52 protein-coding genes (1 of these 52 cut by a window edge) are annotated in these 56,893 nt (G+C 65.4%); 34 read left to right on the forward strand and 18 right to left on the reverse strand.

What is annotated here, in order from left to right; translation table 11 throughout:
- Window positions 1–2 precede the first annotated feature (2 nt).
- Window positions 3–479: a 30S ribosomal protein S9 gene (gene rpsI, locus H7H34_RS09935; RefSeq protein WP_120268038.1), complete on the forward strand. Its 477-nt coding sequence runs from the start codon at window positions 3–5 to the stop codon at window positions 477–479.
- Between the two features lie 63 nt (window positions 480–542).
- Here rpsI and H7H34_RS09940 read toward each other — a convergent pair whose 3' ends face one another.
- Window positions 543–965 carry an Lrp/AsnC family transcriptional regulator gene (locus H7H34_RS09940; protein ID WP_185925093.1) on the reverse strand — a complete coding sequence of 141 codons (423 nt, stop codon included), beginning with the start codon at window positions 963–965 and terminating at the stop codon, window positions 543–545.
- A 188-nt stretch (window positions 966–1,153) separates the two neighbouring features.
- Here H7H34_RS09940 and rocF point away from each other — a divergent pair, with 188 nt between their 5' ends.
- The 3 genes from rocF to H7H34_RS09955 all read left to right on the forward strand — a co-directional run bounded on the left by rocF (window position 1,154) and on the right by H7H34_RS09955 (window position 4,374).
- Window positions 1,154–2,107 carry an arginase gene (rocF, locus tag H7H34_RS09945; protein ID WP_185925094.1) on the forward strand — a complete coding sequence of 318 codons (954 nt, stop codon included), beginning with the start codon at window positions 1,154–1,156 and terminating at the stop codon, window positions 2,105–2,107.
- 27 nt (window positions 2,108–2,134) lie between these two features.
- Window positions 2,135–3,346 carry an ornithine--oxo-acid transaminase gene (gene rocD, locus H7H34_RS09950; protein ID WP_371811378.1) on the forward strand — a complete coding sequence of 404 codons (1,212 nt, stop codon included), beginning with the start codon at window positions 2,135–2,137 and terminating at the stop codon, window positions 3,344–3,346.
- Window positions 3,347–3,558: 212 nt separating this feature from the next.
- Window positions 3,559–4,374: a sterol desaturase family protein gene (locus H7H34_RS09955; protein WP_185925096.1), complete on the forward strand. Its 816-nt coding sequence runs from the start codon at window positions 3,559–3,561 to the stop codon at window positions 4,372–4,374.
- Here the strand turns inward: H7H34_RS09955 and H7H34_RS09960 are convergent.
- Both H7H34_RS09960 and H7H34_RS09965 read right to left on the reverse strand, forming a co-directional pair.
- Window positions 4,371–4,988 carry a DUF6653 family protein gene (locus tag H7H34_RS09960; RefSeq protein ID WP_209006192.1) on the reverse strand — a complete coding sequence of 206 codons (618 nt, stop codon included), beginning with the start codon at window positions 4,986–4,988 and terminating at the stop codon, window positions 4,371–4,373. The two genes, H7H34_RS09955 and H7H34_RS09960, sit on opposite strands and share 4 nt — an antisense overlap.
- A gap of 150 nt (window positions 4,989–5,138) precedes the next feature.
- Window positions 5,139–6,944 (reverse strand): PHA/PHB synthase family protein, encoded by a 1,806-nt coding sequence (locus H7H34_RS09965; RefSeq protein ID WP_120268033.1) that lies wholly within the window; start codon window positions 6,942–6,944, stop codon window positions 5,139–5,141.
- Between the two features lie 161 nt (window positions 6,945–7,105).
- On the opposite strand from H7H34_RS09965, the gene H7H34_RS09970 reads away from it, so the two are divergent.
- From H7H34_RS09970 to H7H34_RS10040, 15 genes are all read left to right on the forward strand, one after another.
- Complete coding sequence (locus H7H34_RS09970) at window positions 7,106–7,639, forward strand: hypothetical protein (RefSeq protein WP_185925097.1); 534 nt, start codon at window positions 7,106–7,108, stop codon at window positions 7,637–7,639.
- A gap of 174 nt (window positions 7,640–7,813) precedes the next feature.
- Window positions 7,814–9,031 (forward strand): LL-diaminopimelate aminotransferase, encoded by a 1,218-nt coding sequence (locus tag H7H34_RS09975; protein WP_120268031.1) that lies wholly within the window; start codon window positions 7,814–7,816, stop codon window positions 9,029–9,031.
- A gap of 51 nt (window positions 9,032–9,082) precedes the next feature.
- On the forward strand, window positions 9,083–10,405 hold the full coding sequence (locus tag H7H34_RS09980; RefSeq protein ID WP_185925098.1) for a homoserine dehydrogenase: 1,323 nt from the start codon (window positions 9,083–9,085) through the stop codon (window positions 10,403–10,405).
- A gap of 37 nt (window positions 10,406–10,442) precedes the next feature.
- A complete protein-coding gene (glpX, locus tag H7H34_RS09985) occupies window positions 10,443–11,441 on the forward strand; it encodes a class II fructose-bisphosphatase (protein ID WP_185925099.1) in 999 nt (332 codons plus the stop codon).
- A 23-nt stretch (window positions 11,442–11,464) separates the two neighbouring features.
- Window positions 11,465–13,294, forward strand: coding sequence for a single-stranded-DNA-specific exonuclease RecJ (gene recJ, locus H7H34_RS09990; protein ID WP_185925100.1), 1,830 nt, complete (start codon window positions 11,465–11,467; stop codon window positions 13,292–13,294).
- Window positions 13,295–13,406: 112 nt separating this feature from the next.
- A complete protein-coding gene (locus H7H34_RS09995) occupies window positions 13,407–13,610 on the forward strand; it encodes a hypothetical protein (RefSeq protein ID WP_185925101.1) in 204 nt (67 codons plus the stop codon).
- An 84-nt stretch (window positions 13,611–13,694) separates the two neighbouring features.
- Entirely contained in the window at window positions 13,695–14,606 is a 912-nt protein-coding gene (locus H7H34_RS10000) for a nitrilase-related carbon-nitrogen hydrolase (protein WP_185925102.1), read from the forward strand.
- A gap of 4 nt (window positions 14,607–14,610) precedes the next feature.
- Window positions 14,611–15,015 carry a DUF423 domain-containing protein gene (locus H7H34_RS10005; RefSeq protein WP_185925103.1) on the forward strand — a complete coding sequence of 135 codons (405 nt, stop codon included), beginning with the start codon at window positions 14,611–14,613 and terminating at the stop codon, window positions 15,013–15,015.
- Between the two features lie 174 nt (window positions 15,016–15,189).
- Window positions 15,190–16,443, forward strand: coding sequence for a sarcosine oxidase subunit beta family protein (locus H7H34_RS10010; RefSeq protein WP_120268025.1), 1,254 nt, complete (start codon window positions 15,190–15,192; stop codon window positions 16,441–16,443).
- Between the two features lie 8 nt (window positions 16,444–16,451).
- Window positions 16,452–16,808, forward strand: a complete 357-nt coding sequence (locus H7H34_RS10015; protein WP_185925104.1) for a cupin domain-containing protein — start codon at window positions 16,452–16,454, stop codon at window positions 16,806–16,808.
- 10 nt (window positions 16,809–16,818) lie between these two features.
- Complete coding sequence (locus tag H7H34_RS10020) at window positions 16,819–17,124, forward strand: sarcosine oxidase subunit delta (RefSeq protein ID WP_185925105.1); 306 nt, start codon at window positions 16,819–16,821, stop codon at window positions 17,122–17,124.
- Window positions 17,121–20,141, forward strand: coding sequence for a sarcosine oxidase subunit alpha family protein (locus H7H34_RS10025; RefSeq protein ID WP_185925106.1), 3,021 nt, complete (start codon window positions 17,121–17,123; stop codon window positions 20,139–20,141). Before H7H34_RS10020 ends, H7H34_RS10025 begins: the two co-directional genes overlap by 4 nt.
- Complete coding sequence (locus H7H34_RS10030; RefSeq protein ID WP_185925107.1) at window positions 20,134–20,709, forward strand: sarcosine oxidase subunit gamma; 576 nt, start codon at window positions 20,134–20,136, stop codon at window positions 20,707–20,709. Before H7H34_RS10025 ends, H7H34_RS10030 begins: the two co-directional genes overlap by 8 nt.
- 376 nt (window positions 20,710–21,085) lie before the next feature.
- On the forward strand, window positions 21,086–22,900 hold the full coding sequence (locus tag H7H34_RS10035) for a DEAD/DEAH box helicase (protein WP_185925108.1): 1,815 nt from the start codon (window positions 21,086–21,088) through the stop codon (window positions 22,898–22,900).
- Window positions 22,901–23,267: 367 nt separating this feature from the next.
- Entirely contained in the window at window positions 23,268–23,993 is a 726-nt protein-coding gene (locus H7H34_RS10040; protein ID WP_185925109.1) for a carbonic anhydrase, read from the forward strand.
- A gap of 67 nt (window positions 23,994–24,060) precedes the next feature.
- Here the strand turns inward: H7H34_RS10040 and H7H34_RS10045 are convergent, their stop codons facing one another.
- Complete coding sequence (locus H7H34_RS10045; RefSeq protein WP_185925110.1) at window positions 24,061–26,118, reverse strand: M3 family metallopeptidase; 2,058 nt, start codon at window positions 26,116–26,118, stop codon at window positions 24,061–24,063.
- Window positions 26,119–26,236: 118 nt separating this feature from the next.
- Window positions 26,237–27,166: an AEC family transporter gene (locus H7H34_RS10050; RefSeq protein WP_185925111.1), complete on the reverse strand. Its 930-nt coding sequence runs from the start codon at window positions 27,164–27,166 to the stop codon at window positions 26,237–26,239.
- Window positions 27,167–27,278: 112 nt separating this feature from the next.
- Between H7H34_RS10050 and H7H34_RS10055 the strand changes: the two genes are divergently transcribed.
- Window positions 27,279–27,605 (forward strand): hypothetical protein, encoded by a 327-nt coding sequence (locus H7H34_RS10055; RefSeq protein ID WP_185925112.1) that lies wholly within the window; start codon window positions 27,279–27,281, stop codon window positions 27,603–27,605.
- A 6-nt stretch (window positions 27,606–27,611) separates the two neighbouring features.
- Here H7H34_RS10055 and H7H34_RS10060 read toward each other — a convergent pair whose 3' ends face one another.
- The 3 genes from H7H34_RS10060 to galU are packed head-to-tail and all read right to left on the reverse strand — an operon-like array spanning window position 27,612 to window position 30,139.
- Window positions 27,612–28,223 (reverse strand): pyridoxamine 5'-phosphate oxidase family protein, encoded by a 612-nt coding sequence (locus H7H34_RS10060; protein WP_185925113.1) that lies wholly within the window; start codon window positions 28,221–28,223, stop codon window positions 27,612–27,614.
- Between the two features lie 11 nt (window positions 28,224–28,234).
- Complete coding sequence (locus tag H7H34_RS10065; RefSeq protein WP_185925114.1) at window positions 28,235–29,245, reverse strand: NAD-dependent epimerase; 1,011 nt, start codon at window positions 29,243–29,245, stop codon at window positions 28,235–28,237.
- A 12-nt stretch (window positions 29,246–29,257) separates the two neighbouring features.
- Complete coding sequence (galU, locus tag H7H34_RS10070; RefSeq protein ID WP_120268014.1) at window positions 29,258–30,139, reverse strand: UTP--glucose-1-phosphate uridylyltransferase GalU; 882 nt, start codon at window positions 30,137–30,139, stop codon at window positions 29,258–29,260.
- Between the two features lie 289 nt (window positions 30,140–30,428).
- On the opposite strand from galU, the gene kdsA reads away from it, so the two are divergent.
- On the forward strand, window positions 30,429–31,280 hold the full coding sequence (gene kdsA, locus H7H34_RS10075) for a 3-deoxy-8-phosphooctulonate synthase (protein WP_185925115.1): 852 nt from the start codon (window positions 30,429–30,431) through the stop codon (window positions 31,278–31,280).
- Between the two features lie 97 nt (window positions 31,281–31,377).
- Window positions 31,378–32,652 carry a phosphopyruvate hydratase gene (eno, locus tag H7H34_RS10080; protein ID WP_185925116.1) on the forward strand — a complete coding sequence of 425 codons (1,275 nt, stop codon included), beginning with the start codon at window positions 31,378–31,380 and terminating at the stop codon, window positions 32,650–32,652.
- Window positions 32,653–32,957: 305 nt separating this feature from the next.
- On the opposite strand, the gene H7H34_RS10085 is transcribed toward eno, so the two are convergent.
- The 6 genes from H7H34_RS10085 to H7H34_RS10110 form a co-directional block, all read right to left on the reverse strand.
- Window positions 32,958–33,593, reverse strand: coding sequence for a HEPN domain-containing protein (locus H7H34_RS10085; protein ID WP_185925117.1), 636 nt, complete (start codon window positions 33,591–33,593; stop codon window positions 32,958–32,960).
- Window position 33,594: 1 nt separating this feature from the next.
- On the reverse strand, window positions 33,595–34,659 hold the full coding sequence (locus H7H34_RS10090; protein ID WP_185925118.1) for a ParA family protein: 1,065 nt from the start codon (window positions 34,657–34,659) through the stop codon (window positions 33,595–33,597).
- A 79-nt stretch (window positions 34,660–34,738) separates the two neighbouring features.
- Entirely contained in the window at window positions 34,739–35,434 is a 696-nt protein-coding gene (locus tag H7H34_RS10095) for a DsbA family oxidoreductase (protein WP_185925119.1), read from the reverse strand.
- Window positions 35,435–35,480: 46 nt separating this feature from the next.
- Window positions 35,481–36,680: a hypothetical protein gene (locus tag H7H34_RS10100; protein WP_185925120.1), complete on the reverse strand. Its 1,200-nt coding sequence runs from the start codon at window positions 36,678–36,680 to the stop codon at window positions 35,481–35,483.
- Entirely contained in the window at window positions 36,677–38,299 is a 1,623-nt protein-coding gene (locus H7H34_RS10105) for an AMP-binding protein (RefSeq protein WP_185925121.1), read from the reverse strand. Before H7H34_RS10105 ends, H7H34_RS10100 begins: the two co-directional genes overlap by 4 nt.
- Window positions 38,300–38,318: 19 nt before the next feature.
- A complete protein-coding gene (locus H7H34_RS10110) occupies window positions 38,319–40,181 on the reverse strand; it encodes an extracellular solute-binding protein (protein ID WP_245165034.1) in 1,863 nt (620 codons plus the stop codon).
- A 341-nt stretch (window positions 40,182–40,522) separates the two neighbouring features.
- On the opposite strand from H7H34_RS10110, the gene H7H34_RS10115 reads away from it, so the two are divergent.
- The gene (locus H7H34_RS10115; protein ID WP_120268008.1) at window positions 40,523–41,161 is read left to right on the forward strand and encodes an invasion associated locus B family protein; all 639 of its coding nucleotides are present in this window, start codon (window positions 40,523–40,525) and stop codon (window positions 41,159–41,161) included.
- A 105-nt stretch (window positions 41,162–41,266) separates the two neighbouring features.
- On the opposite strand, the gene hspQ is transcribed toward H7H34_RS10115, so the two are convergent.
- The 3 genes from hspQ to H7H34_RS10130 all read right to left on the reverse strand — a co-directional run bounded on the left by hspQ (window position 41,267) and on the right by H7H34_RS10130 (window position 43,843).
- Entirely contained in the window at window positions 41,267–41,590 is a 324-nt protein-coding gene (gene hspQ, locus H7H34_RS10120; RefSeq protein WP_158192202.1) for a heat shock protein HspQ, read from the reverse strand.
- A 144-nt stretch (window positions 41,591–41,734) separates the two neighbouring features.
- Window positions 41,735–42,778 carry an HpcH/HpaI aldolase/citrate lyase family protein gene (locus H7H34_RS10125; protein ID WP_120268006.1) on the reverse strand — a complete coding sequence of 348 codons (1,044 nt, stop codon included), beginning with the start codon at window positions 42,776–42,778 and terminating at the stop codon, window positions 41,735–41,737.
- Between the two features lie 147 nt (window positions 42,779–42,925).
- Window positions 42,926–43,843, reverse strand: coding sequence for a lysophospholipid acyltransferase family protein (locus tag H7H34_RS10130; protein WP_185925122.1), 918 nt, complete (start codon window positions 43,841–43,843; stop codon window positions 42,926–42,928).
- A gap of 154 nt (window positions 43,844–43,997) precedes the next feature.
- Between H7H34_RS10130 and H7H34_RS10135 the strand changes: the two genes are divergently transcribed.
- Both H7H34_RS10135 and H7H34_RS10140 read left to right on the forward strand, forming a co-directional pair.
- Window positions 43,998–44,951, forward strand: a complete 954-nt coding sequence (locus H7H34_RS10135) for an AEC family transporter (RefSeq protein ID WP_120268004.1) — start codon at window positions 43,998–44,000, stop codon at window positions 44,949–44,951.
- Between the two features lie 69 nt (window positions 44,952–45,020).
- On the forward strand, window positions 45,021–46,103 hold the full coding sequence (locus H7H34_RS10140; RefSeq protein WP_185925123.1) for a CaiB/BaiF CoA transferase family protein: 1,083 nt from the start codon (window positions 45,021–45,023) through the stop codon (window positions 46,101–46,103).
- A gap of 18 nt (window positions 46,104–46,121) precedes the next feature.
- Here the strand turns inward: H7H34_RS10140 and H7H34_RS10145 are convergent, their stop codons facing one another.
- Entirely contained in the window at window positions 46,122–47,357 is a 1,236-nt protein-coding gene (locus tag H7H34_RS10145; RefSeq protein ID WP_185925124.1) for a UbiH/UbiF family hydroxylase, read from the reverse strand.
- A gap of 182 nt (window positions 47,358–47,539) precedes the next feature.
- Here H7H34_RS10145 and H7H34_RS10150 point away from each other — a divergent pair, with 182 nt between their 5' ends.
- The 9 genes from H7H34_RS10150 to H7H34_RS10190 form a co-directional block, all read left to right on the forward strand.
- A complete protein-coding gene (locus H7H34_RS10150; RefSeq protein WP_209006194.1) occupies window positions 47,540–48,520 on the forward strand; it encodes a DUF2182 domain-containing protein in 981 nt (326 codons plus the stop codon).
- A 158-nt stretch (window positions 48,521–48,678) separates the two neighbouring features.
- Window positions 48,679–49,404 (forward strand): CDP-alcohol phosphatidyltransferase family protein, encoded by a 726-nt coding sequence (locus H7H34_RS10155; RefSeq protein ID WP_120268001.1) that lies wholly within the window; start codon window positions 48,679–48,681, stop codon window positions 49,402–49,404.
- 133 nt (window positions 49,405–49,537) lie between these two features.
- A complete protein-coding gene (locus H7H34_RS10160) occupies window positions 49,538–50,515 on the forward strand; it encodes a quinone oxidoreductase family protein (protein ID WP_120268000.1) in 978 nt (325 codons plus the stop codon).
- A 9-nt stretch (window positions 50,516–50,524) separates the two neighbouring features.
- A complete protein-coding gene (locus H7H34_RS10165) occupies window positions 50,525–51,466 on the forward strand; it encodes a LysR family transcriptional regulator (protein WP_120267999.1) in 942 nt (313 codons plus the stop codon).
- Window positions 51,467–51,586: 120 nt separating this feature from the next.
- A complete protein-coding gene (uraH, locus tag H7H34_RS10170) occupies window positions 51,587–51,940 on the forward strand; it encodes a hydroxyisourate hydrolase (RefSeq protein ID WP_185925125.1) in 354 nt (117 codons plus the stop codon).
- 3 nt (window positions 51,941–51,943) lie between these two features.
- Window positions 51,944–53,431, forward strand: coding sequence for a xanthine dehydrogenase small subunit (xdhA, locus tag H7H34_RS10175; RefSeq protein ID WP_185925126.1), 1,488 nt, complete (start codon window positions 51,944–51,946; stop codon window positions 53,429–53,431).
- The gene (gene xdhB, locus H7H34_RS10180) at window positions 53,421–55,760 is read left to right on the forward strand and encodes a xanthine dehydrogenase molybdopterin binding subunit (protein ID WP_185925127.1); all 2,340 of its coding nucleotides are present in this window, start codon (window positions 53,421–53,423) and stop codon (window positions 55,758–55,760) included. Before xdhA ends, xdhB begins: the two co-directional genes overlap by 11 nt.
- Window positions 55,760–56,779, forward strand: coding sequence for a xanthine dehydrogenase accessory protein XdhC (xdhC, locus tag H7H34_RS10185; protein ID WP_185925128.1), 1,020 nt, complete (start codon window positions 55,760–55,762; stop codon window positions 56,777–56,779). Before xdhB ends, xdhC begins: the two co-directional genes overlap by 1 nt.
- 19 nt (window positions 56,780–56,798) lie before the next feature.
- Window positions 56,799–56,893, forward strand: the 5' end (the start) of a protein-coding gene (locus H7H34_RS10190) for an ABC transporter ATP-binding protein (protein ID WP_120267994.1). The gene runs 1,486 nt beyond the window's last position; the window shows 95 of its 1,581 coding nt (coding positions 1–95); the start codon lies at window positions 56,799–56,801; its stop codon lies beyond the right edge, outside the window.

Below are 56,893 nucleotides of genomic sequence, written 5' to 3' on the forward strand. Positions count from 1 at the left end.
CCATGGCTGAGCTCCAGTCCCTCGAAGAACTCGGCGGCGCCATGGGCACCGCCCAGGCCGAAGCCCCGGTGCATGTCCAGAAGCTGGACTCCCTCGGCCGCGCCTATGCCACCGGCAAGCGTAAGGACGCCATCGCGCGCGTCTGGATCAAGCCGGGCACCGGCAAGATCACCATCAACAAGAAGGACTACTCCGCGTATTTCGCGCGTCCGGTCCTTCAGATGATCCTGCGCCAGCCGATCGTCCTGACCGACCGCGATGGCCAGTACGACGTGATCGCCACCGTTTCCGGCGGCGGTCTGTCCGGCCAGGCCGGCGCGCTGCGTCACGGCATCTCCAAGGCTCTGACCCACTATGAGCCGGAGCTGCGCGGCATCCTCAAGAAGGAAGGCTTCCTGACGCGCGACAGCCGCGTCGTGGAGCGTAAGAAGTACGGCCGCCGGAAGGCTCGCCGGAGCTTCCAGTTCTCCAAGCGCTGATCGTCACCGATCACCTTGCGACACTCTACGGCCCGCCTCTGGCGGGCCGTTTTGCGTTCGGGGCTATCCCTTGCGCGACGACAACAGGATGCTGGTTTCCGAGCCGGCGATCCCATCGAGCAGGCGGACGGTGGAGAGCAGGCGGTCGAACGCCTCCAGCGTGTCGGTCTCCAGTTCGGCGACTACATCCCAGCGGCCGTTGGTCGTGTGCAGGGCCCGCACTTCCGGGAACCCCTGCAGCCGCCGGACCACGGTCTCCGCCCGGTGCCCCTCGACCTCGATCATCATGATCGCGCGCACCCGGCCGCCTGCCTCGTGACTGCGAAGGCGTACTGTGAATCCCTGAATTATGCCCGTTTCCGTCAGCCTGTCGATACGCGCCTTCACGGTCGCCCGCGATACGCCGAGGTCGGCTGCAAGGGAGGCGACGGGCAGGCGCGCGTCGTGGCGCAACAGGGCTATGAGTCGGCGGTCCAGATCGTCCATCTTGTCACTTTGCGAGATTGGGTTTTTCAGTTTGTAAGATCATATCGACAACCTGACGAATTATCACCTGTTCGCTCACTCTTCATCCGGACATCATCCGACTTGAGCTAGGCTGTCGCTGACGGTTGCCGGATCCATTTGCCCGGCAGATCGTTGATGGATCAGACAGCAAGGCAGGAGACGGATGCATGTCGACGGACAGGACCCAACCGATCGCACTTCTTGGCGTGCCGCTGGAGGCAGGCACGGGACGGCGCGGTGCCGCCATGGGGCCGGCGGCACTGCGCGTCGCAGGTCTTACAGAGCGGCTTGAAGCGCTCGGCTGGTCGGTGAGCGATTTCGGGGATGTCGTGCAGATCCCTCTGGAGCGGATTGCTCCGCTCCACCTGCCGGGCAGGGCGCATGTGCCTGAGGTGGTCGCCTCCTGGGTGCGCCCGCTGGCGCATGAAGCGCGTCGCCTGTGCGATGACGGCTATCTGCCGGTCTTCATGGGCGGCGACCATTCGCTCTCCATGGGCTCTCTCTCCGGCGTCGCGAGCTACTGGCACGAGAAGGGGCGCCCTCTGTATGTGCTCTGGCTCGACGCGCATGCCGACTTCAACACGCCGTCCATTTCGCCCTCTGGCAATCTCCACGGCATGTCGCTGGCGCTGGCGGCGGGTGAGGAGGAACTCTTTCCGGTGATGGCCGATGCGCCGCGCGCCGTCATCGATCCGTCCCGCATGTGCGTTTTCGGCGCCCGCTCCATCGACCCGCAGGAGCGCGAACTGCTCCGCCGCCGCGGCGTGACGGTCTGCGATATGAGGCAAATCGACGAGAACGGTGTCTCGCTTCTCATGCGAGACTTTCTTAAGAAGGTCAGGCAAGAGGACGGCGTTCTTCATGTATCGCTTGATGTGGATTTTCTTGATCCTGGCATTGCCCCTGGCGTCGGCACCACCGTTCCCGGCGGGGCCACTTACCGCGAAGCCCATCTGGTGATGGAGCTGCTGGAGGATGCCGGCGTCACCGTGTCGCTCGATATCGTCGAGCTCAACCCCTTCCTGGACGAACGCGGCCGCAGCGCCATCGCTCTTGCCGAGCTTGTCGCCAGCCTCTTCGGCCAGGACGTCATGGACCGCCCGACCCAGGCCTTCGCCTGAATCGGGCACCGATTAATGGAGATGGATGTGACCCGCCTGCCCGAAGACTATATCGCCGCCGAACACGAGCTCGGCGCGCACAACTACAAGCCGATCGACGTCGTGCTGACGCGGGGCGAGGGCGTCTGGCTGTGGGATGTCGACGGCAACCGCTACATGGATTGCCTTGCGGCCTATTCGGCGGTCAATCAGGGGCACTGCCACCCGAAGATTCTCGCGGCGATGACCGAGCAGGCGGCAAAGCTGACGCTCACCTCCCGCGCCTTTCGCAACGACCAGCTGGCGCTTCTCTATGAGGATCTCGCCAGGCTCACGGGCGCTCACAAGATCCTGCCGATGAACTCCGGCGCCGAGGCGGTGGAGAGCGCCGTCAAGGCGGTGCGCAAGTGGGGGTATGAGGTCAAGGGCGTGCCGGCCGGCAAGGCCGAGATCATCGTCTGCGCCAACAACTTCCATGGACGCACCCTCGGGATTGTCGGGTTTTCGACCGATCCCGTGGCCCGGACCGGTTTCGGCCCCTTCGCTCCGGGGTTTCGGGTGGTTCCCTTCGGCGACATCGATGCGCTCGAACAGGCGATTACCCCGAACACCGTCGCCTTCCTCGTCGAACCGATCCAGGGCGAGGCCGGCATCCTGATTCCGCCTGCAGGCTATTTCACCCGCGCCCGCGAACTCTGCTCGCAGCACAACGTCACGCTGATCCTCGACGAGATCCAGACGGGTCTGGGCCGGACCGGCAAGCTGCTTGCCGAGGAGCATGAGGGCATCGAGGCGGACGTCACGCTGGTCGGCAAGGCGTTGTCGGGCGGCTTCTATCCGGTCTCGGCAGTGCTCTCCAACTCGGAGGTGCTGGGCGTCCTGCAGCCGGGCGAGCACGGCTCGACCTTCGGCGGCAATCCGCTGGCCTGCGCGGTCGCCCGGGCGGCGCTCCAGGTGCTGGTCGAGGAAGGGATGATCGAGAATGCCGAACGGCAGGGGCAGCGCTTCATCGAAGGCCTGCGCTCGATCCGCTCCAACGCCGTGCGCGACGTACGCGGTCGCGGTCTGATGTTGGCCGTCGAGCTGCATCCCGAGGCCGGCGGCGCCCGCGCCTATTGCGAGGCGCTCCGGGAGCAGGGAATCCTTGCGAAGGACACCCATGACCATACAATCCGCATCGCCCCGCCGCTGGTCATTACGGCAGATGAGGTCGACTGGGCGCTGGAGCGCTTCAATACGGTACTAACGACGACCCAATAACGTGACTTGAGCCAAGCGCTCCCTGTTAAATTTCTGGAGTGATTGGGCGCATTCAGATACATTTTTGCCAACAACGGCGGGTCGCAAGCGTGTTTCCACGCAGTGCCGACCCGCCAGGAAGAATCCGGGGCGGTCCTCCTGTATGGACATGCTCCTAGGGCGGAGTGGCAGCAAGCTGCCACTCCGCCCGCTGTGTTTCGGGGCGCGTTTGCATGGGAACTGTCGAGTATCTGGTGAACGTCGCTCTGGAATTCCTGCCGTTCCACGCGGCAGCCTATGGAACGAACGTCATTCTGTATTTTGCAACCGGCTTGGTATTGGTCGCAATTCAGTCCCACTATCCGGAGCGGCGCATTCAACAGCGCCGCCGTGGCGAGATACGAAAGTGGCGCGAGATCCGCCAGAGCCTGTTGTCCCTGACCGTTACCTCGGGATGCATCGCCGCGGGTGTTTTCGCATCGGTGAAGGGCTGGACCCTTGTCGCACCGCTTCCGCTCACATGGTGGTCGGCAGTGCTGATGTTCGTGGTCTCCATCATCGCCTTCGATGCCTGGTTTTACTGGGGGCATCGACTGATGCACACCCCGCGGCTCTACCGCTTCCATGCAGAGCATCACCAATCCGTGGCGCCCACCGTGTGGAGCACCTACAACGACAGCCTTGTCGATGCGTTCGTGATGCAGAGTTATTACCTCTGGATTCCCTTCGTTCTACCTATCCCGATAGAGGTCTTGATCCTCCACAGGCTTGTCGATCACTTCAACGGCACCATCGGTCATTCGGGCTTCGAATTCTACGCTTCCCCGTTGGCACGCGTGCCTTCGCCGATGGTGTGCGTGACTTTTCATGATCAGCACCATTCCCGGTTCCGCTACAACTACGCCAACTTCTTCTCGTTCTGGGATCGTCTGTGCGGAACGCTGCATCCCCGTTACGATCAGGAAGTCCGTCGTCTGGAAAAATGGGATGAGGGACAGGAGGAGGGCAGCCTGGAGAACCGGGCGGATCTTGAGGGGGTCTCTCGCTAGGAAGCGCTACGGCGCGCCAGATCATGGCGCGAGGCGTTGTCGTTGTCTGGAACGACAGTCCAGGAGCGGTAGACCGGATGGGCGTCGCGCATGCGGTCGTAGAGCAGCACCATTCCGGACAGGAATGCCATTTTTGCCGCGTAGGTGACGACCGTGCCGATGAGCACCATCGAGAGGTTCAGCGTCATCGCGCCCCACATGCCCAGCACGAAGCCGGCAGAGGTTGCCAGAGACAGGACGATGGCGCGGCGGTTGTCGTCGGAGGGGATCGGGACGACGGCCCGGTTGAGCCAGACCCGTTCGCCGAAGGTGGCGCGCGCGTGCCAGGTGTCCAGCCGCCGCGGCGGCGGAAAGATGCGCGGGTTGAGCCAGAGCCACAGGCACACGGTTGCAATCAACAGTCCGGCCAGCGGCCAGCCGAACCAGCCATGCGACCAGACAGCGAGGTACAGCAGCGGCAAAGTGGCGAAGCGGGTCCATACGCTCCATCCGCTCGCGTGACGATGCCAGACGTCCGCGTCCATGCCGAGCATGCGCAAGCGGCCGGCATTCATCGGCCGGTAGACCGAATAGTGCGCGGATCTCGGCCGTGTCCTGGCCTTTTGCTGCTGCATCTCTCGCATCTCTTGCGACGTCCGGGCGCAGCTCCCAGTGTTCTGGAGTTTGGCGCGGCCCGGTGGCGGTTCCTCAAGCTGAGGAGTTTAACGCAGCCACCCGTTTCTCGCCACCCGAGATGCCGATCGTGGTTTGCAGCTGGTAAGGGTTTAGGAACTTGCCTTGACGTAGCTGCCCGGCGCGTCCTCGACGATCTTCATCCGGTTGGCGCCCGGCTTGCGCGGCTTCGCAGTCGTTCCCTCGTGCTTGCGGATCCAGCTGTCCCAGTGCGGCCACCAGGACCCGGGGTGCTCCTTCGCCTTGGGGAGCCAGTCCTCATAGGCACCCTTGGGGCGCGGGCCCGTCCAGTACTGGTACTTGTTTCGGGCAGGCGGATTGACGACGCCGGCGATATGGCCTGAGCCCGACAAGACGTAGTCGACCGGTCCGCCGAAGAACTGCGAGCCCAGGAACACCGACTGCGGCGGCGCGATGTGGTCCTCGCGGGTGGCGAGGTTGTAGATCGGGATCTTCACCTTGCCGAGATCGAGCTTCTCGCCGCCAATCTCCATCGCGCCCTTGCTGAGGCGGTTTTCCAGATAGCAGTTGCGCAGGTAGAACGAGTGGTTTGCCGCCGGCATGCGCGTGGAATCCGAGTTCCAGTACAGCAGGTCGAACGGGAACGGCTCGCGTCCTTTCAGGTAGTTGTTGACCACATAGGGCCAGATGAGGTCGTTCGAGCGCAGAAGGTTGAAGGCCGACGCCATCTTCGAGCCGTCGAGATAGCCCTTCTCGCCCATGCGCCGCTCGACGGCCTGGATTTGCTCTTCGTCGACGAAGACCTTCAGGTCGCCGGCATGGGTGAAGTCGACCTGGGTGGTGAAGAAGGTGGCGCTGGCGATGCGCTCGTCGCCGGTTGCCGCCATATAGGCGAGCGTCACGCCCAGCAGCGTTCCGCCGACGCAATAGCCGATGGCGTTGACCTGCTCCTCGCGGGTCGCCTTGCGGATGACGTCCAGCGATTCAAGGATGCCTTCGCGCATATAGTGCTCGAAGCCCTTGCGCGCCTGCCGTTCGTCCGGGTTCACCCAGGAAATGACGAAGACCGTGTGTCCCTGGTCCACCGCCCATTTGATGAACGACTTCTCCGGCGTCAGGTCGAGGATGTAATACTTGTTGATCCAGGGCGGCACGATCAGCAGCGGCCGCTTCAGCACGGTCTCCGTGGTCGGCTCGTACTGGATCAGCTGGCGCACGTCGTTCTGGGCGATCACCTTGCCGGGCGTCAGGGCCAGATTGGTGCCGACGCGAAACTTGGTCGGGTCGGACTGGCGGATCTTAAGATCGCCCTTGCCGGCCTCGATATCCTCGGCGAGCAGCTTCATGCCGCGCACGAGATTTTCACCGTTGGATTCCAGCGTTTCGCGCAGGAGCTCCGGATTGGTCAGGACAAAGTTGGATGGCGACAGAGCGTTGGCGATCTGCTTGACGTAGAAATCAGCCTTGTGGCGCGTATGCTCGTCCAGGTCGGACGCCTCCACCACCATCTGCTCGGCCCATTGCGAGGTGATGAGGTAGAGCTGCTTCACGAAGTCGAAAAACTGGTTCTCGCTCCACTCCGGATCGCCGAAGCGCTTGTCGCGCGGGTCCGGGCTCGCGGCCGGGGCAGAGTGCTCGCCCATCATCCGCTTCAGCGAGGAATTCCACAGGTCGATATATTTGCCCCACAGCCGCGTCTGCGCTTCGAGCGCGCGCTGCGGGTCGGACATCCAGTACTCTCCGACCTGGGCCAGGGTCTTGAAGATCACCGTCAGCTCGTCGCTGGTCTCCGGTTTGATCTCGCCCTTTTCGCGCGGCTCCACATAGGCGGCCATCGCGCGCCCGGCATTTTCGATGATACGACCGAGATTCTGAGCGAATGCCTCTGGATTCTTGACGATGTACTGCAACAGCGGACTGGTCTTCTCGTCAGTCATCCCCGGCCTATCCTCCACTTTTTGCCTGGCTACAGCCGCTGATCTCGCCGGTGCGGATCGCAAGCGACTGCCAGTCGCGCTTCCATTTGCACCCCTTGTCCGCTTGACGCCATAATAGCGTTGGATGACGTCAGACTGACAAGTTGGACAAAGCGCTTACAATGTCGTACGTCCCCAGCAACTTGCAAGCGGTGACGCTCGGGAAATTCGTGCAGGACCACGGTTACATGCGTGCAACGGTCTTCACCACCATTTTGGCATCGGCGCTGGTCGCCGGATGCGCCTACGCGCCTTCAGGAACCCTGATCGACGCGCTGGAACCGGAACACTCGCCGCGTGCGGCGGTGACCTCTCCGGCAGGTGCGGGTCAAGCTACATCGCCGGCCATCGCGACGGAGACCATGGCGCCCTTGACGCCGCCGGTCGCCTATAGCCCGACCGGTGTGCCCGCCGTTTCGGGACCGGTCGCGGAACAGGGAATCGCAGGAAATTCTCGCATTCGCGACGCCGAAGGGTTGCTCACCGAGGATGCCGCTGCGGCCACCCGCAGCCGTCTCCAGGAAATCGCCCGCTCGCGCGGCGGTTCGCGCGCTGCGGTCTCCAACAGCAACAGTGTCAACCAGCTCAAGATGCTCGGCGAGAGCCACGGCGCCCGCGCGATCTCGGAGATCGAGGCGGACGGCGCCAGCGAATAGGGCCGCCAAACGCTTTCCAGCGCGGATATTTTGGCCTCAACGCCTTTTTGCCGATGCGCGGCGGCGCGGCCACTGGTATGTAGCCGCCGTTTGGCGTCGTGCTTTGGCCGACGCCTCTAATGCGCCCGAACGAAAGGTGCGCGCAGACCACGCTTTGCGGGTGAGGATTGGACCATGGAAGAGTTCTACCAGACGCGGCGCTTGCCGCCCTATGTCTTCGAACAGGTCAACCGGCTCAAGGCGAAGGCACGCGCAGCAGGCGCAGACATCATCGACCTCGGCATGGGTAATCCCGACCTGCCGACCCCCAAGCATATCGTCGACAAGCTGACGGAGACCGTCCAGAATCCCCGGACCCATCGCTATTCGGCATCCAAGGGCATTCCGGGACTGCGCCGCGCGCAGGCGGCCTATTACGAGCGCCGGTTCGGCGTGAAGCTGAACCCGGAAACCCAGGTCGTCGCGACCCTGGGCTCGAAGGAGGGCTTCGCCAACATGGCGCAGGCCATTTCCGCGCCAGGCGACGTCGTGCTGGTGCCGAACCCCAGCTATCCGATCCACGCGTTCGGCTTCCTGATGGCGGGCGCAGTCCTGCGCTCGATTCCCTCCGAGCCGGGACCTGAAGTGTTCCATGCGCTGGAGCGTGCGCTCATCCACTCGGTGCCGAAGCCGATCGCGATGATCCTGTGCTATCCGGCGAACCCGACCGCCTATGTGGCCGACATCGAGTTCTATCGGGACATCGTCGCCTTCGCGAAGAAACACGACATCTTCGTGCTCTCCGATCTCGCCTATTCCGAGATCTACTTCGGTTCCACGCCGCCGCCTTCGGTGCTGCAGGTGCCCGGCGCTATCGATGTGGCCGTCGAGTTCACCTCGCTTTCCAAGACGTTCTCCATGCCCGGCTGGCGCATGGGCTTTGCCGTTGGCAACGAGCGGCTGATCGCAGCGCTCGCCCGGGTGAAGTCCTATCTCGACTACGGAGCGTTCACGCCGATCCAGGTCGCCGCCTCGGCCGCGCTCAACGGTCCGGACGACTGCATCGTCGCGGCGCGCGAAACCTACCGCAAGCGTCGCGACATCCTGGTCGAGTCCTTCGGCCGCGCCGGCTGGGACGTCCCGGCGCCGGAAGCGTCGATGTTCGCCTGGGCGCCGATTCCGGAGAAGTTCCGCCACCTCGGTTCTCTGGAATTCTCCAAGCTGCTGATCGAGCATGCGGACGTTGCCGTTGCTCCCGGCCTCGGTTTCGGCGAGTACGGTGACACCCATGTTCGCATCGCGCTGGTGGAAAACGAGCAACGCATCCGCCAGGCGGCGAGAAGCCTGCGTCGCTTCCTTGAAACCGCGGATGAAAAATTGCACAACGTCATCCCCATCGGAGCCTCGGGTTAAGGGCGTGCCGCCTCGCGCGGCGCGTCACTCCTCAAACGGATCGCGATCTTCATGAAATCTGAATTGCGCGTCGGCGTTGCCGGCCTCGGAACGGTTGGTGCCTCTCTTGTTCGCCTGCTTCGCCGCAAGGCGGACAGTTTTGCCGCTCGCTGCGGCCGCCCCGTCACCGTTACCGGCGTTTCGGCGCGCGATCGCACCCGTGATCGCGGCATCGACCTTTCGGGCATCACCTGGCACGACAAGGCCGAGGATCTTGCCGTCTCCCCGGATATCGATGTCTTCGTCGAACTGATCGGCGGCGACAACGGTCCGGCCGAGGAGAGCGTGCGGGCAGCCCTGTCCGCCGGAAAGCATGTCGTAACCGCCAACAAGGCGCTGCTCGCTCGCCACGGCGTCGATCTCGCCCGCCTTGCCGAGGAAAACGGCGTCAGCCTTGCGTTCGAGGCAGCGGCGGCCGGCGGCATCCCCGTCATCAAGGCGGTGCGCGAGTCACTCGCCGGCAACGACATCTCGCGGATCTATGGCATTCTGAACGGGACCTGCAATTACATCCTGACCCGGATGGAGCAGGAGGGGCTGGACTTTTCCGAGTGCCTTGCCGACGCCCAGCGGCTCGGCTATGCCGAGGCTGATCCGACCTTCGATATCGAAGGCTTCGACACCGCCCACAAGCTGGCGCTCCTGACCTCGCTCGCCTTCGGTAACGAGATCGATGCCGATGCGATCTATATCGAGGGCATCTCCTCGATCACCCGCGCCGACATCGAGGCTGCGACCGAGCTCGGCTATCGGATCAAGCTGCTGGGCGTCGCCCAGAAAACCGATAGCGGCATCGAGCAGCGCGTGCACCCGACCATGGTGCCGCGCGCCTCGGCCATCGCGCGCATCGACGGCGTGCTGAACGCGGTCGCGATCGACGGCGACGCCGTCGGCGAGGTCGTGCTTGTCGGTCCCGGCGCCGGCGGCAACGCCACCGCATCGGCCGTCCTCGGCGACATTGCCGATATCGCCCGCGGCCTTGCCATTCCCGCACTCGGACGTCCGGTCGACAAGCTGTCTCCCTACAAGGCGGCGCGCATGCGCATGCATGAGGGAGGCTATTACATCCGGCTTGCGGTCTACGACCGGCCCGGTGCCTTTGCGGAGATCGCCCGGATCATGGCCGGTGAGGGCATCTCGCTGGAGTCCATCGTCCAGCGGGACCGCACCCGCCGGGTCGGCGATCAGACCCCGCATGGCGACACGCCGCAACCCGTGATCCTGATCACCTACGAAACCACCGAGGCCGCGGTGAAGCGGGCCCTCGCGACGATTTCTGCACAGAACGTCGTTGCCGGGACCCCGCAGCTCATCCGCATCGAGAAACTCGGCTGACCGATCCGCCCCTATCACGCGCCTTCGAGGAACACTGATGTCCAGCAACGCAGACCTTCATAGCGAAGCACTCGACCGTATCCTGACCCTGGAGCTCGCCCGCGTCACCGAGCGTGCCGCCGTTGGCGCCGCCCGCCTGCGCGGTCGCGGCGACGAGAAGGCTGCCGACCAGGCCGCGGTCGACGCCATGCGCCGGGAGCTGAACCGTCTGCCGATCGACGGCACGGTCACCATCGGCGAGGGCGAGCGCGACGAGGCGCCGATGCTCTACATCGGCGAGAAGGTCGGCACGGGCGAGGGGCCGGAGGTCGACATCGCTCTCGACCCGCTCGAGGGCACCACGATCTGCGCCAAGAACCTGCCGAACTCCCTGGCGGTCATCGCGATGGCGCCGAAGGGCGGCCTGCTGAACGCGCCGGACAGCTACATGGAAAAGATCGCCATCGGTCCGGGCTACCCGGCCGGCCTGGTCGATCTCGACGCGGCTGTCGCCGACAACATCAATGCACTGGCGAAGGCCAAGGGCGTTCCGGTTGCCGAGATCACCGCTTGCGTGCTTGATCGCCCGCGCCACGCCCGCCTGATCGAGGACCTGCGCGCCACCGGCGTTGCCGTGCGTCTGATCGGCGACGGCGATGTGGCCGGCGTCATCCACACCACGGATCCGCAGGAAACCGGCATCGACATCTACATGGGCATCGGCGGCGCGCCGGAAGGCGTGCTTGCGGCGGCTGCGCTGCGCTGCATCGGCGGCCAGATGCAGGGTCGTCTCGTGATCACCCGCGACGAGCAGATCGAGCGCGCCGGCCGCATGGGCATCGACGACATCCATCGCAAGTACACGATGGAAGAGATGGCCCGCGGCGACGACGTGCTGTTTGCCGCCACCGGCGTGACCGACGGCAACTTCCTGCAGGGTGTGCGCTTCGGCCGTGGCGATATCACCACCCACACCGTGGTCATGCGCGCGGCGACCGGTACGGTGCGCTACATTAAGGCGCGCCACACCCAGCTCGACAAGTTCCACCTCGACTGAACGGAGAGGGCCGTACCCGCCAGATGACCGGCATTGACCAGACCGCTTCGACGGACGACGGGCGCCGCCGTGTTCTCGGCGTCACCCGTTCCGCCGGCGAGCGGACCTGGCGGGAGCGGCTGACACAGCCGCAGGCCGCAACGGCGCTGGCAATCGCCCAGCGCCTCGGCGTTCCTGAGGTTGTCGCCCGGGTTATGGCCGCGCGCGACGTCCCGCTGGAAGCCGCAGAGCGGTTTCTAGATCCGACCATCAAGGACCTGATGCCGGACCCCTCGTCGCTGAGCGACATGGAGGCAGCCGTTGCGCGGGTCGCGGACGCGGTCGGTGCCGGAGCCCGGATTGCCATTTTCGGCGATTACGACGTGGACGGCGCCACATCCTCCGCCGTGCTGTCGCGCTATCTGTCCGCAATCGGCATCGCCAGCCGCATCCACATCCCCGACCGCATCATCGAAGGCTACGGCCCCAACGGGCCGGCCATCCGCATGTTGCGGGAGGAGGGGGCAGGGCTCCTCGTCTGTGTCGATTGCGGCAGCGTTTCGTTCGAGGCCTTTGCCGAAGCGCGAGAGGTCGGGCTGGATGTGGTGGTGCTCGACCATCACCAGGTTGGCGAAGAGCTGCCCGCCACCGCCGCTCTGGTCAATCCCAACCGCCAGGATGACCTGTCCGGCCTTGGCCACCTCGCCGCGGTCGGCGTCACCTTCGTCTTTCTCGTCGGACTGAACCGCGAGCTCCGCCGCCGCGGGATGTTCCGCACGAGACGGGAGCCTGATCTGCTGGCGCTGTTGGATCTCGTCGCAGTCGGCACGGTCTGCGACGTGGTTCCGCTGAAAGGGCTGAACCGCGCCTTCGTCAGGAAGGGGCTGCTTGCCATGCATGGCCGCGCCAATGCCGGTCTTGCCGCGCTCGGCGACGTGTCGCGCGTTCACGGCCGGGCAACGCCCTATCATCTCGGTTTCATGATCGGCCCGCGCATCAACGCAGGCGGGCGCATCGGCGATGCCGCGCTCGGGGCGCGGCTTCTCACCACCGACGACATGGACGAGGCGCGCACCATCGCAGAACGGCTCGACGGGCTGAATGCCGAGCGCCAGGCCATCGAGGCCGAAATGCTGCTGGAGGGCGATGCTCAGGCGTTGATCGCCACCCAGCAGGACGACCCGGCCGTTCTCCTCACCGGCTCGCCCGGATGGCATCCCGGCGTCGTGGGTCTTGTCGCTGCGCGCCTCAAGGAACGTTATCGCCGACCGGCCTTCGCCATCGCCTATGACGTCGATGGCAAGGGGACAGGCTCCGGGCGTTCGATCCCCGGTGTCGACCTGGGAGCCGCCGTGCGGCGCGCCGTCGACGAGAAGATACTGGAAAAGGGCGGCGGACACGCAATGGCCGCCGGTCTGACCGTGCGCCGCGAGAAACTCGCCGACCTTGCCGCCTTCCTGCAGGACGCGCTGGCAGAGGACGTTGCCGCCGCACGCTCGGCGACCGAACTGAAGATCGACGGCGCCATGACGGCGGGAGCCGCCAGCGCCGATCTTCTGCACATGCTGGAAACGGCAGGCCCGTTCGGCGCCGGCCACCCGGAACCTGTCTTCGCCTTTCCCAGCCACCGCGTCACCTTCGCCGATACGGTCGGCAAGGGACATGTGCGCCTGACGCTGGCCGACGGCGGCGGCAGCACGCTCAAGGCCATTGCCTTCAAGGCTGCGGACACGCCGCTCGGTCAGGCGATCCTGGGTGCTCGCGGCAGTGCCCTGCACGTCGCCGGCGCGCTGTCCCTCGATACCTGGCAGGGGCAGGAGCGCGTGCAGTTGAGGGTGATCGACGTTGCCGATCCCCAGCGCTCCCGTCTCTGAGGTCGGCCGGACCGGCTCGGAATCTTCTGCCCATCGGCATTTCCTGCCTCGTTAAGGAAGGCGAAACTCCGCCCGCCTACCGTGATCCTGGATGGATTTGCGGGATGGAATCATGGCTCCTCGGGCTCAGTTGCGTCATTTGATGGCCGAAGTCGACACTGCTGCGGACAATGCAGAGCGCGCCTTGCGTCGCCTGCAGGCGCAGGGCGTTTCCACGACCGTTCCCGAGCGAGCACCTGCCGTCACGCCGCTGCGTGCCGGGCTCGTGCTCGCCAGCCTGCTGATGGCGGCCAAGGTCATCATCTCCAACGATTGAGCTGGCAAACGCTGCCGGGGATTTTGACCGGCGGCACAATTTGTCGCCTTGATTGTATCGGGCGTTGGGGCCAGCATCCGGCCCATGAACACGTCCTCCTTTCCCGAAACATTTCGTCTCGCGCTTTGCGCCTTCAATCTCGGCATGGGCGGCCGAAGCCGAGAAGCATTCCTTTCCGGCATTTCGCAGCGCCTTGCCCGTGCCCATGCCCAGGGTGCCGAGCTCCTGGTGCTTCCCGAATATCTCAGCGAGGCGTTTCTCGCCTGGAAGCCGAGGGGGCTGAAGCCCACTGAAGAGCTCGCCTTCATGGCGGCAGAGGCGGAAGCCCTGCTGCCGGAAATGGCTGCCCTGGTTGCTGAACATGGCGTGTCGCTCGTCGCTGGCTCCGTTCCTTGGGCAAATGGAGAGGGCGGCTTCGTCAATCGCGCGGTCGCCATGCTCGCCGACGGGCGCAGCATCGCCCATGACAAGCTCGCCCTGACGCCGTTCGAGCTCGACCGCGAAAGCTGGCTTCTTACCCCCGGCGACAAGGTGGTCCGCTTCGAATTCGCCGGCCTGTCGATGATGATGCTGATCTGCCTCGACATCGAGATGCCGGCGCTCTCCAGCCTCATCGCCCGCGATGCGCCGGATCTGCTGATCGTGCCGTCGATGACGTCCAGCCTTGCCGGCTATCACCGCGTCTTCGGCTGCGCCAAGGCGCGGGCTGTCGAGCTGATGTGCTCGGTCGCCGTCTGCGGTGTGGTGGGTGCTTCGCCCGGCACGACCCAGAACGACACGAATGTCTCCGGTGCTGCGCTCTATATCCCGTGCGAACCTTCCCTCGGCTATCGCGGGGTCGTGGCGGAGATCGCTCCGATCGATGGTACCAGGGGCGAGGAACCGCTTCTCGTCGTCGATGTCCCCGTTGCGGCCATCCGGGCCCTGCGGGCAGGTGGCGCCGAGGTCTGGCCGGGCAACTGGTCGGCGGATCACGTCACATTGTCGAGCGAATGAGCCAATGAGTTTCCCGGATAGTTCGCAAGTCTCTGGCGGCGACCGCATCAATGGTGCCGTCGTGCTGCTTGCCGGCCTCAGCGGCGGGCTGGGTGTCGCACTTTCGGCGATGGCAGCCCATGTTCCCGGCGGCGATTTGCTCTCGAACGCGGCCAACATGCTGCTCTTCCACGCGCCGGCCTTTCTGGCGTTGGCGGCGCTGAGGAACAGTGGCTTGCGTGGAATTCTGGCAGGTGCCGCATTGGTTCTTGCCGTCGGACTTGCGTTGTTTGCCGGCGATATCGCTTCGCGGGTCATGCTGGGGCACCGGCTGTTCCCGATGGCCGCGCCCGTAGGCGGCAGCCTCATGATCGCCGCCTGGGCAGGCATCGTGCTGGCCGGTATCGTGCGACTGGCGCGCCGGGCCTGAGGCCTGTCTGCGCGAGGCTGTCGCAGGTGCGACGCAAAGCCTCGACGGAATGTCGTTTTTCGGCAAGAGCGGCTGCCGGATCGGTAGCACAACGGGAGTGAGGGCGTTCGCAACGCAACTCCGCTGGTGCGGCGTTGCCCGCGCCCGCGAGAGCGCCGCCGGCAAGAGGACCGCATGACACGCTTCTCCTTCTGGGACCTGGCCTTGAAGGCCCTCAATGCCCATCAGGATTGGGGCCACCAGTGGCGCAAGCCCGATCCCAAGCCCGAATACGACGTGATCATCATCGGCGCGGGCGGCCATGGACTTGCCACCGCCTATTATCTTGCGACCGAGCACGGCATCACCAACATCGCTGTTCTGGAAAAGGGCTGGCTCGGCGGCGGCAATACGGGCCGCAACACCACCATCGTGCGGTCCAACTATCTCTGGGAAGAGAGCGAGGCGCTCTACGACCACGCGATGGACCTGTGGCAGGACCTGTCGCAGGAGCTGAACTACAACGTCATGTATTCCGCGCGCGGCGTGATGATGCTCGCCCATACGGTTCACGACATCCAGGTCTTCAAGCGCCACGTGCATGCCAACAGGCTGGCCGGCGTCCAGAACGAGTGGCTGAGCGCGGAGGAAGCCAAGGAGTTCTGTCCGCCGCTCAACATCGGCCGCAACATCCGCTATCCGGTGCTCGGCGCCGCGCTCCAGCGCAAGGGCGGCGTTGCCCGCCACGATGCAGTGGCCTGGGGCTACGCGCGCGGAGCGGACCGGCGCGGTGTCGACATCATCCAGAACTGCGCGGTCACGGGCATCCGCCGCCACGCCGACGGATCGGTTGCCGGCGTCGAGACCTCGCGCGGCTTCATCGGGGCGAAGAAGGTCGGCGTGGTCGCGGCCGGCCACACCTCGGTCGTCATGGACATGGCCGGCGTGCGTATGCCGCTGGAGTCCAATCCGCTGCAGGCGCTCGTTTCCGAGCCGGTGAAGCCCTGCTTCCCCTGTGTGGTCATGTCCAACACGGTGCACGCCTATATCTCGCAGTCGGACAAGGGAGAGCTGGTGATCGGTGCGGGTACCGACCAGTATGTCTCCTACAGCCAGACCGGCGGCCTGCAGATCACAACCCACACGGTCGATGCGATCTGCGAGCTGTTTCCGATGTTCCGCCGCATGCGCATGCTGCGCAACTGGGGTGGTATCGTCGACGTCACGCCGGACCGCTCGCCGATCATCGGCAAGACCCCGGTGCCCGGCCTTTATGTCAATTGCGGCTGGGGTACGGGCGGGTTCAAGGCGACACCGGGCTCGGGGCATGTCTTCGCCCACACCATCGCGCGGGACGAGCCGCACCCGGTCAATGCGCCGTTCACGCTGGACCGGTTCCGTACCGGCCGGCTCATCGACGAGGCGGCGGCTGCAGCCGTCGCGCATTGAGGCCCGACATGACACATCAGCCTGTGAACCTTGCCGACAAGCTCGCCCGGTTCTCCGACCACTGGTCACCGAAGATCGTCGGCTCGTTCAACGGTCACGATCTCATGGTGGTGAAGGTCAAGGGAGAGTTCACCTGGCATTCGCATCCCGATACGGATGACTTCTTTCAGGTCCTGTCCGGCAGGTTGACCATCCGCATGCGCGATGGCGATGTCACGCTCGGGCCTGGCGAACTGTTCGTTGTGCCCAAAGGCGTCGAACATTGCCCGGTCGCCGAGGTCGAAACCCACCTGTTGCTGATCGAGCCTTCCGGGACGCCGAACACCGGCGACCCGGATACCGCCGCACGCAAGATCGAGATCTAGGGGCAAGCCGATGCTGTTGATCCACTGCCCCTGCTGCGGCGTCGACCGCCCGGAGATCGAATTCCGCTATGGCGGCGAGGCGCATATCGCCCGTCCCGCGCAGCCGGCGGATCTCGACGATCATCAATGGGCCGAGTTTCTCTACATGCGAACCAACCCCAAGGGCGTGATGGCCGAGCGCTGGCGCCACGTCCATGGCTGCGGCCGCTTCTTTAATGCGCTGCGCGACACGGTCAGCGACCGCTTCATCGCCGTCTACAAGACCGGCGAGCAGCGCCCGGATAGCGCCGCCGCCAGCGGGGAGGGCGCCCGATGACCGCCTCCTTCCGCACTTCGAAGGGCGGGCGCATCGACCGCGCGAAATCCGTCACATTCACCTTCGACGGCAAGACGCTGACCGGGCAGGCCGGCGACACGCTGGCCTCGGCGCTGCTCGCCAACGGCATTCATCTCGTCGGCCGCTCGTTCAAGTATCACCGCCCGCGCGGCATCGTGACCGCGGGTTCCGAGGAGCCCAACGCACTGGTGGGCGTGGCAAAGTCTGCAGCGGCCGCTGCTGCCGGCCAGAGCGTTCCCAATCTGCGGGCCACCCAGGTCGAAATCCACGAGGGAATGGTCGTCGTCAGCCAGAACCGCTGGCCTTCGCTCGCCTTCGACATCGGCGCGGTCAACGACCGCCTGTCGCCGTTCTTCGTCGCCGGCTTCTACTACAAGACCTTCATGTGGCCGAAGAGCTTCTGGAACCGGGTCTACGAGCCGTTCATCCGTGCCGCAGCGGGCCTCGGCAAGGCGCCGACCGCGCCGGACCCGGACCGCTATGCCAACCGCTATGCCCATTGCGACGTGCTCGTCGCCGGCAGCGGCCCGGCCGGACTGGCGGCGGCGCTGACCGCGGCGCGCTCGGGTGCGCGGGTGATCCTTGCCGACGAGCAGGGGGAGCCGGGAGGTTCGCTGCTGCATGATGTTGGCGCAGAGACCGACGGCCGACCCGCGGCCGAGTGGGTGTCCGCCGCGATTGCCGAACTTGCGAGCAACGACCGCGTCACGCTACTGCCGCGCACCACCGTCTTCGGCTACTTCAACCAGAACTTCGTCGCACTTGCCGAGCGCGTCACCGACCACCTTGCCGATCCGGATCCCTCCCTTCCGCGCGAGCGCCTGTGGCAGGTGCGCGCACGCCAGGTAGTGCTCGCCACCGGCGCCATCGAGCGGCCGCTGGTCTTCCCCGAGAACGACCGTCCTGGCGTCATGATGGCCGAGGCAGGCCGTATCTATGCCAACCGCTTCGGCGTGCTGCCGGGCCGGGCAATTGCCGTCGCGACGGCGTGCGACAGCGCATGGCGCGCCGCCTTCGACATCAAGGCGCTCGGCGGCAATGTGGTCGCTATCCTGGACATGCGGACCGATGTGGATCCGGCGTTGAAGGAGAAGGCCCGGGCCCATTCCATCCGGGTGGAAACCGGCTGCACCGTCACCGGCGTGAAGGGCACGAAGAGGATCGAGGGTGTTCGACTCGGTCGCATATCCGGCGACACCGTCTCGTCCGCCGGCAGCCTTGCCTGCGACTGCCTGCTGATGTCCGGCGGCTGGACGCCCAATGTCAGCCTGCATTCGCAGGCACGCGGCAAGCTCGACTGGCACGCGGACAAGGGCGCTTTCCTGCCCGGCGAACCGATCCAGGCGCAGCGCTCGGCCGGCAGCTGCCGCGGCATCGACGGGCTAGCCCAGGTGCTGGCCGACGGCGCGCGCGCCGGCGCGGAAGCAGCGCAAGCCGCGACCGGAAACCCGACCGACATCCTGGCCTTTTCCGCCAGCGGCGGCGAAGCCTCGTCCGGCTGGTGGCTCGGAGCCGTGCCGCATGACCGGGATGCGTCCCGCGTGCGTGCCTTTGTCGACTTCCAGAACGATGTGACGGCAAAGGATGTGAAGCTTGCCGTGCGCGAAGGCATGCATTCTATCGAGCACATCAAGCGCTACACCACGACCGGCATGGCGACCGATCAGGGGCGCCTCTCCAACATGAACGCGCTCTCCATCGCCTCGACCGCGCTGGCCAACGAGATCCCGCAAGTCGGCCTCACCACCTTCCGCCAGCCCTATACGCCGGTGACTTTCGGCACGCTGGCGACGACCTCGCGGGGCGATCTGTTCGATCCGGTCCGCCGCACGGCGATCCACGACTGGGCTGCGGCGCAAGGCGCGGCCTTCGAAGACGTGAGCTTGTGGAAGCGCGCCTGGTACTTCGCCAGACGCGGAGAGGACATGCATGCCGCGGTCCTGCGCGAGTGTCGTACGGTGCGCGAGAGTGTCGGCATCTTCGACGCCTCGACCCTCGGCAAGATCGAGGTGGTCGGGCCGGATGCTGCTGAATTTCTCGAGCGCATCTACACCAATCCCTGGAAGAAGCTCGGGGTCGGGCGTCTGCGCTACGGGCTAATGCTCAACGAGGCCGGCTTCATCATGGACGACGGCGTCGTCGGCCGAATTGCCGAGGATCGCTTCCACGTCACCACGACGACCGGTGGTGCGCCGCGCGTCCTGTCCCACATGGAGGACTATCTCCAGACCGAGTGGGCGGATCTCAAGGTCTGGCTGACCTCCACCACCGAGCAGTGGGCGGTGATCGCGGTGCAGGGGCCGAAGGCGCGCGAGGCCATCGCGCCGCTCGTCGACGACATCGACCTTGCCACCGAAGCGATGCCGCACATGTCGGTGCGTCAGGGGCATGTCATGGGCGGCATTCCCTGCCGGTTGTTCCGTATGAGCTTCACCGGCGAGGCGGGCTACGAGATCAACGTGCCTCCCTCGCGCGCCCGTCAGGTCTGGGATGCGGTCTTCGCCAATGTCGAGCGGCTCGGCGGCTGCGCCTACGGCACGGAGACGATGCACGTCCTGCGCGCCGAGAAGGGCTACATCATTGTCGGCCAGGAGACCGACGGCACGGTAACGCCCGACGATGTCGGCATGTCCTGGGCCATCGGCAAGAACAAGCCGGACTTCGTCGGAAAGCGGTCGCTGGCCCGGCCTGACCTCGTGGCCCCGGGCCGAAAGCAGCTTGTCGGCCTGCTGACGAAGGACGGCAAGGCGCTGCTTGAGGAGGGGGCGCAAGTCACCGTGGAAGCTGATCCGGCGCCGCGCACGCCGGCGCTGGGTCATGTCACCTCGTCCTACATGTCCGCCGCTGCCGGCCGGCCGATCGCGCTGGCGATGATCGCAAACGGCCGTGCGCGTCACGGCGAAACCCTGCATGTGCCGCTGTCGGGCGGGGCGATTGCCGTCGAGGTGGTCCCGCCGCTTTTTGTCGATCCGGAAGGAAACCGGCTCAATGCCTGACGCCCTGTTTCACGCGCCGGCCGAGACGCTGGCACTGTCGCCACGCGTCGGAGCGGAAACCTCGCTCCGCCGGGCTGCAACGCTGGTCCGCTTTGTTTTCCGGGGCGATGCCCCCGCGGCCGCAAAGGCAGGAGCTGTCTTCGGCGTCGCCCTGCCGCAATCGCCTCTTGCCGCCGAAAGCACCGGCGAGCGCGCCGCGCTGTGGCAGGGGCCGGACGAGTGGCTGCTGCTGGCTCGCCCGTCCATGGATGGACCTCAGGCGGTCGACGCGTTGGCGCGCAGCCTTGCCGGAGAGATCGCCACGGCGCTCGGTGATGCGCCGCACTCGCTTGTCGATGTCTCGGAGCGCAATGTTGCCTTGCTGCTGGAAGGGCCGGGCGCTGCCGACCTTCTCAACGCGCATGTGTTTCTGGATCTCGAACCGGCCGCCTTTCCGGTCGGCATGGTGACTCGCACGCTTTTCACCAAGGCGGAGATCGTTCTGTGGCGTACAGGCGAGCAGAATTTCGCCGTCGAGTGCTGGTCGAGCTTTGCGCCCTATGTCGAGGGACATCTCGCCGAGGCCTGATCCGGTCACGGCTCTTGCACAAAAACAGCAGGAAATTGGGCGGTACCGGCCGGTGCCGCCCGTTTTGTTTTGAAAGCGGTCTTGCGCGGCGGCGGCGGTCGTGGTGAATGAGCAGGCCGCTGCCCCGACCGACGGGACGGGCCGGCTCTCGGAGAAACGGCACGCTGTCGCCGCGGGTGACCACCGGTCAGGACACGCGATCCGCATTCTGCCGGTTGGCTCGGGAGCGCCCGGGCTTGTTTCTGGCTCAGCCCCTCCAGGCCTTTCCAGTAGTGTCGTCATCGGCTCGGCTCGCCAGCCAGCGATGATCTCCGCAAACTATCGCTGCCCGATGCACACACGCTATGATACTCGGCAGCTTGCAAAGATGGTGACCATGACGCCGAATATCGATCCCAGTTCCACATCCCCGATCGCGGGGATACATCCGGCCTTGGCTTCCGCCCTGGAGGCGAAGGGGTACAACCAGCTGACTCCGGTCCAGCTGGAGATGACGAACGAGAAGTATGGCGAAGCCGATCTTCTCGTTTCGGCTCAGACCGGGTCGGGAAAGACGATCGCCTTCGGCATTGCCATCGCGTCGACCCTGCTTGGCAGCGCGACACGCTTTGACGCCGCCGGCGCGCCGCTCGGCCTGATCATCGCTCCGACGCGCGAACTTGCCATTCAGGTGCAGCGGGAGCTTGCCTGGCTCTATGCGGAGACGCAGATCAGGATCGCGACCTGCGTCGGCGGCATGGACATCCGCACTGAGCGCCGCGCACTGGAACGCGGCGCCCACCTTGTGGTCGGCACGCCCGGCCGCCTGCGCGACCATATCACGCGCGGCGTGCTGGACCTTGGCGGTATTCGCGCGGTGGTGCTCGACGAAGCCGACGAGATGCTGGATCTCGGTTTTCGCGACGACCTGGAGTTCATCCTCGGTGCATCGCCTAAGGAGCGCCGGACACTTCTGTTCTCGGCGACCGTCAGGCGTGGCATTGCCGAGCTGGCCAAGACGGTGCAGACCGATGCGGTGCGTGTCGCGACAATCGCGACCACCGAGCAGCATGCCGACATCGACTATCAACTGATGCTGGTCCGGCGCGACGAGCGCGAACACGCGATCATCAACACGTTGCTGGAATCCGACAGCAAGAGCGCTCTGGTGTTCTGCCACACGCGCGAAGCGGTTCGCCATCTCACGGCGCGCCTCGTCAATCGCGGGTTCTCCGTGGTGTCGCTTTCTGGTGAGATGGCGCAATCGGAGCGGTCAAACGCGCTGCAGTCCATGCGCGACGGACGTGCGCGCGTCTGCGTGGCGACCGATGTGGCGGCACGCGGCATCGATCTTCCAAACCTCGACCTCGTGGTTCACGCCGACTTGCCGAGCAAGCCGGAGACGCTGCTGCACCGTTCCGGTCGCACCGGGCGCGCCGGCCGCAAGGGCATCTGCGTTCTCATTGTTCCGGAACACAGGCGAGGTGCCGCTCAGCGCGTGCTGGCAATGGCACAGCTGACAGCGACCATGCGCGCAGCTCCCGGCATTGCGGAGATCGAGGCGCGCTATCGCCGGCAGATCCTCGATTCTGCCGTTTCGGCGGCGCTGCCCGATGAGCTGGAGGCGGATTTCGTGGCCGAGTTGCTGGAGCGCGCCGGACCGCAGCGTATCGCGGCCGCGTTCCTCCGCCAGCATCTGGCCGCGCATCCGGTTCCGGAGGATCTCTTGCCGCTTCCCGCGGAAGCGCTGCAGAGCCGCGGCCCCAGCCGTGCCAATCGGTTTGGCGAGGACCGTGCGCCGGGTCGCGAGCCGCGTGGTCCGAGCATGGAGGACGGCGTGTGGTTCACCATCTCGCTTGGGCGCAGGCAACGTGCCGACCCGAAGTTCCTGCTGCCGATGATCTGCAACGCCGGCGGCGTGACCAAGCGGGATGTCGGTGCGATCCGGATCGACGATAACGAAACCCGTTTCGAGATTTCCGCCGACAAGGCCGGCAGCTATGCTTGGCAGATCTTGCAGCCTGGTAGCCTCGAGAAGGGCATCAGGATCGCGCCGGTCGGCGAGGTGCGCATGTCGCCGCGGCAGTTCAAACCGAAGTTCAAGCAGGACGGAAAGCAGGACGGCAAACCGCCCCGCAAACACCGGCCGGCGGCGGCCGATCACGGCAAGCCGCCCAAGCACAAGGGCCGCAAGCCGAAGCGCCCTGATTGATCGGAGCGATCCGCTCGGCCGGGTGGACCTGACAGGTTGCAAGACCTGTTGGCCCGCCCGGTTATGGACGAGCCTCAGGCCGTCAACGTCTCGCGGCGTGACTTTGCCCTTCACTTGGAAGACCCGCTCGCCGGAGTGTATCTCCTGGCAGCCAGGACTGCCGCCGTATCGCTGGCCGCAGTTCGTGTCAGCGCGTTTGTGCGACCTTTAATTGCATTGTTTTTGAGATATTTATCTTTCGTTGAGGCGCTTTGTGCGTAGGTGTCGCTGTTGAACCGGCAGCCCCGGCGCATCCCCGCTCGGGGCGTGCATCGGAAGGGCCCGGGGGGAGCCGGCCGAAGCGGCTGGCCGGGAGAAGGAAATCCAAATGTGTGACGATCACGACTTCACCCTATCGCGGCGCGGCTTGCTGGGGCTCGGTGCGGCGGCAGCAACGACCGCCTTTGCTGGTGGCTTCGCACTGCCGGGCAAGGCAAGCGCTCAACAGGCGGCCGGCGCTCCCAACGACATTTCTCCCGAGGAGGCGCTGGCGCGGCTTGTCGAGGGCAACGCGCGCTATGTCGCCGATTCCGGCTGCAACAGCGATTTCTCCGTGGGCCGTGCCGCGCGCGCGGGAGTGCAGTATCCCTTTGCCGGAATCCTGTCCTGCGCCGACTCGCGCGTCGCCCCGGAACTGGTCTTCGATCACGGACCGGGCGAGCTTTTCGTCATGCGTGTCGCCGGCAATTTCGTCGATGTCAGTGGCCTTGCCAGCATCGAGTATGGCGTCGCCGTTCTGGGCATCCCGCTTCTCGTCGTGATGGGGCACACCAATTGCGGCGCCGTCTCCGCCACCATCAATGTGGTGAAGGAGGGAACGGAGCTGCCGGGGCACCTGCCGGATCTCGTCGGCATGCTGAAGCCGGGCGTTGAGGCAGCGCTGGCCGAAAAGCCGGCCGATCCGCTCGCCGCCGCGACCCGTGCCAACGTCGTCCACAATGTCGAGAAGTTGAAGGCGGCCGGACCGATCGTTGCCGAGGCGGTTGCTGCGGGCAAGGTTCGCGTCGTCGGCGCGATCTATGACATTGCCACCGGCAAGGTCGAGTTCATCTGACCTTTATGCATTGGCGGCGCGAGGATCTCCGCGCCGCCATCTTCTTTTGTCTGCTTTCTCGCAGGCCTCAGGCGAAGCCGCGCTTCTTCAGCAGCGGGCCGGCATCTGGCAGCGCGCCCCGGAAAGCGACGTAGGCATCCTTCGGATCCTGCCGCCCGCCGGCGGAATAGATCGCATCGCGCAGGCGCCGGGCCAGTTCGGCATTGAAGATGTCACCGGTTTCTTCGAAGGCGGTGAAGGCATCCGCGTCCATCACTTCCGACCACATGTAGCTGTAGTAGCCGGCTGAATAGCCGTCGCCCGAGAACACGTGCGCAAAGTGCGTCGGCCGGTGGCGCATGGTGATTTCCGCCGGCATGCCGATGCGGCTCAGCGTTTCGTGCTCCAGTGCAGCAATATCCGCCTCGCCATGGGCCTGGCGGGTATGCACGTCGAGGTCGAAGAGCGCCGAAGAGAGATACTCGACCGTCGAAAAGCCCTGATTGAAGTTGCGGGCGGCCAGCACGCGCTCCATCAGCTCGGCCGGCATTGGCTCGCCCGTCTCCACATGTACGGCAAAGCGCGACAGCACCTCCGGCTCGGAAAGCCAGTGCTCGTAGAGCTGCGAGGGCAGCTCCACGAAGTCGCGCGCAACGGAGGTTCCGGAGATCATCGGATAGGTCACGTCCGAGAGCAGGCCGTGCAGGGCATGGCCGAACTCATGGAACAGCGTGCGTGCATCGTCGAAGGTCAGCAGCGTCGGCTGACCCTTCGGCGCCTTGGCGAAGTTCATCACGTTGACGATGATCGGGCGGATGTTGCTGGCGAGCTTCTCCTGACGGCGATACGCGCTCATCCAGGCGCCGCTGCGCTTGGTCGAGCGGTTGAAGTAGTCGCCGAGAAACAGGCCGACATGATCGCCATCCGCGTCCAGCACTTCGAAGGCGCGCACGTCCGGATGATAGAGCTTCAGCCCCTCGACCTCGCGGAAGGTCAGGCCGAACAGCCGCCCGGCGGTATGGAAGGCCGCCTCGATCATCTTTTCCAGCTGGAAATACGGCTTGAGCTCGGCCTCATCGAGCGCGTGGTCACGCTGGCGCAGCTTTTCCGCATAGAAACGCCAGTCCCAGGGCGAGATGGCGATATTGTCGCCGCTCTCGGCCGCAAGCGCCTGCAGGGCCTCTGCCTCCTTGCGTGCCTGCGCCACGGCCGGGGTCCACACGGTCTCCAGCAGTTCGCGCACCGCCTGCGGCGTACCGGCCATCGTGTCGTCGAGCTTGTACGCGGCGAAACTGTCGAAACCGAGCAGGCGCGCACGCTCGTCGCGCAGTTTCAGGATCTCGGCGATGATCGTGCGATTGTCGGTGTCGCCCCCCATCTCGCCGCGCGAGATCCAGGCCTTGAACGCCGTCTCGCGCAGGTCGCGACGGGTCGAAAACTGCAGGAAGGGCTCGATCAGTGAACGCGACAGGGTGATGACATGCTTGCCCGGATGGCCGCGTTCGCTGGCAGCCTCAGCCGCCGCCTGACGCAGGAATCCGGGCAGGCCTGCCAGATCCTCCTCGCTTTCCAGCAGCAGCTGATAGCCGGCCTCATCCGCCAGCACATTCTGGGAGAACTGCGTGCCGAGCACCGCAAGCCGCTGGGTGATTTCGGCCATGCGGGTTCGTCCCGCTTCGTCCAGTGCCGCGCCGGCACGGGTAAACATGCGGTGGTAGCGCTCCAGGACGCGCGCCTGTTCCTCATCAAGGCCCAGCGTGTCTCGTGCCTCCCAAAGGGCCGCGACCCGGGCATGGAGAGCCTGGTTGAGCAGCGTTTCGCTGGAATGACGGGCAAGCTTGGGCGCAATGTCGCGCTCGATCCGCTGCAGCTCTTCGGACGTGTGGCTTCCCGCAAGGTTGAAGAACACCGACGCAACGCGCGTCAGCTCGCGCCCCGACAGTTCCATCGCCTCGATCGTGTTGGCAAAGCTCGGCGTCTCCGGGCTGTCGGCAATCTGGTTTACGGCCTGCCGCGCCAGCGTCAGGGCCGCCTCGAAGGCCGTTTCGTAGTGCCACGGCTCGATCTCGCCGAACGGCGGGAGCCCGAATGGGGCGGTCCACTCGGCAAGCAATGGGTTGCGATCGGCGACGGATGCGTCGGTCATGAACTGGATCCTTGAAACTTGGCCCAAAAAGGGGAGACGCCGGCGCGAGCCGGCAGCGTCACGCAGCAATATGGGATTGCCCGGATCGCCTGTCAGCCCCTGCATTGGCGTGCGGGAGCTACAATCCCGCCCACATGAGCGCCAGCGAGACGGTGATCACGCCGGCGGTGGTCGACAGCAGGATGGCTGCTGAGAGTTGCTGGAGGAAGATGCCGTATCGCTCTGCAACGACAAAGACGTTTCCGGCGATGGGGAGCGATGCGATCACGACCAGAATGGCGGTTTCGGCTGCACCGAGGCCGAACAGCATCGCCGAGGTCAGGACGGCGAGCGGATGCACAAGCAGTTTCATCACGATCATCAGCGAGATGACGCGCGCCTCGCCTTCGACCCGCCTGGAGGCAAGCTGCACACCGAGCGAGAAAAGCGCCGTCGCGCCCGCCGCATCACCGAGGAAGTTCAGCAGGTTGTCGCCCGCTTGCGGGAGCTTGCCTCCGGCCAGCGACAGGAGCGTGCCGCCAACGATCGCAAGCACGAAGGGATTGAAGATGACGCCCTTCGCCACGGTGGCGATCAACCGCCAGCTCGCACCCTTGCCCGACGCCCATTCCAACAGGCCGATGCAGAGCGGGATGAAAATCGTCAGGTCGAGAACCAGCACCACCGCCATCGGCGCAGCGGCCCGTTCTCCGAACGCCGCCAGCATCAATGGCAGGCCGAGAAAACCGATATTGCCGATTGTTGCGGCTTGGCCGCTGACCGCCATTTCGGCCAGCCCGCCGCCGCACAGGAGGCGCATCGCCAGCATGGCAACCGCAAAGGTGGCGCCGCCCGCCAGCACCCATACCGGCACCATCGGCCCTGTCAGGGCGGCGATGATGTCCTGTCCGGCGAGTGCCCGGATCACCAGCGCCGGCATTGCGAAATTGAAGACGAAGACGTTCAGGCTGCGCACCGCCCCGTCCGGCATCCAGCCACGTTTTGCTGCAAAGAAACCGAAGGCAATGACGGCGAAAAAGGGTCCCGTGATCGAGAGCGTCAGGAGCATGACGTTGCAATCCTTGGTTGAAATGACAGTGGAGGCTCCGGCGCGCCTTGGCTTGAATGCGAGGGATTGGACTCAGGATTCGTTAAGAGGGGACGCGGATACTGTGCAGATCATGTCCGCCCTGTCCATCTCCCTTTCAGGCCTTCAGGCCGCCGGCCAGCGCTTCGAAGCCTCCGCGCGCCGCATCGTCGCGGCCGGTGCCGAGGCGGGCAACGCATTGGTCGAAGCGAGCGGCAACGGAGCAGGCCAGGCCGGCGGGCAGGGAGGCGCTCCGGCGATGGGAGCACCCGGGATCGGCTTCTCGCCCGACATGGCGGGGGCAATGGTCGACATGATGCAGGCGGAAAACGCCTTCAAGGCAAATGCGCGAGTCGCTGGCCGCATCAGCGACATGCAGAAGGCCTATCTCGACATGATGGCCGAGCGTACCGACCGCTGAGCCGCCTCAAGGCACGAGCCAGCGGCCTTTCCATTCAGGCTTTCCCGCATTCTTCTCGTCGGCCTCGAAGACCGCGCGCCGATGGCCCGCATGGGCCAGATGCAGCCATTCGATACGGTGGATGCGGGCGAGCAGGATGCAGAACTGGCCGCGTCCCTCGTCGGCCGCGCCGTGATCGAACGCGACGTCCTCCGGATGCTCTACCTCGCTGCCTGGCGCTGCCGTGACCCGGTAGCAGATCCGGCTGAACGAGCGCGACGCAGCCCAGGCCGCATCGACCTCATCTCCTTCCATCTCTATCGACAGGCTGGCGGCAAGGCGCAGCTGGATGCCGGACGGCTTGTCATAGATGTGGATGGCGCCGGAGGGACTGCGAGCCACTTGTGCGATCTTGGCGCTGCGGCGGTCTGTATGAAAACGCAGCAGCCGGCGCTCGGGCTCGGCGGCGCGCAACACCATGGTGCGCAACTCGGGCAAGCCCTGCTCGTCCAGCGTGGCAACGGTGGGAACATGAAAGGCCGAGTGCCGCGAGGCCGCACCCTCTTGCAGCAGCCGCCAGCATTCGGCCAACGTAAGCTCTAGATCGTCGCGAAAGGCAGGAAGCGGTTCGCCGGTCATTTCGCCCAGCCTCAGACCTTGTAGAAGTCGCGATACCACTCGACGAAGGCACGCACGCCGTCTTCCACAGACGTGCGGGGACGGAAGCCCGTCGCCTGCGTCAGGTCGTCGACATCCGCCCAGGTGGCTAGAACATCGCCTGGCTGCAGCGGCATGAGGTTGCGGATCGCCTTTACCCCGCACGCCGCCTCGATGGCGTCGACATAGCGCAGCAGCTTCACCGGCTCGGAGTTGCCGATATTGTGGATCCGGTAGGGGGCCGAGCTGGTCGCCGGATCGGAGGTCGCCGCATCCCACCCTTCGTTCACCGCCGGCGGGCGCTCGGCGATGCGCACGATGCCCTCGACGATGTCGTCGACATAGGTGAAGTCGCGCAGCATCTCGCCATTGTTGTAGATGTCGATCGGCTCGCCCGACAGGATCGCGCGGGTGAACCTGTAGAGCGCCATGTCCGGCCGCGCCCAGGGGCCGTAGACGGTGAAGAAGCGCAGGCCGGTGAGCGGAATGCGGAAGAGGTGGGCGTAGCTGTGCGCCATCGCCTCGTTCGCCTTCTTCGTCGCCGCATAGAGCGAGATCGGATGGTTGCCGCCACGATGGGGCGACAGCGGCATCGTCTCGTCGAGGCCGTAGATGGAGGAGGTGGAGGCGAAGACCACATGGTCGACCGGATACGCGCGGGCCGCCTCCAGCACGGTTAGGAAGCCGGTGACATTGGCATCCACATAGGCCTGCGGCGCCTCCAGCGAGTAGCGCACGCCCGGCTGGGCCGCCAGATGGACGATGCGCTCCGGCGCGTGCTCGGCCATCAGCGCCATCACCGCATCGCGGTCCTCCAGCGAGATCCGCGCCTCGATGAAGTTCGGATGCTGACGCAGGATCTCGACCCGCGCTTCCTTCAGCGCCGGATCGTAATAGGGGCTGACGCAATCGAGGCCGATCACCTGCCATCCGTCGGCAAGCAGGCGGCTCGCCAGATGAAAGCCGATGAAGCCCGCAGACCCGGTGACGAGAACCTTGCGCATGCGTTTTCCCGCTCAGCCGTCGAGCAGCGACTGCAGCAATGGCCGCAGTTCGCGGGCCAGTTCCTCGTCCTCCAGCGCGAAGGCGATGTTGGCGGCAAGGAAGCCGGACTTGGAGCCGCAATCGTAGGTCTCGCCCTCGAAGCGCAGGCCGGTGAAGGGCTGCATGCCCATCAGCGACAGCATCGCATCGGTAAGCTGGATTTCGCCGCCGGCGCCCGTCTCCTGGCTGCCAAGCAGCTGGAAGATCTCCGGCTGCAGGATGTAGCGGCCGTTGATGAACAGGTTGGTCGGCGCGGTGCCCGGCGCCGGCTTCTCCACCATGCCGGTGATCGTGAAGGTGCGCGCACTCGGGTCGCCGTCGACCTCGACGATGCCGTAGTTCTGGGTCTGGTCCTCCGGCACGGCCTCGACCGAGATCACGTTGCCGCCGCTCTGGTTGTAGACCTCGACCATCTGCGACAGACAGCCCGGCTCGGACTTCATCAGCATGTCGGGAAGCAGGATCGCGAAGGGCTCGTTGCCGATGATGTCGCGAGCGCACCAGATGGCGTGGCCAAGGCCCAGGGGCTCCTGCTGGCGGGTGAAGCTGGTGGTGCCGGGCATCGGGCGGATCGCCTCGAGCAGCTTCAGCGCCGATGCCTTGGAGCGGGACCGCAGCGTGTCCTCCAGCTCGTAGGCGATGTCGAAATGATCCTCGATCACGTGCTTGTTGCGCCCGGTGACGAAGACGATGTGCTCGATGCCGGCATTGCGCGCCTCGTCGACCACATACTGGATGATCGGCCGGTCGACGATGGTCAGCATCTCCTTGGGGAGGGCCTTCGTCGCGGGCAGGAAACGGGTGCCAAGGCCTGCCACCGGAAGGACTGCCTTGCGGATCTTCTTGTTCTGCATAAAGCGCGTTTTCCGTGTCTGGTGGAATCGGGAGGCGGCACGGGCCGCAAGGTAACCTGAAAGGATGACGGAACCAAGTTGGCGAAAAGAATGTCGGCACAACGGCTTCGCGCCGCAGCCGCCGAACGATGACACGAGGATTGCGGCAAGGATCGGGCAGCCGCGATGGCATGTAGGGCGCGCGAGATGCTTGCACCGGCTCGCCATGCGGACTACTGACGGGCGGAACGCGCCAGCGGGCGGGGCGGGCCGGAAGATCGGCCAGGTCCAGCAGGAGATACGAGCTGCCATGAACCAGACGTGCAATGGAACCGTGACGGTCGGGAATGTCGCCTTCGCGCAGGACGCGCCGCTGTCGCTGATCGCCGGCCCCTGCCAGATGGAAAGCCGGGCGCATGTGCTGGAATGCGCCGCCGCGGTGAAGGAAATCGCCGACAGCCTCGGCATTTCCGTCGTCTTCAAGGCCTCCTTCGACAAGGCCAACCGCACCTCCATCGCCGCCTCGCGCGGCGTCGGCCTCAGCGAGGCGCTGCCGGTCTTTGCCGAGATCCGCGAAACTTATGGCATGCCGGTGCTGACCGACATCCACTCCGCCGACCAGTGCGCCCCGGTGGCCGAGGTCGTCGACGTGCTGCAGATCCCGGCGTTCCTCTGCCGCCAGACCGACCTGCTGGTCGCCGCCGCAAAGACCGGCGCGGTCGTCAACGTCAAGAAGGGCCAGTTCCTCGCCCCTTGGGACATGAAGAACGTGCTCGCCAAGATCGTCGAGACCGGCAATCCCAACGTGCTCCTGACCGAGCGCGGCGCCTCCTTCGGCTACAACACGCTGGTGTCCGACATGCGCGCGCTGCCGATCATGGCGCAGACCGGCGCGCCGGTCGTGTTCGACGCGACCCACTCGGTGCAGCAGCCGGGCGGGCAGGGCACCTCCTCGGGCGGCGACCGCACCATGGTGGCGGTGCTGGCGCGCGCGGCCGTGGCCGTCGGCGTTGCCGGCGTCTTCATCGAGACCCATCCGGACCCGGACAACACCATCTCCTCCGACGGGCCGAACATGATCGCGCTCAAGGACCTGAAGGACCTTCTGTCCGACCTGATGGCCTTCGACCGCATCGCCAAGTCGCGCCCGCGCGGCATCTGACACGGCCTTTTCCTTGTCGCCCGGCTCGGCTAGGAACAGCCGGACGGGGACAAGTCTGACCACCCTTTTGGAAAGTCCCACCCGCAGGGAGACGAGAATGACCGCAATTGTCGACATCACCGCCCGCGAGATCCTCGACAGCCGGGGCAACCCGACCGTCGAGGTCGACGTGCATCTGGAAGACGGCGCCTTCGGGCGGGCCGCGGTGCCCTCCGGCGCCTCGACCGGCGCGCATGAGGCGGTGGAGCTGCGCGACGGCGGCGCCCGCTACCTCGGCAAGGGCGTGCAGAAGGCTGTCGACGCGGCCAACACCGAGATCTTTGACGCTATCGGCGGCCTCGACGCGGAAGACCAGATCAAGATCGACGAGGCGATGATCGCCCTCGACGGCACGCCGAACAAGGCGCGTCTCGGCGCCAACGCCATCCTCGGCGTGTCGCTGGCCGTCGCCCGCGCCGCGGCCCAGTCGGCCGGCCTGCCGCTCTACCGCTATGTGGGCGGCGCCGGCGCGCGCCTGCTGCCCGTGCCGATGATGAACATCATCAACGGCGGCGCCCATGCGGACAACCCGATCGACGTGCAGGAATTCATGATCATGCCGGTCGGCGCCGAAACGTTGACTGAGGCCGTGCGCATGGGCTCGGAAGTCTTCCACACCCTGAAGAAGGGCCTGAAGGACGCCGGCCACAACACCAATGTCGGCGACGAGGGCGGCTTCGCCCCGAACCTTGCCTCGACCGAGGACGCGCTCGGCTTCATCATGAAGTCCATCGAGAAGGCCGGCTATCGCCCGGGCGAGGACATTTGCCTGGCGCTCGACGCCGCCTCCACGGAGTTCTTCAAGGACGGCAAGTATCACCTCGACGGCGAGGGCAAGGTGCTCGGCCCGGACGAGATGGCCGCCTATCTCGCCGATTTCGTCGGTCGCTACCCGATCATCTCCATCGAGGACGGCATGGCCGAGGACGACTGGGCCGGCTGGAAGGCGCTGACCGATCTGGTCGGCTCCAAGTGCCAGCTGGTCGGCGACGATCTCTTCGTCACCAATTCGGTGCGCCTGCGCGAGGGCATCAAGAAGGGCGTCGCCAACTCGATCCTGGTCAAGGTCAATCAGATCGGCACCCTGACGGAGACGCTGGACGCGGTCGACACCGCGCACAAGGCGGCCTACACCGCCGTCATGTCGCACCGTTCGGGCGAGACCGAGGACAGCACCATCGCCGACCTCGCCGTCGCCACCAATTGCGGGCAGATCAAGACCGGTTCGCTGGCCCGCTCCGACCGGCTCGCCAAGTACAACCAGCTCATCCGCATCGAGGAAGAGCTGGGCGAGCAGGCCCGCTACGCCGGCCGCAGTATCCTGAAGGGCTGACCGGCTCTCACGCGTCACCGCCTGAAACACCGAAACCCGGTGCGCACCCCGCGCACCGGGTTTTTGTTTGGGGAAGTTTAAGTGTTCGGTGTTGAGGCGTCGTGGCCGCGCTGCGGGAGGGTGCCTTTGGAGCATAGATAGCGACCGCTGAGTGGATACGTGGCATGAGCAATCACTTCTCGTTGCTTGCTGAGCTAGCTGATGAATTTAACGAAATAGTATGCCGATTATTCGGCCAAACTGCCACCATAGATCTAAATTTTCGTTGAAAATTACTGAGATTTCTTAAATGAAACTTTATCAATTCATGAATTTAATTGGGTTGATATTACCAAGGGTATAATCTTCCCAATTTCAAGTAAGAAATCAATGCTCATTTCCGTGTCGTATCTATCAATGGGCCACAATCTGATTCCTGAAAGGGTCGGGTCCACATCCGCTTCGTGAGCAATTTTATTCCTTCTGGCCCAAATGCTCTTGAGCTGACCTTTCAGGTTTTTTGAGCTCAAATGCTGTTCTTGTGGTTTATCGGAGTTGAATTGGATTTCAATAATCGTCCACGGATCCTGGCAGAAACAAGAAAGTATCTCAGCCAACTTGGATGGGTCAACAAAAGATTTAAACGAATTACTTCTTCTTAGCTCGGCTTCTGTAGCCCTTATTCTTTCTTCTTCATCCAAAATTGTAATAATATTCATTGGTATTGAGATATTTCTTGTTAAAATATTCTGATGAAATCTGTACCTCGACTCTATGGCAACTGCTTCATGGGCAAAGAAATCAAATGAACTAACGGCCTGTATATAGGCTGAGCGCAATGCGTCGTCATTAGCCGCGGTATTCGGACGAATGGCGTTCAGCGCATCATATAAGTTTACCATTTCTCGGGCACGGCTAATAGCATGCTCGAATGTTGCGGTTGCATCTGAAAAGCGGACCATTTTACAATTTATCCGTTAGATCTATGATTTTCTTAGCGCCATGAAAAAATTTCTGCTGTACGTCCTCAATTTTCTCTCTGTAGGAATCTGCTACTGTGCCGCGAAATTTAGTATCCTTGTCCAAATCTATAGCGAAAACTGGCTTCGCTAATTCTTGTGCAATCGCTATTAGGCCGTCCAGCGAGCTAATTTCCATCAGAAATCTATCTGCGGGTGCTTCGGCTTCTATATATATCTGGCCATCCAGCAACATGCCTGAGGAATCCAGTGCTCCTAAAAGGTCAGTTTTCATTGTAAGTATAAGACGTTCAAACCATTTCTGAAATGCAGCCGTTGGTCTCGCTTCCTCATCCCCTCGAGCTCTTTTGCGAAAATTCTGAACAATAGATCCCAGATACTTGGGTGTAATATCCGGAAATGGATAATCGGCAGCTCTCAAAATAGAATTTCCTGCTGCCTTCTTTCGCCAGTCGGCCCATTTCGGCAAGGTCCTAGCTAAGGACCTCAGTGCCATAGACGAATAAAGATCGGGGGCCATAGGTATAATGAAGGCATCGCTTGTCATAAATAAGTTCTGATTTATTGCGCCTAAACTGGGGCTCATATCAATCAGGGCTATATCAATATTATAAAGCCCGCCTGAAGAAGCGATGGCTTGATGAAGTGCCCCCGGAATATTCTGTAACGCCGAGAGCGTATTACTCAATTCGTGCGCTACCGCAAGCTGGCTCTCGTATTCTGACAAACCAACGTGGCCAGGGAATAGAAACAGGCCCTCCTGGGTCGCTGACGGGTACAACTCAGTGGGCGCTATCATATAGGGGCGCGATTCAAACGCAGGCTTCACTGCATCTCGTATATTCTTCGGAGCGTGTGGGTTGTTACTTTCAAAAGGATAATCATCTGTATCTATTTCCCCAAGAAACGTTCCTGTCAAATTACACTGCGGATCGCAGTCAACGACCATAACTCTTTTCCCAAGAGAGGAGAGCATCCACGCCAAATGGAAAGTCATTGTAGTTTTGGCTACGCCGCCTTTGTGGTTGAATATAGCGATTTGTTTCACGGTATTTACTCCAAAATGCTTTGTTATCTCTATTTTGCGCTGGTAATTTTAAGATTATATTAGAATATCTTCTCCTGCTTCACCCCGTCTTCGTCTCATAGGCGTGCTTGATCGCGGCGGCGAGGGTTTCCGGCTTTTCAGCGCCCATGACGATGAAGCGTTCGTCGATGATGAAGGCGGGCACGCCGGTGACGCCGATGCGGTGGGCCTGTTCGACGGCGGCGGTGATCTTGTTGCGGTCGGAATCCGTCGGCAGCAGCTCGGCGACGAGATCCGACATCATGCCGACATCGGCGGCGGCCGAGACCAGCGTCTGCGGATCGCTGAGGTCCGCGCCTTCCAGGAAGTAGAGGCGGAACAGCCGCTCGGCCATCTCGCTCTGCAGCCCGTCGGCGCGCGACCACAGCAGCAGGCGGTGGCAGTCCAGCGTGTTGGGCGAGGTGCGGATGCGCTCGAAGGCGAAGGGAATGCCTTCCTGCAGGCCGGCGGCGGCGATCTGCTCGTGCAGCGCGTCGATGCGCGCCTGGCTGCCGAACTTATCCATCAGGTACTGCTGGCGGTCCTTGCCCTGCGGCGGGATGGTCGCGTCCAGCTGATAGGGCTGCCAGCGCAGGGCAACGGGAATGTCCGGCAGGCTCGCCAGCGCCTTTTCCAGCCGCCGCTTGCCGATATAGCACCAGGGGCAGACCACGTCGGAAATGACGTCGATGGGCATTGCGGCCTGCTCGGGCGAGGCTGCCTGCTGCCCGGCTGCGGTATCCGTCTCGGCTGGCATGGGCAGTCCTTTCGTCGGTTGCGCAAGAGCGCGAAGAGGTGGCGCGTCAGGCGAAGGCGGTGCTGGAGACGATGGCGCCGATCCGCCGGCGGATGCGCTCCTGCGCCTCCGCGTCCCGCAACACGGCGATATCGCCCAGCCCCTCGACCGTAGCAACAAAATCCTCGTCGCGCGATGCGGCAAGCGTTGCCGAAAGGACGGGGTTGACGGCGGGAACCCCGAAGGGGTCGTCATTCGCGGCCCGTGAGGCGAGCGGCGGCGGCGCGATCTGCGCCAGCAGCAGGGCCAGAGGCTCCAGCCCGCGCAAGGCCAGCGCTTCGCCAAGGGCCGCCAGATAGCGCTCGTACGCAGCCCGCGGCAAAACCGGCAATCCCTTGCCCGAACTGTGGCGCGGGCGATAGCCGGCGAGCACCCGGTCGGCAAGGGCCCGGCGGGCGCCGGCCCGCAGCAGGCACAGGAGATGCCGGGCGAGGATCTGCGGCGCGGCCGCGCGGGGCACGCAATCGCTGGCGCCACTCGTCAGCAACACGGTAGCCTCCGCTTCGTCCGCGCACAGAACCAGCACCGGTAGCGCGATATGGCGCGGATCAGCGCGCAAACGGCCTAGAAGCTCGCTCGCCCGCGATGCCGGCAGGTCGATCACCATCAGCCGGGCAGGGGCCTCCTCCAGCGCAGCCAGCGCGGCATCCGCCGTGAGGCAACCGCGCAGGTCGAGCGCCGCAAGGTGGGCGCTGAGCGCCACGCCGATGCGTGCACTGTCGCCGGCAACCAGCAGCGGAATGCCGCGGGAGAGGTCGCGGGTTCGGGGCGCCCTCGGCGAGGCATCCAGGGCCAGCGGGCCGAAGGCGGCCCGGCGCAGCCGTGCTTCCTCAATGCGCCGCGCCTGGCGCACGGTCTCGGCCAGCCGCTCCAGCGCCAGTTCCGGCGGACAGGCGAGGGAAAGGAACGCATCCGGCGGGGGCATCTCAAGGCCGCTGGCGGTGCCAGCCGTCTCGGGGCACAGCACGACGCGCGGCACATGCACGCCCTTTTCCCGCGCGCCCGCCAACCGTTGGGCAGCCTCAGGGTGAGGAAGGGCGTCTGCAAGGCCGATCACCACATCGGGCAGATGCGATGTTTGGGTGTCGGCCCATGCGATCTCGGCAAGGTCGTCCCAGGCGAGGGCAAGGCGCGCGAGCGGGCTGTCCGGGCGATCTGCGGGCCCATCCAGCAGCACCGACAGGCGGCGGGCGGTCTCCCGGTTCATGCGACCTGCGAGTGGCCGAAGCCGGCGCGGATCGCCAGCGCCTCGCGGTCGACCTTGCCGGCGGCATTGCGCGGCAGGGCGGCAACGGGCAGCACCCGGTGCGGCATCTCGGCAAGGCCGGCATGCTCGGCTTCCAGATAGGCGTAGAAGCCCTCCACATCGAAGAGCAGGCCCTTCTGCGGCACCAGCGCGGCATAGAGCCGGGCGCCGAGAATGCCGTCGTCGACCAGGAAGGCCGCGGCCTCGGTGATGCCCGGGAAGGCGGCGTAGAGCGCGTCCAGCGTCGGCAGCGAGCCGATGCCCGGCGCCATCTGTCCCGGAATGCCGAAGCCGGTGATGCCGCTCTCGGTCTGGCGCAGCGGCAACAGCGTGTCGACGAAGCCGGCCTTGTCGGTCGGCATGCGCACCTTGCAGGCGGGCCAGGCCGAATCCGGCACCATGGCGCCGCGCACCTTCAGCGTTGCCGGGCTGACTTCCGTATCGATGGCGATTTCCAGCAGCGCCGGGGCCTGTGGGGCGGCAGAGGGCGAGCCCATGCGTCCGCTCGGCAGCGGACGGGGCAGGGCGCTGCCCTCGCGGGTGCGGGCGACCATGGCGAACTCGTCGGCGACATGCAGGTCGACCAGCTCGCGGTTGCTGGCATGCGGGGCAGGGGCGGGCGAGTGGGCCTGCCAAACCGGAACGATGCGGCATTCGGGCCGCTCGATCCGCCGGTCCAGCGCCGGCACCAGCGCGCCCGGGCACAGCACGATATCGGCCTCGGCCGCATCCGCATGGGCGGCGAGCCGGCGCAACGTGCCGGGATGATGCAGGTGCAGCGTGCCGCCGGACAGCAGCCACGGCACGAGGCCGGCACCGATGCCGGCCATGCCGGTCAGCGCGTAGGGCAGCAGGAAGTTCGGCGCCTGCGGCAGGGAGAGCTCGAGATAGGGCATCAGGCCGCAGGCGACCCACTGGTTGTGGCTGCGGGCGATGGGCAGCGGCTCGCCGCTGGTGGAGCGGGTCCAGGTCAGCGTCGCGACATGGTCGGCGGCGTTCTGGTCGCGGCGGACGGGCGCAGGCTCGATATCCTCGGACAGTTCGCCGAGGATCTGCTCCACCTCCATCAGGCCGTCGGCGACGTCGCGCCCCAGGCCGAAGACGAAACGCAAGGCGAAGAGGTCTGCAGCGGTGTCGCGCGCCTCCAGCCCGATGGAGCGCCCGCCGAAGCTCTCGCCGGCGACCAGCGCCTTGGCGCCCGCTCGGGTCAGGGCCTCCAGCACGTTCTTCTGGCGCCAGTGCAGCGGCAGCGGCGCCACCACCAGCCCGGCCCGCAGGGCCGCCAGCAAGGCGATGACAGCATCCACCGTGCCCGCGCTCTGCAGGCCGATGACGTTGTCGTGCTTCAGCCCGACTGCCGCGAAGAAGGCGGCAAGCCGGCTGATCTCGGCATCGGCCTCCGCATAGGTGAGGCGGCGTGGCGCCTCGCGGAAGCCGCCCACGGCCTCGTCCGGATCGCACAGGGCGAGCCGTTCGGGATGGGCGGCTGCCGTCTTGCGGAACAGCGCATCCAGCGTCACGCGGCCCCAGATGCCGCTCTGCCGGTGTGCCTCGATTGTCTTCAGCGGGGTCAGGATCATCTCGTCATTCCCAAGCCACTCAGCGCCGTTTTGCGGCGGACCACCATGTCTCGAAGCGCGGTCCGGTAATGGACTGTACCTCAGGGCGGCCGATCGCGGTCCAGCGCGCCACCCATTTTTCAGGAAGATGGAAAAGAGGCACCACATAGGCACCCGAAATCAGCGCCCGGTCGAAGGCGCGCACCGCATCGGTGAAGCCTTCCGCATCGCGCGCGGACAGCATGGCGTCGATGGTCGCGTCCACTGCCGGGCTCTTCACGCCGGCATAGTTGAACGAGCCGTCCTGCCCTGCGGCATCGCTGCCCCAGCGGTAGCGCTGCTCGTTGCCGGGCGAGAGGGAGACCAGCCAGGTGTTCATGACCATGTCGAAATCGAAGGTCTGGCGGCGGCGCTGATACTGGGCGCTGTCGACGGAGCGAATGCGGACCTCGACGCCGATCAGCTTGAGCGCGCGCTGATAGGCCAGCGCCAGGCGCTCCTGATCCTGAGAGGCGACGATGATCTCAAAGGAGAGAGGTGTACCGCCGGGATCGCGCAAGGTACGGCCCTCGATCCGGTAGCCGGCCTCGGCCAGCTGCTCCACCGCCGCGCGCAGCACCTTGCGGTCGCGGCCCGAGCCGTCGGCATGCGTCGGCCGCCAGGTGCCCTCCAGCACGTCCGGGGCAATCTCCTGCGCGAACGGGGCGAGCAGCGCACGCTCGGCCTCGCTGGCCGGACGGCCGAGGGAGGAGAGCACGGAATTGTCGAAATAGCCGCCCGTGCGCGCATAAAGGCCGTGATAAAGCGTGCGGTTGACCCATTCGAAGTCGAACAGCATGGCCAGCGCCCGGCGCACCCGGACGTCGGCGAAGATCGGCCGGCGGGTGTTGAAGACGAAGCCGTGCATGCCGGCCGGCGTGCCGAGACGGAAGCCCTCCTTGACGACCTTGCCTTCCGCGACCGCGGGAAAGTCCAGCGAGGTGGTCCACCGCGCCGGATCGGCGACGGGCAGCACCTGCACGAGCCCTTTCTTGAAGGCCTCGAACAGCGTGTTCTCGTCGCGGTAATACTCGATCCGCACCTCATCGAAATTGTAGAGGCCGCGCCGGATCGGCAGATCCTTCGCCCAGTAGTCGGGATCGCGGCGATAGACGATGTTGTTGCCCGGATCGACACTGTCGATGACATAGGGGCCGGAGCCGACCGGCGGCACCAGGGTGCTGCGATCGAAGGTCTGGGGATCGATCGTATGCTTGGCGAAGATCGGCGACATGCCGACCAGCAACGGCAACTCGCGGTCGCTCCCGTCGGCAAAGGTGAAGCGCACGCTGCGCTCGCCGGTCTTCTCCATGCTGGTGATGCGGCTGTAACGCGAGCGGAAATGCGGCCGCCCCTTGTCGCGCAGGATCTCGAAGGAGAAGATCACATCGTCCACGGTCACCGGCGTGCCGTCGGAGAAGCGGGCCTTCTCGTTGAGGCGGAACTCGATCCAGTCGCGGTCATCCGGCATCCGGACCGATTCGGCCAGCAGGCCATAGAGCGTGAAGGGCTCGTCGAGATTGCGTTCCAGCAGGCTCTCGGTCACCAGCGCACCGAAATCCGTATCGCGGATGCCGCGTGCCGTCGTGGTGCCGCCCTGGACGATGAACTGGTTCAGGCTGTCGAAGGAGCCCTGGACGCCATGGGTGACCGTGCCGCCTTGCGGCGCATCGGGATCGGCATAGGGAAGGTGGGCGAAAGTCTCCGGCAGGGCAGGTTCGCCATGCATGGCGATGCCATGGCTCCACGGCACGTCGGCGGCCTGCGCTGCCCCGCCGACAGGGGCAAAGGCAAGCACGGCCGCGGCGAACAGCGCTGGAAGCTTCGCCAGAGGGAGAATCGGGACGGGTCGCATCTCGGTCATGGTGTCGAATTCTAGTGCCCAATCACTTTGTTATGGTTAACGCAGTCTCAACGACAGTTCCCTGGCCGGGGACGACGGGGAGGGGGCAGAGACTGCGGCATTCTCGCAACAGCGTGACGATCCCGCACGAATGAGGCCGGCTTGAGGGCGCCCGCGCCGCCGACAAACTGGATATTCGTCGCGTCAGACTGTAAAGATGCGCCCGTGATCGCACGAGCCAAGGTCTTGCCGCATTCATTGCGCACAGGTTTGGCGAGCGAGGGACAAAAGTTTTCCCGTTCGCGGCGACGACGCGCTTGGTGTCCGCCGTGACGAAACAACGGACTTTAGGGACGCATTGCATGGCAGATAGACTGAAGAACCACCTGGCTGGCCTGACCATCGCCGCTGCGGCGACTGTGGCTTTTGCCGGCGGCGCCGCTGCGCAGACCCAGACGATTCAGCCGCCGGCGGACACGCCCTGGGTGAAGATCTGCAATACCGACCCGCAGTCCAACAAGGAAATCTGCGTCGTGACGCAGGAGCTGCGTACGGATACCGGCCAGTTCCTCGCCTCCGTCGCCGTGCGCGAGATCGGCGGCGAAGCCCGCAAGACCCTGCTGATGGCGGTGCCCCCCGGCATGCTGATCCAGCCGGGCCTGCGCGTGCAGGTCGACACCGGCAAGCAGACCGAAGCCAAGTACGGCATTTGCTTCCCGAACGCCTGCTATTCCGAGCTCGTGATCGACGACGCCTTCATCAGCTCGATGAAGGCCGGCGGCAACCTGGTGCTGACCACGCTGAACCAGCAGGCCAAGCAGGTTCCCTTCCAACTGACGCTGTCCGGCTTCACCAAGGTCTATGACGGTCCGGCGATCAATCCGGAAGAGCTACAGCAGAAGCAGCAGCAACTGCAGTCCGAGCTGCAGAAGCGCGCCGAAGAGGCTCGCCAGCGGCTGATCGAGAAGCAGAAGGAAGTGACCGGCTCGGGCGCGAACTGAGCCGGAGCTTTCGGGTCACCGATACGACAACGCCGCGGCCTTGGCCGCGGCGTTTTTCGTTGTGGCATCGGTCGGGACCGAAAGGGGGAACGCGGTTCGTCGCCCCTAGTGCAGGTCCACGTCGCGCGGACGATAGGTGCCGTCGTCCTGCTGTTCGAAGATCTCGTCGACCTGGGGATGGCGAACGGGCTCGCCCGTATCGTCCGGAACCAGGTTCTGCTCCGAGACATAGGCGACGTATTCCGTCTCCGCGTTCTCGGCGAGCAGGTGATAGAACGGCTGGTCGCGATCCGGGCGCACGTCTTCCGGGATCGCGTCCCACCACTCTTCCGTGTTGGAAAATGTCGGGTCGACGTCGAAGATGACCCCCCGGAAGGGGTACACCCGGTGCCTGACGACCTGACCGATCATGAATTTCGCGGTGCGCATCTGTTCAGGTTTCAGCCAGTTTGAGCGTAAGTCGGGAGTTTCTCCCTCTATTCAACACTAGCGCATACGCTCTGAACGGGCGGTTTACAAGTCGCGAGCTGTCGGCTGCGCGCACTCTTCGTCCTCATGCGCACCGCCTGCCGTTCAAAGTCCGTAAAGAGCGGCCATGTCCGGATCCTTTGCGGCAACGATACGGGCAAGATCGACGATCACCTTTGCCTGTTTCCAGGTGGCATCATCCTGCATCTTGCCGTCGATCATCACCGCACCGGTGCCGTCTGGCATGGCTTCCAGAATACGCAAGGCGAAGGCGACTTCGCCCGGCTCCGGGCTGAACACCCGTTTGGCGATGTCGATCTGGCTGGGATGCAGCGACCAGGCGCCGACGCAGCCCATCAGGAAGGCGTTGCGGAACTGGGCCTCGCAGGCGGCGGGATCGGAGAAGTCGCCGAACGGCCCGTAGAAGGCCTTGATCCCGGCGGACATGCACGCGTCCACCATCTTGGCGACGGTGTAGTGCCACAGATCCTGCTGGAATGCCGGACGCGCTGTGCCGGCGTCTCCGGCATCGGCGAGCACCGTGTAGTCCGGATGGCCGCCACCGACCCGGGTCGTCTTCATGCCGCGCGAGGCCGCAAGATCGGCGGGGCCCAGGCTCATCCCGTGCATGCGCGGGCTGGCGGTGGCGATCGCCTCGACGTTCTTGACGCCCTCGGCGGTCTCCAGGATCGCATGGACGAGGATCGGCTTCGAAACGCCGGCCCTTGCCTCCAGCTGCGCCAGCAACTGATCGATATAATGAATGTCCCACGGTCCCTCGACCTTGGGCAGCATCACCACGTCCAGCTTGTCGCCGACCTCGGTGACGATCTCCATCAGATCGTCCAGCACCCAGGGGCTGTTCAGGCAGTTGATACGGGTCCAAAGGCCGGTGGTGCCGAAGTCGTTGTCCTGCGCCATGCGGATGAACCCGCGCCGCGCGTCCGTCTTGGCGTCGGCGGGAATGGCGTCCTCGAGATTGCCCAGCACCACGTCGACCGAGCGGATCAGGTCCGGCACCTTGGCGCGCATCTTCTCCACATGCGGCGGCACGAAATGGATCATCCGCTCCAGCCGCACCGGCTGCTCGCGCAGCGGTGCCGGCGCGCCGATGGCAAGCGGTTGGTAGAAGGCGCGCGGTGTCTTCATGGTGTTCTCCTCCCATTTGGCCCGCTTCGATGCGGTTCCTCACCCGTTATGCTGCATCGCATATAATGGCTTTCGCAGCGCGGCACGCAAGCCGGACCTTCGGCGAAAGTCAACGGAGAGGGGAGGTGTCGTCGGTCGCTACAAGCGCTAGAGCCACTTGCGCATGATCCACATCCACTGGGACGGGTTCTCGCGGATCCACTGTTCGAACAGGGCGTGATAGCGCTGCGTCGCGGCAACGGCATCGGCCTTGCGGTCGTCCGTGTGCGGCATCTCGACCACGCGCGCCTCGATGCGGAAGCGGTTGCCGGGCAGCCGCACCACCCGGCTTGCGACCAGCGGCACGCCGGCGGCCCGCGCGATGGTGGCGGGATAGACCGTGGCCCAGGCATCGCGGCCGAAGAAGGGAATCACCGCGCCGCGCCTGTCCTGGAGATCGGCCAGCATCGCCGTGCGTCCGCCCGACCGGGCGATGGTCAGCAGGCGCCGCGCGGTCTCGTGGCTCTTGGGATACAAGCCGCCGGGATAGATGCGGGCGCGAAGGTCGTAGACCAGCTTGTCGACAAGCGGATTCTTGATGGTCTGGTAGACGCCGACCGGCTGCCAGCCTGCGGCGAGCCCGCCCATCGCGGTGACTTCCCAGTTGCCCGCATGCAGGGAGACCACCACGGCGCCGCTCTCGCCCACCGTTTCACGCACGTCGTCCACATCGTATTCGAAGCGGGCCGGATCGGCGACCAGGCGGTCCAGCTGCAGCGTCTCGGCGGCGATCCGACCGAGATTCTCCCACATTCCCAGCAAGATGCGCCGATGCTCTTCGCGTGGCAGTTCCGGCATCGCCTTTGCCATATTGGCGAGCGCGCGCCGGTGGCGGCTGTTGAAGCGGGCAAACAGCCGCCAGGCCTTGCCCATGACGAAGGAGGCCGTATCCGGCGGCATCAGGCGCAGCAGCCAGAGCGCGAAACTCAGCAATCCCCATTCCAGCCGATAGCGCAATCCGCCGTGCTCGCCGGGGCGTTCGCCGGGCTGCTTGCCGGTTTCGCCGGGGGAATCGGTCTGCGTCATCGCCTGTTGCCGTCTCTACTCACTTATGCGGAGGGTCGTTGCCGTTGACCGGTCTGTGCGAACCCGTTAGGCCTGCGGTGATTAACCAAGCAGTCGAGGCTTGGCAACACGCTCCCTGTTTGGCGGGCGCCCCTCCCGCCCGCCGGAGGCCCTGATGGAAAATGTGATATCGCTGGCGCTTCCGTTTTTCGGGCTGATCTTCCTCGGGGTAGGCGCCGGAAAGCTGAAGGACATTCCCGCATCCGGCCTGGCGTGGATGCAGTTCTTCATCATCTACATAGCGCTGCCGGCGCTGTTTTTCCGCCTCCTGGCCAAGACGCCGATCGAAGAGCTGACCAATATCGGCTATGTGGCGGCGACGACCTTCGCCACCTATTCCGCCTTCGCCATCGCCTTTTGCGTCGGCGTCCTTGCTTCGCGCGGCAACATTCCCGAGGCGACGATCCAGGCGCTGGCCGGCTCCTACTCGAATGTCGGCTACATGGGACCGGGCCTGACGCTCGCGGTGCTGGGACCGGCTGCTGCCGTACCGACGGCGCTTGTCTTCTGCTTCGACAACATCCTGCTGTTCACGCTGACGCCGCTGATGATGGCCATCGGCGGCACCGACAACGAGCCGCCACTGAAGACCATGATCACGGTGGTGAAGCGCATCTTCACCCATCCGTTCATTCTGGCAACCATCGCCGGCGTTCTGGCGGCGGCGGTCGAGTTTCAGCCGCCGCAGGCCATCGATACGCTGCTGACCTTCCTCAGCAATGCCGCCGCTCCTTGCGCGCTTTTCGCCATGGGCGTCACGGTCGCGCAGCAGCCCATGGGCCGCGTGCCGCTTGAGTTGCCGGTGATCCTGGCGGTCAAGCTGATCGTCCATCCGCTGATCGTGCTGATGCTGCTGAACTGGATGGGCGGCGTCGAGCCGGCATGGGTGGCGACCGCCGTGCTGATGGCCTGCCTTCCGCCGGCAGCCAATGTGTTCGTGATCGCCCAGCAGTATCACGTCTACATCCAGCGGGCCTCGAGCTCGATCCTCATCGGCACCATCGCCTCGACGGTCACCGTGTCGATCTTCATCTATCTGATCACGGAAGGCCTGCTGCCGCTCCAGTAACGTTCGCGCCGAAACGTACCGCCCGCACAAGAACACAAGAGAGTGGCCGTCCGGGAGGAGACCAGGGACATGACGCAACAACCGCTTGCCGGGATCACCGTGCTCGATTTCAGCACGCTGCTGCCCGGGCCGCTTGCCAGCCTGATGCTGGCCGAGGCCGGAGCGACGGTGATCAAGATCGAGCGGCCGGGCGGCGAGGACATGCGCTTCTTCCCGCCCAGGGCGGGGCCGGCGAGTGCGCTCTATGCCATGCTCAACCGCGGCAAGACCTGCATCGAACTCGATCTCAAGGACACTGCCGCGCGGGAGCGGGTGCTGGAACTGGTCGACAAGGCCGACGTGGTTCTGGAGCAGTTCCGCCCCGGCGTGATGGAGCGTCTCGGCCTCGGTCCGCAGGACCTCACGAAACGCAATCCCCGGCTCGTCTACTGCTCGATCACCGGCTTCGGGCAGACCGGCCCGCGTGCGCTCGAGGCGGGGCACGACATCACCTATATGGCGCTGACCGGCCTGCTGGCACTGTCCTGCGGCACGGCCGACGCGCCGGTCCTGCCGCCGGCACAGATTGCCGATATCGGCGGCGGCAGCTTCCCAGCCGTGATGAACATCCTGCTTGCGCTGTTCGCGCGCGAACGCACGGGACGCGGCGCCGTACTGGACATCGCCATGTGCGATGCGATGTTCACGCTCGCCCTGTTCGCCCAGGCAAAGCTGACCGCAACCGGCAAGGCGCCTGGCAACGGCGCCGATCTCCTGACCGGTGCCTCGCCCCGATACCGCATCTACCGCGCCGCCGATGGCGGCCTGATCGCCGTTGGTGCGCTGGAGGAGAAGTTCTGGACCTCACTCTGCGATACGCTCGGCCTGTCGCAAGAGGCGCGTGATGACCGCCGCGATCCGGAAGGGGCGGGCCGGGCGCTGGCCGCAGCATTTGCCGCGCATGACACGGCCTACTGGGCGCCGCGACTTGCCGCCGCCGATTGCTGCGCGGCCCCGCTTGCCGGTCTGGCGGATGCTTTCCTCGATCCGCATTTCCGCGAGCGCGGGCTGTTCGACTTCGAGGTCACGACGGGAGACGTCACCCTGCCGGCGACCGTCGTGCCGATTGCGCCAGCCTTCCGTGGCAGCCGCAGCGCCAAGGCGCCCGTTTAGGGGCGTTTGCCCAACGTCTCAACCGAGCGTCAGCCCGCGCATCAGGCGCGGGCGCGCCATTGCCGGGGCGATGCCTTCGCGCATCAAGAACCGGCGCAGCGGCGGCACCCGGCCGGCGAGATAGAGCCCCAGCCCACGCAACAGCTGGACGGGGAGTAGATCGCTCAGCAGCGAGCGGTTGAGCAGGTCGACGGCGGTCGTGCGCGAGGCGATGTCCGGCCGGCGGGCTCGCTCATAGGCAGCCAGCACCGATGGCGCGCCGATATCCTCGCCGCGCCGGCGGGCCGCCACCAGCACCTCGCCCAGCGTTGCCACGTCTCGGAACCCGAGATTGAGACCCTGCGCGCCGATGGGCGGGAAAACATGGGCCGCTTCGCCGATCAGCGCACAGCGATTGGCGGCGACGGTCTTCGCGCTCAAGCCGCCCAGCGGATAGAGCTGGCGCGTGCCCACGATCCGCATGCGGCCGAGGATCGAGGACGCGCGGCGCTCGATCTCCAGCGCCAGCGTCTCGTCGTCGAGCGCATGCAGCCGCTCGGCCTCGCCCGGCTCCTGGACCCAGACCAGCGACGAGCGGCGCCCCTTGAGCGGCACCAGCGTGAAAGGTCCCGTCGGGGTGTGAAACTCGCTGGAATGGTCGTGATGCGGCACGTCGTGCTCGAGATTGAGCACCAGGGCACATTGCGGATAGCGCCACTCGCGCACTTCGATGCCGGCCGCCTCGCGCACGGCCGAGCGGCGACCGTCCGCACCTACGACCAGCCGGGCGGACAGCGTGCTGCCGTCCGACAGGGCGAGCGTCGCGCCGCCTTCGCCGATCTGAAGCCCATCGACCCGGGCGTCGATCCGCTCCAGCAGAGGCTCGCCGCCGCAGGCCTCGGCCAACTCGGCGTTGAGCTCTGCATTGCGGATATTGTAGCCGAAGGCCGGCAGTTTCAGCTCGGATGCGTCGAAAACGACTTCCGGCGCCCGAATCAAGCGCCCCGTCGCATCAATGATGCGCATGTGCTCCAGCGGCGCCGTATGGGGGGCGATGCGGTCCCACAGCTTGAGCGAGCGCAGCATCTCGGCGGACGATTCCAGCAGCGCGGTCGTGCGGTCGTCGGAAGCCGGCAGGGCAGGGGCGACAAGGGCGGTGCGGAAGCCGTGGCCGGCGAGCAGCAGCGCCATGGCCATGCCCGAGGGACCTGCACCGACCACTGCGATCTCGGTCTCGTGCCGCGCCGTCTCGCCTGCGGTTTTGCGCTGTGTCATTGCCGACATCCGATCTTTCGTGGAACCTTTGCGGGAAAGATGACGCGGCAGCGGCGTAATGCAAGCCCGTGCGCAGCGCATTTGGTCGCATCCGGCACCGCGCGGATGCTGTTTGCGCGCGAACGCCCTATCATATCGGTCAAAGCCTGGGCGCGGATCGCCGGGCGCGAAGGAGCAATGGCGTGGCGGCAGGTGTCGGGATTTCGGCGAAAGGAAGCGGCGACAGTCCCGATCCGGAACGCGCGCCCGGCCTGTGGAACCTTGCCGCTCGGCACCCGCGCGCGGTGGTTCTTGCTTGCATCGGCATCGTCTCGCTCGCCGGCTGGGCCTATCTGGCGGCGATGGTGGCCGCCATGCTCCCGGTCATGGACATGGGCGAGCTCGGCCCTGGCATGGCCCTCTTCAACGCCTTCAACATCTTTGCCGGACTGCCGGCGGAAGCGCGCGCGCTGCTTGCCGCGATCTGCCTGCCCGAAGGCGCCTCGACCTTCGGGATGCCTGGCTCCGCGGTCTGGTCGGCGCACGACATGCTGTTGGTACTGGTCATGTGGGTCGCGATGGCGCTGGCGATGATGCTGCCGACCGCAGCGCCCGTGATCGCGCATTTCGCCGAAAAGGTTCGTCAGGCCCCGCCCGAGGGGCACCCCGCTCTGGCGCCGGGGCGGGCAACGCTGGTGCTGGCCCTCGGCTATCTTTCGGTCTGGATGGCCTATGCGGTCGTCGCGACCCTGGCGCAGGCCGCCCTGACCATGGCCGGGGCCCTGACTCCGATGATGGCGCCTGTAACGACGGTCCTGGCCGGCACCACGCTGGTCGCCGCCGGCATCTACCAGTTCACGCCGGCCAAGGCGGCCTGCCTGTGGCGCTGCCGCAATCCCCGGCTGTTCTTCGCCAGCCACAATCCCTCGACGCTGGCCGAGACCTTCCGGCTCGGCGTCATGCAGGGGCTGTTCTGCTTCGGCTGTTGCTGGGCCTTGATGACGGTGATGTTTGCCGTCGGCATCATGAACGTGCTCTGGATCGCGCTTCTGGGCCTTCTGATGGGCCTGGAAAAGACGTTTCTCTCCGAGCGCTTGCCGCAGGTGATCGGCGTGTTCCTGCTTCTGTGGGGCGGCTTCCTGCTCTCGCTCGCCGCGTTCGGCCGCGTCGCCCTTGCCGGCTGACATGGCGTCCGGCCTCGCTTTTTGCGACAAAACCATGTCAGTCTTGTTGCAGTCGGCCCCTCTTGCGGGCATAGGAAGGGCAGGGGGAAGCATTCTCTCGTCCCTTCCGAAAGGGAACGGGACCAGGTTGCGAGGCTGAGCCTGTGGCAAAGGGAAAGATGGCGGATCTCGACGCTGGCGTTACGGACAGGCTGAAAAGCGCGCATCCGCTGTTCCTGATCCATGTCCTGACTGCGCTCGGCGCGCCGATTGCGCTGCTGGCGTTGCTCGCCGGTTCGCGCGGCGACTGGACGATGCTTTTCGTCTGGCTCGGGATCGCGCTTGTGATCGACGGGATCGACGGGCCGCTCGCCCGGCACTTCGACATTGCCCGGCGCATGCCACAATGGTCGGGCGCCTCGCTCGACTTTGTCATCGACTACGCGACTTATGTCTTCCTGCCGGCCTTCGCGCTGGCGGCCAGCGACATGCTGTCGACGCCGTGGAACTGGATCTGCGGTGGCCTGGTGGTGTTCACTGGCGCACTCTATTTCGCCGACAACGGCATGAAGCAGCCGGACGGCTCGTTCAAGGGCTTCCCGGCCGGCTGGAACATGGTCGTGTTCGGGCTGATGGTGCTGTCCTCCTCGCAGGTCTTCACTGTCATTTTCGTGGTGGCCCTGTGCGCGCTGACCTTTGCGCCGATCCGCTTCGTCCATCCGGTGCGCGTGGTGCGCTGGCGGCCGTTGACGCTCGCCGTGACGCTTCTGTGGTTCGTGGCCGCTGGCTTTGCCATTGCCGATGGCATGTCGGCCGAAGGGCCGGTGAAGTGGCTGCTGGCCGCGACCAGCATCTATCTGCTCGGTGTCTCCGCCCTGCACCAGTTGCTCGAGCGCCTGCGCTGACGCGCTTGCGCCCATAGCGCGCAAAAGCTCCCGAAAAGCAAAACACCCAACGTGCGAAAGGGGGTTGCCGCCGTTCGCCGCGGCCCCCATCATCCGGCTCACGATCGAGAACCAATCCCGACGGGAGCGAAACATGGTGAAAGCAATCAGGGTGCATGAGACCGGCGGGCCGGAGGTCATGCGCTGGGAAGACGTCGAGCTCGGCAATCCGGGCAAGGGCGAGGCGCGGATCCGCCACACCGCAGTCGGCCTCAACTTCATCGACATCTACTTCCGTTCCGGCCTCTATCCGGCACCCGCCGGCCTGCCCTTCACTCCGGGCAATGAGGGCGCGGGCACCGTCGTCGCGGTGGGCGAGGGCGTGACCCACGTTGCTCCGGGCGACCGGGTGGCCTATGTCGGCCCGCTCGGCTCCTATGCAGAGGAGCGCCTGCTCCCGGCCGACCGTCTCGTCAAGATCCCGGACGGGGTCGACGACAAGACCGCTGCCGGCATGATGCTCAAGGGCATGACGGCGCGCTACCTGCTGCGCAAGACCTACAAGGTGACCTCCGACACGACGCTGCTGTTCCATGCGGCGGCGGGCGGCGTCGGCCTCATTGCCGGCCAATGGGCAGCCAAGCTCGGCGCCACGGTGATCGGCACGGTCGGTTCGGAGGAAAAGGCAGAGCTCGCCAGGGCCAACGGCTACACCCACGTCATCAACTACCGGACCGAGAACTTCGTCGAGCGCGTGCGCGAGATCACCGGCGGCAAGCTGTGCGACGTGGTCTACGATTCGGTCGGCAAGGACACCTATCCCGGTTCGCTCGACTGCCTGCGTCCTCTCGGCATGTGGGTGTCGTTCGGCCAGTCGTCCGGCCCAATCACCGACTTCAATCTCGGCCTGCTGGGGCCGAAGGGCTCGCTCTTCGCCACCCGTCCGACGCTCTTCACCTACATCGCCTCGCGCGCCGACCTGGAGGAGACCGCAAATGATCTCTTCGACGTGGTGCGCTCGGGCGACGTCAAGATCGCGGTGAACCAGGAGTACAAGCTCGCCGATGCCGTGAAGGCGCATGAGGACCTGCAGGGGCGCAAGACCACTGGAACCACCGTCCTCGTACCCTGACCGCGAGCCATGGATCGATCCCGCTCCCTCTACGGTCCGGCGCTGCGGTATTTCGCAGCCGTCGCCAGGTCCGGGTCGATCCGCTCTGCGGCGCGTGAGCTGAACGTCGCCTCGAGTGCCGTCAACCGGCAGATCCTGTGGCTGGAGCAGTCGCTCGGCCACACGCTGTTCGACCGGCTGGCGCGCGGGGTGCAGTTGACGCCCGCGGGAGAGATCCTGCGGGCGCATGTCTTGCGGACATTCGCCGACCTGGAAGCAACGCTCGGCGATCTCGATGCCCTGACCGGCATGCAGCGGGGCACTGTGCGCATCGCCAGCGTCGAGAGCGTCACCGAAAGCCTGCTGCCCGACGTGGTCGCCGCCTTTCGTCGCCACTATCCCGGCATCCACCTGCACACTGTGCTGACCGGATCCGAGCAGGTGGTGGAGGCGATCATTGCCGGCGAGGCGGATGTCGGCTTCGCCTTCGAGCCGCCCGAAGACCCGCGCCTTGCCGTCGCCTTCCACCGGGATCTGGAGATCGGGGCCGTGGTGCGGCCCGGCCATCCGTTGACGCAGCTGGCGCGCGTGTCGCTCAGCGACTGCCTGTCGCATCCGTTCTGCTTTCCCTCCAGCGACCTGTCGCTCAGGAAACGTCTGGACATCGCGCTGTCTGATGGGGGTTTTCCGCCCGGCGCCTTCGTGGAGGCGAACTCGCTGAAACTGATGCGGGAGCTCACCCGCAGCGATAACACGGTCGCCTTTCTCACCACGCTTGGCCTGGAACAGGAGCTGGTCGACGGATCTCTGGTCTTCCTGCCGCTGGCAGACCAACCCCTGAAGCGGGACCGTTTCACCATTCTGACCTCGGCGCACCGAAGCCTCGGTCACGCGGCACGCGCGTTCTTCGAACATTCTATGGACGCATTGCGAGCGCGCCTTGCCATGATCGATGCCAATTCGGCATCATAGAGGGCGAAAATATCTTCTGGTCGCGGCGATCAAGCTGCTGCACCCTTTCAAGGCATGCACAATGCGTGATCATTTGGAGGCAGCAAGCGACCGCGCAACAGCACGCATGGAAGGGGGACCATGGGACGACTGACCACGCATGTACTGGACACTGCGCTTGGCAAGCCGGCGGCAGGTCTGACGCTGTCGCTCTGGCGCGAGGAGGCCGGCGTATTCCGACACATCCGCTCCGCCGTGACCAATTCCGACGGCCGTGTCGATGCACCGCTGCTGGAGGGTGAGGCCTTCCGTGCGGGCGTCTACGAATTGCGGTTCGAGGCAGGCGCCTATCTTGCCGCCTCGGGGGCCGACCTGCCGGATCCGCCATTTCTTGATATCATTCCGCTGCGCTTCGGGATCGCCGACGAGGCCAGTCATTATCACGTGCCGCTGCTGCTCTCGCCCTTCGGCTATTCCACCTATCGCGGGAGTTGAGGAATGCGTGAGGTCGTCCGTTTCCTGCAAAATGGCCGTGTCGTCGAGCTCGCCGATGTGCGGCCGACCGAGACGGTGCTCGACTATCTGCGCCTGCGTCGCGGTCTTGTCGGCACCAAGGAAGGCTGCGGGGAGGGCGACTGCGGAGCGTGCACGGTCGCGGTCGGACGCCTTGTGGACGGGCGGCTCGTCTACCAGCCGGTCAATTCCTGCATCCAGTTTCTCGGCATGCTCGACGGCGCCGAACTGGTCACGGTGGAAGACCTTGCCGAGGACGGACAGCTTCACCCGGTGCAGCAGGCGATGGTCGACCATCACGGTTCGCAATGCGGCTTCTGCACACCGGGCTTCGTGATGAGCCTCTTCACGCTCTACCACGCGCCGGAAAAGCCGGCGACGCGCAAGACGGTGACCGACTGGCTCGCCGGCAACCTGTGCCGCTGCACGGGATACCGCCCCATCGTCGATGCGGCGCTGGAGGCGTGTTTCAATGAGATCGACGACGCCTTCTCCCGGCGCGCGGACGAGAACATCGCGGCGCTGCAGGCGATGGAGCAGGACACGCGCGACGTCTTCATCGCGCAGGAGGAAGGCGGTTTCTTCGCAGCTCCCGCGTCGCTGGACGCGCTCGCCGAGCTTACCGAGCGCCACCCGGAGGCAACGCTCGTCGCAGGGGCGACCGATGTCGGCCTTTGGGTCACCAAGCAGCTGCGCGAGCTGCCGCAGGTGATCTGGCTCGGCCGGGTGCGTGATCTCGACCGTATCGAGGAAACGCCCGGCGGCGTTCTGATGGGGGCGGCCACGACCTTCGCGGCCGCCCATCCCTACATGGCGCGGATCGATCCCGATCTCGGCGAACTCTGGCGGCGCATCGGCTCGCGGCAGGTGCGCGCCTCCGGCACGGTCTGCGGCAACATCGCCAACGGCTCGCCCATCGGCGACAGTCCGCCGGCGCTGATTGCCCTCGGCGCCACCATCGAGCTGCGGCGGGGCGAGGCCTCGCGCACGCTGCCGCTGGAAGCCTTCTTCATCGACTACGGCAAGCAGGACCGCGCGCCGGGGGAGATCGTCACCGGACTTTACGTGCCCCGGCTCGATCCGAACCACGCCTTCCGCTGCTTCAAGATCTCCAAGCGCTTCGACCAGGACATCACCTCCGTTCTCTGCGCCCTGCGGGTGACGCTGGCCGACGGCACGATCACCGAGGCGCGGCTTGCCTATGGCGGCATGGCGGCAACGCCGCGGCGCGCGGAGATCGCTGAACTTGCCCTGATCGGCGCACGGCCCGACCGCCCCGCCACCTGGGCGGCGGCGCTGAAGGCGCTGGCGGACGATTTCGCGCCGATTTCCGACATGCGCGCCAGCGACACCTATCGCAAGGAGGTGGCACGCGCCTTGCTCGCCAAGGCCCTGGTGGAAATCGGCGGAACACCGGACGAACGCACGAGGGTGAGCGGATTGCGGAGCGGGGAGGTCAACCATGCAGCCTGACGGGACACGCGAAGCTCCCGCGGCCGCGGCGCTCGCCAACGTCGGCCAGTCCCTGCCGCATGACAGCGCCATCCGCCATGTCAGCGGCAGCGCGGTCTATGTGGACGATATCCGCGAGCCGGCTGGCACGCTGCATGTGGTGCCCGGTTGGGCACGTGATGCCACAAGAGGCAGGATCCTTTCGCTGGATCTCGATCCGGTGCGCGCTCATCCCGGCGTCGTCGCGGTGATCGGCCCGTCCGAGGTGCCGGGCAAGAACGACGTGTCCCCCGCGCTCGGCGATGAGCCGATGTTCGCGGAGGAGGAGATCCTGTTCTGGGGCCAGCCGCTCTTTGCCGTCGTGGCTACGACGCGCGAGGCGGCGCGTCACGCCGCCCGCAAGGCCCGCATCGAGGTGGAGGACCTGCCGCCGCTGCTGACCGTCGAGGACGCGCTGGCGGCGGACGAGACGGTGCTGCCCGACTACCAGTTCCGCAAGGGCTCGCCTGAGACGGGGCTCGCGACCGCCAGCCACCTGATGGAGGGCTCGCTTCGCATCGGCGGGCAGGAGCATTTCTATCTCGAAGGCCAGGTGTCGCTGGCCGTGCCCGGAGAGGACGGCGACATGTTCGTCCACACCTCCTCGCAGCACCCGAGCGAGACGCAGCACATCATCGCCCGCGTGCTCGCCGTGCCGGACGCGGCGGTGACGGTGGAGGTGCGCCGCATGGGCGGCGGCTTCGGCGGTAAGGAGTCCCAGGCAAACCACTGGGCGGCGATCGCGGCCGTTGCCGCGCGTGCGACCGGACGTCCGTGCAAGCTTCGGCTCGACCGCGACGACGACATGATCATGACCGGCAAGCGGCACGACTTCCGCGTCGACTGGAAGCTCGGCCACGATTCCGAAGGCCTGTTGCGGGTGGTCGACATGCGGCTCTTTGCCCGCTGCGGTTACTCCGCCGACCTGTCGCTGGGCGTGGTCGACCGGTCGATGTTCCACGCCGATTCCAGCTACTACTATCCCGATGCGATGATCCATTCGCGCCGGCTCAAGACCCATACCTGCTCCAACACCGCCTTTCGCGGCTTCGGCGGGCCGCAGGGCATGTTGGCCGCCGAGCGGATGATGGACGCCCTGGCGATCCGCCTCGGGGTGGACCCGCTGGACCTGCGCAAGCGCAACTTCTACCGCGAGGGGCGGGACGTCACGCCCTACGGCATGAAGGTGGAAGAGCACGCGACGCTGCACACCATCGTCGAGGAGCTGGAGGACAGCTCGGACTATCGCCGGCGCCGGGAAGAAATCGCCGCCTTCAACGCGTCCAGCCCGATCCTGAAGAAGGGCCTGGCGCTGACGCCGGTGAAGTTCGGCATCTCCTTCACGCTCAAGCATCTGAACCAGGCCGGTGCCCTGGTGCATCTCTACACCGACGGCTCTATCCATCTGAACCACGGCGGCACCGAGATGGGGCAGGGCCTGTTCCAGAAGGTGGCCCAGATCGTCGCCGAGGAATTCGGCGTGTCGCTCGACAAGGTGAAGATCACCGCGACCCATACCGGCAAGGTACCCAACACCGGGCCGACGGCAGCCTCCTCCGGCACGGATCTCAACGGCATGGCCGCCAAGATCGCCGCCGAGACCATTCGCGGCCGCCTCGTTGCCTTCGCTGCCGAGCGCTATCAGGTCGAGCCGGACGAGATTTCCTTCGCCGACAATCGCGTGCAGCTCGGCGAGCGGACCATGACGCTCGGCGAACTCGCCCGAGAGGCGCATATGGCGCGCATCCAGCTGTCGGCAGCGGGCTTCTACGCCACGCCCAACATCACCTGGGATCGCCCCAGCGCCTCGGGACGGCCGTTCTTCTACTTCGCCTATGGTGCGGCCTGTTCGGAGGTGACCGTCGACACGATGACCGGCGAAATGCGGGTCGACCGTGTCGACATCCTCCACGACGTCGGCCACTCGCTCAATCCGGCCATCGACATCGGCCAGATCGAGGGCGGCTTCGTGCAGGGCATGGGCTGGCTGACCACCGAGGAACTGGTCTGGGACGACCGGGGCCGCCTGCGTACCCACGCTCCCTCCACCTACAAGATCCCGACCGCCTCCGATGTGCCGGAGGACTTCCGGGTGGCGCTCTATGCCTCGCCCGGCAATCCTTCTCCCACGGTCTACCGCTCCAAGGCGGTCGGCGAGCCGCCGGTCATGCTGGCGATTTCCGTCTTCAGCGCCATCCATGACGCGCTCGCCAGCCTCAATCCCGGCGCGATCCCGGATCTCGATGCCCCGGCAACACCGGAAGCGATCCTAAAAGCCGTCCTTTCCATGAAGCGGAGCAGGACCGGCTGATGCGCAATCCCTGGAGCGCCGTTCTCGATCTGCTGGAGCGCCATGGCCGCTGCGCCATGGTCAGCGTTCTGGCGCTGCAGGGCTCGGCACCGCGTGAGGTCGGGGCGCGCATGGTGGTGGCGCCGGACGGATCGTTCCACGGCACCATCGGCGGCGGCACGCTGGAATACGAGGCCATCGCCGCGGCGGCCGCGCAGGCTGCGGACAAGGCCTCGGCCGATATATTGAAGCTGCGGACCTTCACGCTCGGTCCCGACCTCGGCCAGTGCTGCGGGGGCCGCGTGACACTGGCGATGGAGAGCTTTTCGGACGCCAGGCTCGACGAAGCGCGCTGCCTTGCATCACTTGCCGAGCGCGGCGGCTTTGCGACCCGCGCGGCGATCGGCGCGCAAGGAGAGGTGGGCCCGCGCGAGATCGTCGCCGGCGAAGACACTGTGGATGCGCCGCTCGCGCTCTCGGCCGGCCTGCTGGAAGAGCGGTTCACCGCCGGCGAGACGCGTCTCGTCCTGTTCGGTGCCGGCCATGTCGGACGCGCCATCGTTCTGGCGTTGGCCAGCCTGCCGTTCCGCATCACCTGGGTCGACAGCCGCGCAAATGCCTTTCCCGCCCATGCGCCGCGCAGCGTCGAGGCGCGCCATCTTGTCGATCCGACCTCACTGTTCCGGACTTCGGCCGGTAGCGCCGAGCCTCCGACGGAAGTGCTGATCATGACACATGACCACGCGCTCGATCTTGCGATCGCCGATGCCGCCTTGCGGGCGCCCGGGATCGGCGGTGTCGGCATGATCGGCAGCGCGACCAAGGCGGCGCGCATGGTCTCGCGGCTGCGGGCGGCCGGTCACGGCGAGGAGGCGCTGGCGCGCTTCCGCTGCCCCATCGGCATCTCCGGAATCGCATCCAAGGAGCCGGCGGCCATCGCCATTTCCGTGGCGGCCGAACTTATGCTTCGCCGCGAACAGGCAGGAGCTTTCCACAACAAACGTGGCAGCAGGCTTGCAGGGGGAATGAGGCTCGTATGATAACGCGGCGGGGGAAGCGATGACATCCACGACACCGACAGATCCGCCCGCGTCAGGCCGCGAGAGACAGGGAGAAATCCTGCTCGAGGCTCGCGGCATCAGCAAGCGTTTCGG

Source organism: Stappia sp. 28M-7 (assembly GCF_014252955.1).
GTDB lineage: Bacteria > Pseudomonadota > Alphaproteobacteria > Rhizobiales > Stappiaceae > Stappia.

Bases quoted from the DNA above. Each gene is read 5' to 3' on its own strand.
- kdsA (WP_185925115.1), top strand. From the start codon at position 30,429: ATGAACCAGACGTGCAATGGAACCGTGACGGTCGGGAATGTCGCCTTC.
- xdhC (WP_185925128.1), top strand. From the start codon at position 55,760: ATGCGCAATCCCTGGAGCGCCGTTCTCGATCTGCTGGAGCGCCATGGC.
- H7H34_RS10135 (WP_120268004.1), top strand. From the start codon at position 43,998: ATGGAAAATGTGATATCGCTGGCGCTTCCGTTTTTCGGGCTGATCTTC.
- H7H34_RS10140 (WP_185925123.1), top strand. From the start codon at position 45,021: ATGACGCAACAACCGCTTGCCGGGATCACCGTGCTCGATTTCAGCACG.
- H7H34_RS10165 (WP_120267999.1), top strand. From the start codon at position 50,525: ATGGATCGATCCCGCTCCCTCTACGGTCCGGCGCTGCGGTATTTCGCA.
- H7H34_RS10035 (WP_185925108.1), top strand. From the start codon at position 21,086: ATGACGCCGAATATCGATCCCAGTTCCACATCCCCGATCGCGGGGATA.
- H7H34_RS09965 (WP_120268033.1), bottom strand. From the start codon at position 6,944: ATGACTGACGAGAAGACCAGTCCGCTGTTGCAGTACATCGTCAAGAAT.
- H7H34_RS10040 (WP_185925109.1), top strand. From the start codon at position 23,268: ATGTGTGACGATCACGACTTCACCCTATCGCGGCGCGGCTTGCTGGGG.
- xdhB (WP_185925127.1), top strand. From the start codon at position 53,421: ATGCAGCCTGACGGGACACGCGAAGCTCCCGCGGCCGCGGCGCTCGCC.
- H7H34_RS10025 (WP_185925106.1), top strand. From the start codon at position 17,121: ATGACCGCCTCCTTCCGCACTTCGAAGGGCGGGCGCATCGACCGCGCG.
- H7H34_RS09980 (WP_185925098.1), top strand. From the start codon at position 9,083: ATGAAATCTGAATTGCGCGTCGGCGTTGCCGGCCTCGGAACGGTTGGT.
- H7H34_RS10020 (WP_185925105.1), top strand. From the start codon at position 16,819: ATGCTGTTGATCCACTGCCCCTGCTGCGGCGTCGACCGCCCGGAGATC.
- uraH (WP_185925125.1), top strand. From the start codon at position 51,587: ATGGGACGACTGACCACGCATGTACTGGACACTGCGCTTGGCAAGCCG.
- rpsI (WP_120268038.1), top strand. From the start codon at position 3: ATGGCTGAGCTCCAGTCCCTCGAAGAACTCGGCGGCGCCATGGGCACC.
- hspQ (WP_158192202.1), bottom strand. From the start codon at position 41,590: ATGCGCACCGCGAAATTCATGATCGGTCAGGTCGTCAGGCACCGGGTG.
- H7H34_RS10155 (WP_120268001.1), top strand. From the start codon at position 48,679: ATGGCGGATCTCGACGCTGGCGTTACGGACAGGCTGAAAAGCGCGCAT.
- H7H34_RS10085 (WP_185925117.1), bottom strand. From the start codon at position 33,593: ATGGTCCGCTTTTCAGATGCAACCGCAACATTCGAGCATGCTATTAGC.
- H7H34_RS10060 (WP_185925113.1), bottom strand. From the start codon at position 28,223: ATGACCGGCGAACCGCTTCCTGCCTTTCGCGACGATCTAGAGCTTACG.
- rocF (WP_185925094.1), top strand. From the start codon at position 1,154: ATGTCGACGGACAGGACCCAACCGATCGCACTTCTTGGCGTGCCGCTG.
- H7H34_RS10115 (WP_120268008.1), top strand. From the start codon at position 40,523: ATGGCAGATAGACTGAAGAACCACCTGGCTGGCCTGACCATCGCCGCT.
- H7H34_RS09955 (WP_185925096.1), top strand. From the start codon at position 3,559: ATGGGAACTGTCGAGTATCTGGTGAACGTCGCTCTGGAATTCCTGCCG.
- H7H34_RS10045 (WP_185925110.1), bottom strand. From the start codon at position 26,118: ATGACCGACGCATCCGTCGCCGATCGCAACCCATTGCTTGCCGAGTGG.
- H7H34_RS10160 (WP_120268000.1), top strand. From the start codon at position 49,538: ATGGTGAAAGCAATCAGGGTGCATGAGACCGGCGGGCCGGAGGTCATG.
- H7H34_RS10000 (WP_185925102.1), top strand. From the start codon at position 13,695: ATGAACACGTCCTCCTTTCCCGAAACATTTCGTCTCGCGCTTTGCGCC.
- H7H34_RS10050 (WP_185925111.1), bottom strand. From the start codon at position 27,166: ATGCTCCTGACGCTCTCGATCACGGGACCCTTTTTCGCCGTCATTGCC.
- H7H34_RS09995 (WP_185925101.1), top strand. From the start codon at position 13,407: ATGGCTCCTCGGGCTCAGTTGCGTCATTTGATGGCCGAAGTCGACACT.
- xdhA (WP_185925126.1), top strand. From the start codon at position 51,944: ATGCGTGAGGTCGTCCGTTTCCTGCAAAATGGCCGTGTCGTCGAGCTC.
- H7H34_RS10055 (WP_185925112.1), top strand. From the start codon at position 27,279: ATGTCCGCCCTGTCCATCTCCCTTTCAGGCCTTCAGGCCGCCGGCCAG.
- H7H34_RS10015 (WP_185925104.1), top strand. From the start codon at position 16,452: ATGACACATCAGCCTGTGAACCTTGCCGACAAGCTCGCCCGGTTCTCC.
- galU (WP_120268014.1), bottom strand. From the start codon at position 30,139: ATGCAGAACAAGAAGATCCGCAAGGCAGTCCTTCCGGTGGCAGGCCTT.
- H7H34_RS10010 (WP_120268025.1), top strand. From the start codon at position 15,190: ATGACACGCTTCTCCTTCTGGGACCTGGCCTTGAAGGCCCTCAATGCC.
- H7H34_RS10065 (WP_185925114.1), bottom strand. From the start codon at position 29,245: ATGCGCAAGGTTCTCGTCACCGGGTCTGCGGGCTTCATCGGCTTTCAT.
- H7H34_RS10145 (WP_185925124.1), bottom strand. From the start codon at position 47,357: ATGACACAGCGCAAAACCGCAGGCGAGACGGCGCGGCACGAGACCGAG.
- H7H34_RS09960 (WP_209006192.1), bottom strand. From the start codon at position 4,988: ATGCAGCAGCAAAAGGCCAGGACACGGCCGAGATCCGCGCACTATTCG.
- H7H34_RS09975 (WP_120268031.1), top strand. From the start codon at position 7,814: ATGGAAGAGTTCTACCAGACGCGGCGCTTGCCGCCCTATGTCTTCGAA.
- H7H34_RS10030 (WP_185925107.1), top strand. From the start codon at position 20,134: ATGCCTGACGCCCTGTTTCACGCGCCGGCCGAGACGCTGGCACTGTCG.
- H7H34_RS09940 (WP_185925093.1), bottom strand. From the start codon at position 965: ATGGACGATCTGGACCGCCGACTCATAGCCCTGTTGCGCCACGACGCG.
- H7H34_RS10125 (WP_120268006.1), bottom strand. From the start codon at position 42,778: ATGAAGACACCGCGCGCCTTCTACCAACCGCTTGCCATCGGCGCGCCG.
- H7H34_RS10100 (WP_185925120.1), bottom strand. From the start codon at position 36,680: ATGAACCGGGAGACCGCCCGCCGCCTGTCGGTGCTGCTGGATGGGCCC.
- recJ (WP_185925100.1), top strand. From the start codon at position 11,465: ATGACCGGCATTGACCAGACCGCTTCGACGGACGACGGGCGCCGCCGT.
- glpX (WP_185925099.1), top strand. From the start codon at position 10,443: ATGTCCAGCAACGCAGACCTTCATAGCGAAGCACTCGACCGTATCCTG.
- H7H34_RS10110 (WP_245165034.1), bottom strand. From the start codon at position 40,181: ATGACCGAGATGCGACCCGTCCCGATTCTCCCTCTGGCGAAGCTTCCA.
- eno (WP_185925116.1), top strand. From the start codon at position 31,378: ATGACCGCAATTGTCGACATCACCGCCCGCGAGATCCTCGACAGCCGG.
- H7H34_RS10005 (WP_185925103.1), top strand. From the start codon at position 14,611: ATGAGTTTCCCGGATAGTTCGCAAGTCTCTGGCGGCGACCGCATCAAT.
- H7H34_RS10130 (WP_185925122.1), bottom strand. From the start codon at position 43,843: ATGACGCAGACCGATTCCCCCGGCGAAACCGGCAAGCAGCCCGGCGAA.
- H7H34_RS10095 (WP_185925119.1), bottom strand. From the start codon at position 35,434: ATGCCAGCCGAGACGGATACCGCAGCCGGGCAGCAGGCAGCCTCGCCC.
- H7H34_RS10105 (WP_185925121.1), bottom strand. From the start codon at position 38,299: ATGATCCTGACCCCGCTGAAGACAATCGAGGCACACCGGCAGAGCGGC.
- H7H34_RS09970 (WP_185925097.1), top strand. From the start codon at position 7,106: ATGTCGTACGTCCCCAGCAACTTGCAAGCGGTGACGCTCGGGAAATTC.